The 56,172-nt window shown below is 66.1% G+C and carries 53 protein-coding genes, 2 other RNA genes and 1 pseudogene (2 of these 56 running past the window's edge); 37 read left to right on the top strand and 19 right to left on the bottom strand.

Annotated features, from left to right (window positions below):
* Positions 1–643, top strand: partial view of an alginate export family protein gene (locus tag A7D17_RS11400; protein WP_064509183.1) — the 3' end only. 911 nt of this gene lie to the left of the window's left edge; only the last 643 of its 1,554 coding nucleotides appear in the window; the start codon falls outside the window, past its left edge; its stop codon occupies positions 641–643.
* A gap of 285 nt (positions 644–928) precedes the next feature.
* On the opposite strand, the gene A7D17_RS11395 is transcribed toward A7D17_RS11400, so the two are convergent.
* Positions 929–2,296 carry a hypothetical protein gene (locus A7D17_RS11395; protein WP_064509182.1) on the bottom strand — a complete coding sequence of 456 codons (1,368 nt, stop codon included), beginning with the start codon at positions 2,294–2,296 and terminating at the stop codon, positions 929–931.
* 474 nt (positions 2,297–2,770) lie between these two features.
* On the opposite strand from A7D17_RS11395, the gene A7D17_RS11390 reads away from it, so the two are divergent.
* The 3 genes from A7D17_RS11390 (at position 2,771) to A7D17_RS11380 (ending at position 6,442) form a co-directional block, all read left to right on the top strand.
* Positions 2,771–3,445 (top strand): DUF502 domain-containing protein, encoded by a 675-nt coding sequence (locus tag A7D17_RS11390; RefSeq protein ID WP_064509181.1) that lies wholly within the window; start codon positions 2,771–2,773, stop codon positions 3,443–3,445.
* A 4-nt stretch (positions 3,446–3,449) separates the two neighbouring features.
* Entirely contained in the window at positions 3,450–4,226 is a 777-nt protein-coding gene (locus tag A7D17_RS11385; protein ID WP_064509180.1) for a queuosine precursor transporter, read from the top strand.
* 269 nt (positions 4,227–4,495) lie between these two features.
* Positions 4,496–6,442 carry a DUF885 domain-containing protein gene (locus tag A7D17_RS11380; protein WP_064509179.1) on the top strand — a complete coding sequence of 649 codons (1,947 nt, stop codon included), beginning with the start codon at positions 4,496–4,498 and terminating at the stop codon, positions 6,440–6,442.
* 181 nt (positions 6,443–6,623) lie between these two features.
* Here A7D17_RS11380 and mmuM read toward each other — a convergent pair whose 3' ends face one another.
* Both mmuM and mmuP read right to left on the bottom strand, forming a co-directional pair.
* Complete coding sequence (mmuM, locus tag A7D17_RS11375; RefSeq protein WP_064509178.1) at positions 6,624–7,586, bottom strand: homocysteine S-methyltransferase; 963 nt, start codon at positions 7,584–7,586, stop codon at positions 6,624–6,626.
* The gene (gene mmuP / locus A7D17_RS11370; RefSeq protein WP_064509177.1) at positions 7,583–8,980 is read right to left on the bottom strand and encodes an S-methylmethionine permease; all 1,398 of its coding nucleotides are present in this window, start codon (positions 8,978–8,980) and stop codon (positions 7,583–7,585) included. The genes mmuM and mmuP overlap by 4 nt, the downstream gene beginning before the upstream one ends.
* A 308-nt stretch (positions 8,981–9,288) precedes the next feature.
* Between mmuP and gloA2 the strand changes: the two genes are divergently transcribed.
* From gloA2 to A7D17_RS11280, 18 genes are all read left to right on the top strand, one after another.
* Positions 9,289–9,678 carry an SMU1112c/YaeR family gloxylase I-like metalloprotein gene (gene gloA2 / locus A7D17_RS11365; protein ID WP_064509176.1) on the top strand — a complete coding sequence of 130 codons (390 nt, stop codon included), beginning with the start codon at positions 9,289–9,291 and terminating at the stop codon, positions 9,676–9,678.
* Positions 9,679–9,816: 138 nt separating this feature from the next.
* On the top strand, positions 9,817–10,710 hold the full coding sequence (locus A7D17_RS11360; protein ID WP_064509175.1) for an ABC transporter ATP-binding protein: 894 nt from the start codon (positions 9,817–9,819) through the stop codon (positions 10,708–10,710).
* A gap of 13 nt (positions 10,711–10,723) precedes the next feature.
* On the top strand, positions 10,724–14,320 hold the full coding sequence (locus A7D17_RS11355) for an ABC transporter permease/M1 family aminopeptidase (protein ID WP_064509174.1): 3,597 nt from the start codon (positions 10,724–10,726) through the stop codon (positions 14,318–14,320).
* 442 nt (positions 14,321–14,762) lie between these two features.
* Positions 14,763–15,212 (top strand): DUF2147 domain-containing protein, encoded by a 450-nt coding sequence (locus A7D17_RS11350; RefSeq protein ID WP_064509173.1) that lies wholly within the window; start codon positions 14,763–14,765, stop codon positions 15,210–15,212.
* A gap of 225 nt (positions 15,213–15,437) precedes the next feature.
* Positions 15,438–17,525, top strand: coding sequence for a methionine--tRNA ligase (gene metG / locus A7D17_RS11345; RefSeq protein ID WP_064509172.1), 2,088 nt, complete (start codon positions 15,438–15,440; stop codon positions 17,523–17,525).
* A 313-nt stretch (positions 17,526–17,838) separates the two neighbouring features.
* Positions 17,839–18,429 (top strand): HAD family hydrolase, encoded by a 591-nt coding sequence (locus A7D17_RS11340; RefSeq protein WP_064509171.1) that lies wholly within the window; start codon positions 17,839–17,841, stop codon positions 18,427–18,429.
* A 7-nt stretch (positions 18,430–18,436) separates the two neighbouring features.
* The gene (gene rnfB / locus A7D17_RS11335) at positions 18,437–18,856 is read left to right on the top strand and encodes an Rnf electron transport complex subunit RnfB (protein ID WP_064509170.1); all 420 of its coding nucleotides are present in this window, start codon (positions 18,437–18,439) and stop codon (positions 18,854–18,856) included.
* A gap of 161 nt (positions 18,857–19,017) precedes the next feature.
* Positions 19,018–19,806 carry a hypothetical protein gene (locus tag A7D17_RS11330; RefSeq protein ID WP_064509169.1) on the top strand — a complete coding sequence of 263 codons (789 nt, stop codon included), beginning with the start codon at positions 19,018–19,020 and terminating at the stop codon, positions 19,804–19,806.
* 85 nt (positions 19,807–19,891) lie between these two features.
* Positions 19,892–20,257: a DUF4345 family protein gene (locus A7D17_RS11325; RefSeq protein WP_064509168.1), complete on the top strand. Its 366-nt coding sequence runs from the start codon at positions 19,892–19,894 to the stop codon at positions 20,255–20,257.
* A 58-nt stretch (positions 20,258–20,315) separates the two neighbouring features.
* Positions 20,316–20,879, top strand: coding sequence for a sigma-70 family RNA polymerase sigma factor (locus A7D17_RS11320; protein ID WP_029221681.1), 564 nt, complete (start codon positions 20,316–20,318; stop codon positions 20,877–20,879).
* Positions 20,876–21,700 carry an anti-sigma factor gene (locus A7D17_RS11315; RefSeq protein WP_064509167.1) on the top strand — a complete coding sequence of 275 codons (825 nt, stop codon included), beginning with the start codon at positions 20,876–20,878 and terminating at the stop codon, positions 21,698–21,700. Before A7D17_RS11320 ends, A7D17_RS11315 begins: the two co-directional genes overlap by 4 nt.
* A 253-nt stretch (positions 21,701–21,953) precedes the next feature.
* Complete coding sequence (locus tag A7D17_RS11310) at positions 21,954–22,952, top strand: acyl-CoA desaturase (protein ID WP_064509166.1); 999 nt, start codon at positions 21,954–21,956, stop codon at positions 22,950–22,952.
* Positions 22,949–24,199, top strand: a complete 1,251-nt coding sequence (locus A7D17_RS11305; protein ID WP_064509165.1) for an NAD(P)/FAD-dependent oxidoreductase — start codon at positions 22,949–22,951, stop codon at positions 24,197–24,199. The genes A7D17_RS11310 and A7D17_RS11305 overlap by 4 nt, the downstream gene beginning before the upstream one ends.
* Positions 24,199–25,083, top strand: coding sequence for a DUF1365 domain-containing protein (locus tag A7D17_RS11300; RefSeq protein ID WP_064509164.1), 885 nt, complete (start codon positions 24,199–24,201; stop codon positions 25,081–25,083). Before A7D17_RS11305 ends, A7D17_RS11300 begins: the two co-directional genes overlap by 1 nt.
* Positions 25,080–26,366, top strand: a complete 1,287-nt coding sequence (locus tag A7D17_RS11295) for an SAM-dependent methyltransferase (protein WP_064509163.1) — start codon at positions 25,080–25,082, stop codon at positions 26,364–26,366. The genes A7D17_RS11300 and A7D17_RS11295 overlap by 4 nt, the downstream gene beginning before the upstream one ends.
* 3 nt (positions 26,367–26,369) lie before the next feature.
* The gene (locus tag A7D17_RS11290) at positions 26,370–26,915 is read left to right on the top strand and encodes a DUF2878 domain-containing protein (protein WP_064509162.1); all 546 of its coding nucleotides are present in this window, start codon (positions 26,370–26,372) and stop codon (positions 26,913–26,915) included.
* Positions 26,912–27,694: a DUF1295 domain-containing protein gene (locus A7D17_RS11285; RefSeq protein WP_064509161.1), complete on the top strand. Its 783-nt coding sequence runs from the start codon at positions 26,912–26,914 to the stop codon at positions 27,692–27,694. The genes A7D17_RS11290 and A7D17_RS11285 overlap by 4 nt, the downstream gene beginning before the upstream one ends.
* A gap of 17 nt (positions 27,695–27,711) precedes the next feature.
* Positions 27,712–28,782: an SAM-dependent methyltransferase gene (locus A7D17_RS11280; protein WP_064509160.1), complete on the top strand. Its 1,071-nt coding sequence runs from the start codon at positions 27,712–27,714 to the stop codon at positions 28,780–28,782.
* Between the two features lie 334 nt (positions 28,783–29,116).
* Here the strand turns inward: A7D17_RS11280 and A7D17_RS11275 are convergent, their stop codons facing one another.
* Together A7D17_RS11275 and A7D17_RS11270 are read right to left on the bottom strand one after the other, a co-directional pair.
* Positions 29,117–29,464 (bottom strand): RidA family protein, encoded by a 348-nt coding sequence (locus tag A7D17_RS11275; protein ID WP_064509159.1) that lies wholly within the window; start codon positions 29,462–29,464, stop codon positions 29,117–29,119.
* Between the two features lie 10 nt (positions 29,465–29,474).
* The gene (locus tag A7D17_RS11270; protein ID WP_064509158.1) at positions 29,475–30,182 is read right to left on the bottom strand and encodes a DUF998 domain-containing protein; all 708 of its coding nucleotides are present in this window, start codon (positions 30,180–30,182) and stop codon (positions 29,475–29,477) included.
* Between the two features lie 262 nt (positions 30,183–30,444).
* Between A7D17_RS11270 and mprF the strand changes: the two genes are divergently transcribed.
* Positions 30,445–33,009 carry a bifunctional lysylphosphatidylglycerol flippase/synthetase MprF gene (gene mprF, locus A7D17_RS11265; RefSeq protein ID WP_064509157.1) on the top strand — a complete coding sequence of 855 codons (2,565 nt, stop codon included), beginning with the start codon at positions 30,445–30,447 and terminating at the stop codon, positions 33,007–33,009.
* A 528-nt stretch (positions 33,010–33,537) separates the two neighbouring features.
* Here mprF and A7D17_RS11260 read toward each other — a convergent pair.
* The 6 genes from A7D17_RS11260 to A7D17_RS11230 all read right to left on the bottom strand — a co-directional run bounded on the left by A7D17_RS11260 (position 33,538) and on the right by A7D17_RS11230 (position 39,155).
* Positions 33,538–34,911 carry a virulence factor gene (locus A7D17_RS11260; RefSeq protein WP_064509156.1) on the bottom strand — a complete coding sequence of 458 codons (1,374 nt, stop codon included), beginning with the start codon at positions 34,909–34,911 and terminating at the stop codon, positions 33,538–33,540.
* Between the two features lie 69 nt (positions 34,912–34,980).
* Positions 34,981–35,163: an oxidoreductase-like domain-containing protein gene (locus tag A7D17_RS11255; protein ID WP_064509190.1), complete on the bottom strand. Its 183-nt coding sequence runs from the start codon at positions 35,161–35,163 to the stop codon at positions 34,981–34,983.
* Positions 35,164–35,226: 63 nt separating this feature from the next.
* Positions 35,227–35,832 carry an HD domain-containing protein gene (locus tag A7D17_RS11250; protein WP_064509155.1) on the bottom strand — a complete coding sequence of 202 codons (606 nt, stop codon included), beginning with the start codon at positions 35,830–35,832 and terminating at the stop codon, positions 35,227–35,229.
* A gap of 48 nt (positions 35,833–35,880) precedes the next feature.
* Positions 35,881–36,483: a 2'-5' RNA ligase family protein gene (locus A7D17_RS11245; RefSeq protein WP_064509154.1), complete on the bottom strand. Its 603-nt coding sequence runs from the start codon at positions 36,481–36,483 to the stop codon at positions 35,881–35,883.
* 265 nt (positions 36,484–36,748) lie between these two features.
* Positions 36,749–37,204: a PA2169 family four-helix-bundle protein gene (locus A7D17_RS11240; RefSeq protein WP_064509153.1), complete on the bottom strand. Its 456-nt coding sequence runs from the start codon at positions 37,202–37,204 to the stop codon at positions 36,749–36,751.
* Between the two features lie 742 nt (positions 37,205–37,946).
* Positions 37,947–39,155, bottom strand: coding sequence for an MFS transporter (locus A7D17_RS11230; protein ID WP_064509151.1), 1,209 nt, complete (start codon positions 39,153–39,155; stop codon positions 37,947–37,949).
* Between the two features lie 245 nt (positions 39,156–39,400).
* Here A7D17_RS11230 and A7D17_RS11225 point away from each other — a divergent pair, with 245 nt between their 5' ends.
* From A7D17_RS11225 to A7D17_RS24855, 4 genes are all read left to right on the top strand, one after another.
* Entirely contained in the window at positions 39,401–40,495 is a 1,095-nt protein-coding gene (locus A7D17_RS11225; RefSeq protein ID WP_064509150.1) for an alkene reductase, read from the top strand.
* A gap of 233 nt (positions 40,496–40,728) precedes the next feature.
* Positions 40,729–41,784: a L,D-transpeptidase gene (locus A7D17_RS11220; RefSeq protein WP_064509189.1), complete on the top strand. Its 1,056-nt coding sequence runs from the start codon at positions 40,729–40,731 to the stop codon at positions 41,782–41,784.
* Positions 41,785–42,054: 270 nt separating this feature from the next.
* Positions 42,055–42,130: non-coding RNA, sX9 sRNA (locus tag A7D17_RS11215), on the top strand.
* The gene (locus tag A7D17_RS24855; protein ID WP_095522601.1) at positions 42,119–42,901 is read left to right on the top strand and encodes a DUF6491 family protein; all 783 of its coding nucleotides are present in this window, start codon (positions 42,119–42,121) and stop codon (positions 42,899–42,901) included. Before A7D17_RS11215 ends, A7D17_RS24855 begins: the two co-directional genes overlap by 12 nt.
* A gap of 4 nt (positions 42,902–42,905) precedes the next feature.
* Here the strand turns inward: A7D17_RS24855 and A7D17_RS11205 are convergent.
* Positions 42,906–42,981, bottom strand: a non-coding RNA gene (locus A7D17_RS11205) — sX9 sRNA.
* A gap of 280 nt (positions 42,982–43,261) precedes the next feature.
* Entirely contained in the window at positions 43,262–43,597 is a 336-nt protein-coding gene (locus A7D17_RS11200; protein WP_064509149.1) for a zinc ribbon domain-containing protein YjdM, read from the bottom strand.
* 111 nt (positions 43,598–43,708) lie between these two features.
* Between A7D17_RS11200 and A7D17_RS11195 the strand changes: the two genes are divergently transcribed.
* The 4 genes from A7D17_RS11195 (at position 43,709) to A7D17_RS11180 (ending at position 47,510) form a co-directional block, all read left to right on the top strand.
* Complete coding sequence (locus A7D17_RS11195; protein ID WP_064509148.1) at positions 43,709–44,779, top strand: cation diffusion facilitator family transporter; 1,071 nt, start codon at positions 43,709–43,711, stop codon at positions 44,777–44,779.
* Between the two features lie 369 nt (positions 44,780–45,148).
* A complete protein-coding gene (locus tag A7D17_RS11190) occupies positions 45,149–45,622 on the top strand; it encodes an FKBP-type peptidyl-prolyl cis-trans isomerase (protein ID WP_064509147.1) in 474 nt (157 codons plus the stop codon).
* Between the two features lie 136 nt (positions 45,623–45,758).
* Positions 45,759–47,135, top strand: coding sequence for an Hsp70 family protein (locus tag A7D17_RS11185; protein WP_064509146.1), 1,377 nt, complete (start codon positions 45,759–45,761; stop codon positions 47,133–47,135).
* A 189-nt stretch (positions 47,136–47,324) separates the two neighbouring features.
* On the top strand, positions 47,325–47,510 hold the full coding sequence (locus A7D17_RS11180; RefSeq protein WP_029221706.1) for a hypothetical protein: 186 nt from the start codon (positions 47,325–47,327) through the stop codon (positions 47,508–47,510).
* Between the two features lie 135 nt (positions 47,511–47,645).
* Here the strand turns inward: A7D17_RS11180 and A7D17_RS11175 are convergent, their stop codons facing one another.
* From A7D17_RS11175 to A7D17_RS11165, 3 genes are read right to left on the bottom strand one after another with little or no spacing between them, the layout of a single operon-like run.
* On the bottom strand, positions 47,646–48,530 hold the full coding sequence (locus A7D17_RS11175) for a DUF4097 family beta strand repeat-containing protein (protein WP_064509145.1): 885 nt from the start codon (positions 48,528–48,530) through the stop codon (positions 47,646–47,648).
* A gap of 11 nt (positions 48,531–48,541) precedes the next feature.
* Positions 48,542–49,063, bottom strand: a complete 522-nt coding sequence (locus A7D17_RS11170; RefSeq protein ID WP_064509144.1) for a hypothetical protein — start codon at positions 49,061–49,063, stop codon at positions 48,542–48,544.
* The gene (locus A7D17_RS11165) at positions 49,060–49,650 is read right to left on the bottom strand and encodes an RNA polymerase sigma factor (protein WP_064509143.1); all 591 of its coding nucleotides are present in this window, start codon (positions 49,648–49,650) and stop codon (positions 49,060–49,062) included. Before A7D17_RS11165 ends, A7D17_RS11170 begins: the two co-directional genes overlap by 4 nt.
* Positions 49,651–49,763: 113 nt before the next feature.
* On the opposite strand from A7D17_RS11165, the gene A7D17_RS24850 reads away from it, so the two are divergent.
* A complete protein-coding gene (locus tag A7D17_RS24850) occupies positions 49,764–50,168 on the top strand; it encodes a hypothetical protein (protein WP_239692167.1) in 405 nt (134 codons plus the stop codon).
* A 356-nt stretch (positions 50,169–50,524) separates the two neighbouring features.
* On the top strand, positions 50,525–51,118 hold the full coding sequence (locus A7D17_RS11155; RefSeq protein WP_064509142.1) for a mechanosensitive ion channel domain-containing protein: 594 nt from the start codon (positions 50,525–50,527) through the stop codon (positions 51,116–51,118).
* 149 nt (positions 51,119–51,267) lie between these two features.
* On the opposite strand, the gene A7D17_RS11150 is transcribed toward A7D17_RS11155, so the two are convergent.
* The gene (locus tag A7D17_RS11150; RefSeq protein WP_064509141.1) at positions 51,268–51,534 is read right to left on the bottom strand and encodes a DksA/TraR family C4-type zinc finger protein; all 267 of its coding nucleotides are present in this window, start codon (positions 51,532–51,534) and stop codon (positions 51,268–51,270) included.
* Between the two features lie 131 nt (positions 51,535–51,665).
* Between A7D17_RS11150 and A7D17_RS11145 the strand changes: the two genes are divergently transcribed.
* Positions 51,666–51,920 carry a DUF2789 domain-containing protein gene (locus tag A7D17_RS11145; protein ID WP_064509140.1) on the top strand — a complete coding sequence of 85 codons (255 nt, stop codon included), beginning with the start codon at positions 51,666–51,668 and terminating at the stop codon, positions 51,918–51,920.
* A gap of 161 nt (positions 51,921–52,081) precedes the next feature.
* Here A7D17_RS11145 and A7D17_RS11140 read toward each other — a convergent pair whose 3' ends face one another.
* Positions 52,082–52,255, bottom strand: a complete 174-nt coding sequence (locus A7D17_RS11140) for a DUF1328 domain-containing protein (RefSeq protein ID WP_003489471.1) — start codon at positions 52,253–52,255, stop codon at positions 52,082–52,084.
* Positions 52,256–52,682: 427 nt separating this feature from the next.
* Here A7D17_RS11140 and A7D17_RS11135 point away from each other — a divergent pair, with 427 nt between their 5' ends.
* The 3 genes and pseudogenes from A7D17_RS11135 to A7D17_RS11130 all read left to right on the top strand — a co-directional run bounded on the left by A7D17_RS11135 (position 52,683) and on the right by A7D17_RS11130 (position 54,811).
* Entirely contained in the window at positions 52,683–53,210 is a 528-nt protein-coding gene (locus A7D17_RS11135) for a M48 metallopeptidase family protein (protein WP_064509139.1), read from the top strand.
* Between the two features lie 206 nt (positions 53,211–53,416).
* Positions 53,417–53,554: pseudogene (locus tag A7D17_RS25230) on the top strand (2OG-Fe(II) oxygenase); the annotation flags it as partial.
* Between the two features lie 156 nt (positions 53,555–53,710).
* Positions 53,711–54,811, top strand: a complete 1,101-nt coding sequence (locus A7D17_RS11130; protein ID WP_064509138.1) for a Glu/Leu/Phe/Val dehydrogenase dimerization domain-containing protein — start codon at positions 53,711–53,713, stop codon at positions 54,809–54,811.
* A 97-nt stretch (positions 54,812–54,908) separates the two neighbouring features.
* Here A7D17_RS11130 and A7D17_RS11125 read toward each other — a convergent pair whose 3' ends face one another.
* Positions 54,909–56,172, bottom strand: the 3' portion of a protein-coding gene (locus A7D17_RS11125; RefSeq protein WP_064509137.1) for an autotransporter serine protease. Its footprint extends 1,574 nt past the window's final position; only the last 1,264 of its 2,838 coding nucleotides appear in the window; its start codon lies off the right edge, out of view; its stop codon occupies positions 54,909–54,911.

The raw sequence follows: 56,172 nt of genomic DNA, 5'->3' as shown, positions 1-56,172 counted from the left end.
CGACAACCAGCTGTGGGGCCGCCAGACCGCCGAAGAACACCGCAATTACTACGGCCTGCGGCTGTGGGGCAACGTGGGCAAGCTGCGCACCGATTCGTTCGTGACCGTGCAGCGCGGCAGCTTCGGTGGACGCGATCTGCGTGCCTACATGGCCAGCACCTCCAATGCGTGGACGCTGAGCGACAACGGCTGGAAGCCGCGCCTGGGCTTCCATAGCGAAATCGCCTCCGGCGGTGGCGGCACCTCCGGCACCGGCACGCTGCGCAACAACAACTTCCTGTACGGCAACACGATCTACTTCAGCTGGGCCACGTTCTTCGGCCCGGTGAACCTGGTCACTGCCGCGCCGACCTTCACCTTCTCGCCCACCTCCAAGCTCACCGTGAACCTGGAATGGGAAACGCTGTGGCGCCAGACCACCAGCGATGCGATCTACAACAACCAGGCGCGCGCCTATGCACGCACACAGGGCACCGGCGAGCGTCGCATCGGCACCATGCCGCGCATCAACGCCACCTGGAACATCGACCCGAACTGGTCGGTGACCTTCCGCGCCGAGCACCTGATGGCCGGGCCGGCACTGGAGAAGGCCGGCTACGGCGATTCGACCTTCGTGATGGGCTGGTTGAACTTCCGCTTCTAGGCATGCAATGGTGCGCCTGCGCGCACCGATGCGGTGTGCGTTATTGCTGCGCGCCTGCACAACGACACATCTACATGCCGCGTCCTGTCAGGGACGCGGCATGTTGCTTTTTAGCGTAGTTGACTGCAGTGGGTGCCATGACTGCGGCGCGCACGCCTCGCAATCCCGTGGTGATCGCACCGGCTCGGCCATGAAGTTCCAGGGGCGCTGCTGACGGACAAGGTCGTGGCCTCAGGCTCCACTCGCGACCTGATGGATGCACCACGCCACTGACGCGTCGCGACGCTACTGGATCGTAGTAGTCGCGCGCTCGGCAAGCCGGCTGGCCGGCACTGGCCAGCGATCGTCTCCGGCACCTTCTTCGCGTCGAGCGTATCGAGCGATGGTCAGATGTTTGCCGTCGCCGTCGGCCTGCAGCGGGCGCATCTGTCCACGCAGCGCAGGCGGCAGCTCGGCAAGTCGCTGCGCAAGCGGCCGTGTATCGGCCAGGCGATCGCGCAACCACAGCAGGGCTGTCACCGCACGCACTGCCGCGGCAGTGTCCTGCAGCTTGTGCTGGTAATTGGCATAGTCCGGACGCGCCGCGCTGACCAACAGGCAACCGGTGGCATTGGCCACGCACGCCACCGTGGCCGTGTCGGGCGTTGCCACCATGCCGGGCGGCAGCGCCTGATCCTGCGCCAGCAATGCCCGCACCGGCGCGCTGCAGGCCCAGGTAAAGGTCGGTGCCAGCAGCGCCTGGGTGCGCTCGCGGTCCAGTAGCCGTGGCGAGATGCGATCCAGCCAGTCGCGATCGCCATCCTGGACGGACGCGTCCTGCAGCATCGAAAACACCAAGCGCGATTCGCCGTGCAGCGCGTTGCACAGCGAGATCTCTTCCATCGCCGCCGGTGCGAATGCCACGGCGCACTGCGCCGGCAGCGGCGGCTGCGCAGGCAGCTCGGCCAGCATGTCCGCAAACAGCTGCGCGTTACCGCGCAGCATCGCCGCGCCGATCATCGTGACCGCCAGGTTGTCGCTGCTACGCAGCAGCACCCGGGCAACCTGCGCGCTGGTGCAGACATCGCTCAAGGCCTGGGTGGTACGCCCCTGCACGAAATCCAGTGCGCTGGCCGTCATCGACAGCGGCATCCGCGGCAGCTCGGGCAACGTCATATCGGCGCGTGGCCGGAACGGGCTGCGGTAGTCGGTGTAGTTCGCCAATGCCCGCATCCTGCTCAGCATCGGCGCCTGTGCGGCCAGCGCATCGGCATAGGCCTGCGGTTGTTCGCGCACGCGCTGTAAACATCCACCTGCGCTGGCACTGCACAGGGCTGGCGCGGTGGCTGGCCAGCTTGGCAGGCGCGGATAGTCCGCGACGGCACTGCGAAACGGCACCCCCGGCGGCAGCCGATTCAGGCGCTCCACGTCCTGGGCCAGCACGGTCTCGCGCTGCGCTTCCGGAACCGCGTAGGACAGCGACCAGAGCGCCGCGAACATATTGGCCCCGCGTAACGGCGGCAGCGGTTGACGCAGCTGCGCCAGCGCCTGCCGCTGTGCATCGGGAATGGGCCACCGTTGGGAGACGGCATACAGCGCCGCCACTCCCGCAAGCAGGATGCAAACGCCGAGCAAGGCGGTCTTGAGGAACTTGGCAAGCATGTGCACATCCATCCCTGGGAAGCTGCGCATCTTAGTGCCATCGGCGCAGCCCCGCGACGGGTGAACGGAGACGCGTCCACGTATCGACATCGCGTTCTTTCCGCAGGCAAAGCAGCGGCAACCGATTGAGTGAAACGCCCGCGCAATGTCCGGGCAAGGACAGCGGACGCAGGCAGCGGAGTTGGGAAGGCCGGGTTGCGGACAGCAGTGACAGTCGTACCCTCATCCGGCGCTACGCGCCACCTTCTCCCGGCGGGAGAAGGGAGCGGTCTTCGCTTTTGCCTTCGCTTTTGCCTTCGCTTTTGCCCTTGCCCTGCCGGCACCACTGACACTGCAACTGCCTCTACCCCAACAGTTGCAGTTGCCGCAGCAACTACCGATCGCGGCAGTCCGACGGTGAGTGAGTGCATTTACAAATTCCCAATGCCCACGCCCCAATCCCAGCCCCACCTCCACCGAGCGCGGCCGAATGCCTACACTATGCCGATGTCCGAATCCCCCACTCCGCACGCCCGCCCTTCCCTGCAACGCGTCTTCCTGACCGGGTTGCTCACCTTGCTGCCGGTCTGGCTGACCTGGGTGGTGGTGAAGTTCGTCTTCGCGCTGCTCTCCGGTATCAGCAGCCCCTGGGTGGTGCCGCTGTCCGAACGCATCGCCGCCTCGTTTCCAGTTTACCTGGGCTGGATCAAGGCGCTCTGGGTGCAGAACACCATCGCTCTGGTCGCCACGGTGGCGGTGATTCTGTTCGTCGGCATTCTGAGCCGGCGAGTGATCGGCCAGCGCCTGTTGCGCTGGTTCGAGGCGATCATGCGGCGCATTCCGCTGGCCAGCGTGGTCTACGACAGCGCGCGCAAGCTGCTGGACATCCTGCAGACCCAACCGGGCAGCACCCAGCGCGTGGTGCTGATCGACTTCCCGCATCGCGACATGAAGTCGGTGGGCCTGGTCACGCGCGTGATCAAGGAACAGGGCACCGGGCGCGAGCTGGCCGCGGTGTATGTCCCCACGACGCCCAACCCCACCTCTGGCTACCTGGAGATCGTGCCGGTGGAACTGCTCACGCCCACCGACTGGAGCGTGGACCAGGCGATGAGTTTCATCATTTCCGGCGGCGCAGTGGCGCCTGAATCGGTGCCCTTCACCCGTACTGCGGATCGCTGAGACCATGACACACACGCGTACCCTCGACGATCGTGCGGTGCGCCTGTTCATTGCGCTGGCCGCGTTCTTCTGCGTCAACGCCGCGCTTGCCGAGTTCATCGGGGTCAAGATCTTCGCGCTGGAAGACACCCTGGGCATCGCGCCGCTGAACTGGAATCTGTTCGGCCAGACCGGCTCGCTCAGCTTCACCGCCGGCACCTTGTTGTGGCCGGTGGTGTTCATCATGACCGACACCATCAACGAGTTCTTCGGCAGCCGCGGGGTGCGTTTCATCTCGTGGGTGGCGGTGGCGCTGATCGGCTATGGGTTCGTGTTTGCGTTTGCCGCCATCGCCTTGGCCCCCGCCGGCTGGTGGGTCACCGCCGCGCAGAGCCAGGGCGTGCCGGACTACCAGGCCGCGTTCGCGGCGGTGTTCGGACAGGGGCTGTGGACCATCGGTGGCTCGCTGGTGGCGTTCCTGTTCGGCCAATTGATCGATGTATCGGTGTTCCACCGCATCCGCCGCGTCACTGGCGAAAAGCACGTATGGCTGCGCGCCACCGGGTCCACCGCGGTCTCGCAGCTGGTGGACAGCTTCGTGGTGATCTACATCGCCTTCGTGCTCGGACCCCAGCACTGGTCGATGGATCAGTTCCTGGCGGTGAGCACGCTCAACTACGTCTACAAGATGGGCTTTGCCGTGGCCCTGATCCCGTTGTTGTATCTGGCGCGCCGCGGCATCAGCGCCTACCTGGGCGCCGAGCGGGCCGAACAGCTGCGCGAAGAAGCCGCTGCGGAGTGAACCGGTCCGCGTCCGGCGGACTCATCGTGCGGGTGCATCGCTACAGCAACCCCTTGCCGGCAGTGGTACGCACCTTCGCGTAACAGCCATGCGCGCCGCACGCTGTGGTCGCCTGCAAATCCTGAGCATGCCGCAGCGCACCACGCCACGCCGGCGCAGGTCCGCGCCCATGCGCCGCATGAATTGCCGATAGGCGGTATGACCGCGGTGGGTGGCCGTCGCCGTGCAGATCGGGCAAGCTCCCCGCTCGCTTGTTTCCGGAGCCGGTAATGCCCCTCAGCTTTTCCCGCCTGCTGTCGCTGGCCCTCGCCGCCGTGTTGAGCCTGTCAGTGGCAGCGCCCGCCGACGCGGCCAAGAAGAAGACCGCCAAGGCACAGACCACGCAAACGCGCGCGAAGGCGAGCAAAGCCAAGAAGACCACCAAGCCGGCCAGAAGCACCAAGGCCGCCAAGGGCAGCAAGACCGCCAAGGCCAGGCCGCGCGCCGTGGCCGCGCCGGTGGTGCTGACCAAGGCACAGCAACTCAACCTGCTCTACGACCAATACTGGGATGCCTCGCTCAAGCTCAATCCGCTGCAGGCCACCTTCCAGGGCGAGAGCCGCTACAACGACCAGCTGCCCAACTTCCTGTCGCCGGCTTTCCGCCAGCAGTCGCACGATTTCACCGTGCTGTGGCTGGGCAAGGCCGAAGCGCTGGGCCCGGACGGCCTGAGCGGCCAGGACCTGCTCAGCTACCAGATCTTCGTGCGCGATGCGCGCAGCGCGCTGGCGGCCGAGCAGTTCCCCAGCTGGATGCTGCCGATCAACCAGTTCTACAACATCGCCAGCATCGCGGTGGTGCTGGGCTCGGGCACCGGCGCGCAGCCGTTCAAGACGGTCAAGGACTACGACAATTGGTCGCGGCGTGCGCTCGGCATCCCCGACCTGTTCGATCAGGCCATCACCAATATGCGCGCCGGCATGCAGGCCGGCGTGGTGCAGCCGAAGGTGCTGATGCAGAAGGTACTGCCGCAGCTGGATGCGATCATTGCGCGCACCGCTGAAGACAGCCTGTTCTGGGGGCCGATCCGCAATTTGCCGGCCGATATGCCCGAGGCGGAGAAGCAGCGCCTCACCGCCGAGTACAAGCGGCTGATCGAGGTGCGTATCCTGCCGGCGTATCGCGCGCTTCGCGGCTTCATCGCCACCGAGTACCTGCCGGCCTGCCGCGACAGCGATGGCCTGGCCGCGCTGCCCGGTGGCACGGCCTGGTACGCCTACGACGTGCGCCAGAGCACGACGTCGGACCTGAGCCCGGAGCAGATCCACCAGACCGGGCTGGACGAAGTGGCGCGTCTGCAAGGCGAGATCCAGGCGCTGACCAAACAGGTCAAGTTCCGCGGCAACCTGCCCAAGTTCTACAAGTTCATGCAGACCGACAAGCGCTTCAGCTTCCGCAGCGAGACCGAGCTGCTGGGCTATTACCGCGGGCTGCAGGGTCGCGTGCAGGGTGCGGTGCCGCGCCTGTTCGCGCTGCAGGGCATCCCGGAGCTGGAAGTGCGTGCGGTGGAACCGCAGCGCGCGCAGTCCGCAGCCAACGGCTCGTACATGCGTCCAAGCGCGAATGGCAGCAATGGCAGCACACCGGGCATCTTTTACGTCAACACCTCCGACCTGCCCTCGCGCAAGACCTGGGAAGCAGAGAGCCTGTACCTGCACGAAGCCATTCCAGGGCACCACTACCAGCTCGGGCTGCAGCAACAGCTGACCGACCTGCCCAAGTTCCGCCGCCTGGGTGGCGAGACCGCCTACATCGAAGGCTGGGGCCTGTACGCCGAATCGCTGGGGCGCGAGCTGGGGCTGTATCAGGACCCGTACAACACCTACGGCTACCTGCAGAACGCGCTGTGGCGCTCGATCCGGCTGGTGGCCGATACCGGCTTGCATAGCAAGGGCTGGACCCGCACCCAGGCCATCGACTACATGCTCGACAACTCGGCGATGAGCCGCACCGATGCCGAGGCCGAAGTCGACCGCTACATGGCCATCCCCGGCCAGGCGCTGGCCTACAAGGTGGGCGAGATGAAGATCGCGCAGCTGCGCGAACAGGCCCAGCGCGAGCTGGGACCACGCTTCGACGTGCGCGGCTTCCATACCGAAGTGCTCAAGGACGGCTCGGTGCCGCTGGACATCCTGCAGGAAAAGATCCAGCGCTGGATTGCAACGCAAAAAGGCTGAGGCCAACGATCGCGGCCGCTGTGCGTCGTGATCGGCCGTCCAGGCCAGGACGTCGTCCGGGCGGGTGTCGATGTGGGACTGGCGTGCTGCACGCGAAGGCGGCATAACCTTGCCAACGGCCGGCGTTGCACCGGCAACGGCCACTCCCGCTGACAGACTCAGTGCGCGCGCGTGAGGGTCATCAGCCCATTGCCCGCGCGGCCGCCAGTGCCGCGATGTCGCGTGGCGTGGTGCGGCAGCAGCCACCGATCAGGCGCGCACCGGCAGCCAGCCACTGCGCGTGCTGCTCGGCCAGGCTGCAGGCAGGCGCATCGCCGGCATGCCAGCGTTTGTCGGCCGCGTCGTAGTGCTCGCCCGAGTTCGGATACACCACCAATGGCAAGGTGGTCAGCGCCGACAGGCACTGCAATGCCGGCGTGACGCGATCCAGTGCGATGCAGTTGATGCCAACGGCGATCACCTGCGGGCAGGCATCCAGCGTCGGAATCACGTGTGCCAGCGGCGTGCCATCGCTCAGATGCGCCGCATCGTGCAGGGTGAACGAAAACCACGCATGCAGCTGCGGAAATTCGTCCAGCAGCAATCGCAAGGCGGTGATCTCACCGGCCGATGGCAGCGTCTCGCAGGCCAGTACATCCACCCCGGCCGCCGCCAGCGCGGCGATGCGCGGACGGTGGAAGTCCATCATCTGCGCAAGCGGCACCACGTAATCGCCGCGATATTCAGAGCCGTCGGCCAGATACGCGCCATACGGACCCACCGAGCCGGCCACCCACAGCGGCGCAGCATCCGGCTGCAGCTGCAGGTGATCGGCGCGTGCCTGCGCGGCCAGTTGCACGCTGCGCGCGATCAGCGCCTGCGACTGCGCCAGATCCAGCCCACGCGCGGCAAACCCCAACGGCGTGGCCTGGTAACTGGCGGTGATCGCGCATTGCGCACCGGCGGCGAAGTAGTCGCGATGCACCTGGTGGATCAGCTCCGGCTGCTCCATCAGCACCCGCGCCGACCACAGCGCATCGTTGAGATCGCAGCCGCGGTGTTCCAGCTCGGTGGCCAGGGCGCCATCCAGCAGCACGTAGCCATCGTGCTGCAAGATCTGGCTGAAAGGCGCATGGGCGCGCGGTCGGCGGGGAGCAATCGTCATGGGTGCAGTCTCCGGGCCGCAAGCCATTGGGTCAGTGCGTAGGCGCCATAACACAGCGCCACGAAGGGAATTCCGCAGTACAGCGCAATGCGCTGCTGCGGATCGAATGCCAGCCCGATGCAGGCCAGCAGACACAGCGCAAACCCCAGAATCGGCGTCCACGGATACCACGGCGCACGATAGGCCAGCGTTTCCACGGCGATACCGTCGCGCAGCAGCTGGCGGCGAAACCGGTAATGCGCCGCGCAAATGCTCAACCACACCACCACCACCGCAAACCCGGACACCGCGGAAATCGCCACGAAGACGGTATCGGCGGCGTACACGCCGGTCAGCAGGGCCAGCAGACCGCCCAGCATACTGAGCATCAATGCCGGCAACGGAATGCCGCGGCGGGTCAACCGCGCGAGCCGGGCCGGCAGCGTGCCCTCGTTGGCCAGCGACCACAGCATGCGCGCGGCGGCGTACAGGCCGGAATTGGCTGCCGACAGGATCGCGGTCAGGATCACCGCATTCAAGATGTCCGCTGCGTACGGAACGCCCAGCAACTCGAACGCGCGCACGAACGGGCTGGTGTCCACCGCCGCCTGGCTGGCCGGCAGCAGCGCGGCCAGCACCAGTACGGTACCGACGAACAGCACCACCAGCCGCACCAGGGTCGTGCGGATCGCCAGCGGAATCGCACGCGCCGGCTGCGCGGTCTCGCCGGCGGCCACACCGATCAACTCGGTCCCGGAAAAGGCGAAATTCACCGCCACCATCGTCATCAGGATCGGCAGGGTGCCCTGCGCGAACCAGCCATCGGCCCGTAGGTGGCGCAGGCCCGGTGGCGGCGAGCCGTCGGCCAGCGGCAGCAAGCCCACCACCGCCGCACCACCCAGCACGATGAAGACGCCCATGGTGATCACCTTGATCAGCGAGAACCAGAATTCGCCTTCGGCAAACCAGCGCGCCGACACTGTGTTCAAGCCGAAGATCAGCGCGCAAAACAGCAGGCACCACGGCCACGCCGGGCTGTGCGGAAACCAGTACTGCATGCAGAATGCCGCGGCCGTCAGGCTGGAGCCCAGCGCCACTGTCCAGGTCAGCCAGTACAACCACGCCACCACGTAACCGGTGGCCGGCCCCAGATAGCGCGCGGCATACACATGGAACGCGCCGGTCTGCGGCATCGCCACCGCCAGTTCGCCCAGGCATTGCATCACCAGATACACCACCAGCGCACCGATCAGGTACGCGATCACCGTGCCCAGCGCGCCCGTGCTGGCGATGATGTAACCGGTGTTGAAGAACAGGCCGGTGCCGATCACCCCACCCAGCGACAGCATCACCAGGTGACGCACCTGCATGCTGCGCTGGAACTGGGCAGTGGTGTTGGACGACGGCTCGGGCATGGGCGGCACTGGGGGGCGACACGTCATCCTGCCATGCGCGCGCAGGCGAGCACAGCCGTGCAGGGCGGAGCTGTGACGTTCGACAAGCGCCTCAGCCAGCGGCAGGTATGCTTGCGTGCCGCATTTCAGGACCGCGCCATGCCGCATCTTCCCCACGGGCACCTGTTCGCAAGATCGCCGCTACATCCACGCTGCCTGCGTGGGCAACATGCGCTGCGCCTGCGCGCTGCCGAACCCCGCGTCTGCGCCATCGTCGCCTCACGCATGCACACGTCGCCGCCTGCAGTGGCGAGGCACTGGAGCGCGGCATGATGCTGGCCGGCATCCACCACGTAGCGATCATCGCCGGCGACTACGCGCGCTCCAAACAGTTCTATTGCCAGATCCTGGGCCTGCGCGTCATCGATGAGCATTACCGCCAGGCGCGCGACTCCTGGAAGCTGGACCTGGCGCTGCCCGATGGCGGCCAGATCGAGCTGTTCTCATTCCCCAACGCACCCGCACGCCCCAGCCGCCCGGAAGCGCAAGGACTGCGCCATCTGGCCTTCCGCGTGCGAGACCTCGACCGCGCGGTGGCGCATCTCAACGCGCATGGCGTGGCGACCGAAGACATTCGCATCGACGAATACACCGGCCGCCGCTTCACGTTTTTCGCCGATCCGGACGATCTGCCGCTGGAGCTGTACGAGGTCGATTGAATCCAACGCCCCTCCTGTCCGGGATCAACGCCGGTCACATCGGCAGGTGCTGCACGTCCTGACTGCATGACTTCCGGCGGATGCGGTGCGCTGGCGGCACGCCGAAGATTCCACGACCCCAGGACACAGGACCCGTCCATGCTGCAGATCCGTGCGTTGTCCAAGACCTACGCCAATGGCGTGCATGCGCTGCAAGGCGTCACGCTCGACATTCCCCGCGGCATGTTCGGATTGCTTGGGCCAAATGGTGCCGGCAAATCCTCGCTGATGCGCACCCTGGCAACGCTGCAGGAACCCGATTCGGGCAGCGTCACGCTGAGCAGCGCCGATGGCAGCAGTCTCGACGTGCTCAAGGACAAGGACGGCCTGCGCCGCCAGCTGGGCTATCTGCCGCAGGATTTCGGCGTCTATCCGAAGGTCAGCGCCCTGGACATGCTCGACCACTTTGCCGTGCTCAAGGGGCTGACCCACCGCGGCCAGCGCAAGGAAGTGGTCGAACGGCTGTTGCAGCAGGTCAATCTCTGGGATGCGCGCAAGCGCAAGCTGGGCACCTACTCCGGCGGCATGCGCCAGCGCTTTGGCATCGCGCAGGCGCTGCTGGGCAATCCGCAACTGGTCATCGTCGACGAGCCCACCGCCGGCCTGGACCCGGAAGAACGCAACCGCTTTTTGAATCTGCTGGCCGAAATCGGCGAAAACGTGGTGGTGATCCTGTCCACCCACATCGTCGAGGATGTCACCGACCTGTGTCCGTCGATGGCCATCATGAACAAGGGCCAGGTGCTGCTGAGCGGCCGGCCTGCCGATGCGATCGCCATGCTCGACCAGCAGGTCTGGCGCAAGCAGGTCAGCAAGCCCAGCCTGCCCGACTACGAAGCGCGCTTCACCGTGCTGTCCACCCGGCTGATCGCTGGCCACCCGGTGATTCATGTGTTCAGCGCCGACTGCCCGGAGCCGGGCTTCGAACAGGTCGCTCCCGATCTTGAGGATGTTTATTTCCAGCGCCTGCGCAAGCAAGCGCTGGCTGCCTGACAGGAGCGCGGCGATGATCCAGGCGTTTCTGCGCTTCGAGCTGCGCGAACAACTGCGCTCGCCCTTCCTGTGGCTGCTGGCCGTGCTGTATGCGTTGCTCGCCTTCGCTGCGCTGGCCAGCGATGCGGTGCAGATCGGTGGCGGCATCGGCAATGTGCTGCGCAATGCGCCCACCGTGATCGCCACGCTGCTGGGCATGTTCACCTTGCTCGGCCTGCTGGTGACTACCCTGTTCGTCAGCAATGCGATGCTGCGCGATTTCGACCTTGGCACCGCCGAGCTGGTGTTTTCCACCCCGGTGCGGCGCCGCGACTATGTGATCGGCCGCCTGGGAGCGGCGTTGATCGCCGGCATGATCATGTATGTGGTGATTGCGCTGGGCATGTTCGTTGCGCAATTCATGCCATGGATCGATCGGGCCCGGCTAGGACCGGTGGCGGTAGTGCCCTATCTGTGGTCGTTGCTGGTGCTGGTGCTGCCCAATCTGCTGTTCACCACCGCACTGCTGGCGGTGCTTGCTGTGACCACGCGCAGCATCCTGTGGGTCTACATCGGTGTGATCGTGTTTTTCGTGCTCTATGGCGTGAGCCGGGCGCTGCTGTCGGATCTGGACAATGCGTGGATCGCCACCCTGGCCGATCCGCTGGGCATCCGCGCACTGTCGCAGACACTGCGCTACTGGTCGGTGGAACAACGCAATCAGGGACTGCCGCCGTTAAGCGGCTATCTGCTTGCCAACCGGGCCGTGTGGCTGTGCATGAGCGCGCTACTGTTCGCTGCGGTATTTGCCCTGTTTCGCACCGAGCGCAGCGGCACGCGCCGGCGCCGGGGCGCAGCGCTCGAGGCGCCCATTGCCGCGCCGGCCGCCGCCCGCGTTGCCACTATCAACCGCCTCACGGTGACTCCGCGCTTCGATGCGCGCACGGCGTGGACGCAGCTACTGCGGCAGATCCGCTTCGATACGCTGGGCGTGGTGCGCAGTGCGCCGTTCCTGGTACTGCTGGTCCTGGGCCTGGCCAATTTCATTCCCACGGCATTGTTCAGCCAGCGCACCTACGGCACGGCGATATTGCCGGTGACCTCGGTCATGCTGGAAGCCTTGCAGAACAGTTACAGCTTCCTGCTGATCATCGTGGTGCTGTTCTATGCCGGCGAGCTGGTGTGGAAGGAGCGCAGTAATCGCATCGACGGCATCACCGACGCCATGCCGGTGCCAAACTGGGTACCGCTGCTGGGCAAGTTCGTTGCCTTGCTGGCGGTGATCGCCAGTTTCCAGCTCGCCGGTGCGCTGACCGCCATCGCGCTGCAACTCGGCCGCGGCTACACCAGCATCGAGCCGCTGCTCTATCTCAAGACCCTGGCGCTGGGGTCGGTGCTCTACGTGTTGATGGGCGGCATGGCACTGGTGCTGCAGGTCTTGAGCAACAACAAGTTCGTCGGCTACGCGCTGCTGGTGCTGGTGCTGATCGGGCAATCGGTCCTGTCGATGCTGGACTACAGCCAGAACCTCTACACCTTCGGCGGCTGGCCCAACGCGCCGTATTCGGACATGAACGGCTTCGGACATTTCCTGCCTGGGCAGCTGTGGTTCCAGGGCTATTGGGGCGTGTTCCTGCTGGCGTTGCTGTTGCTGTCCTCGGCGTTCTGGCCACGCGGCGTAAGCCATGGGCTACGCCAGCGCACCCGGCTCGCGCTACAACGCCTGCGCGGCCCCACCGGTGTGGCGCTGGCGGCCACCGTGCTGGGCTTTGCAGCGATCGGTGGCTGGTTGTACTGGAGCACCAACATCTACAACACGTTCCTGTCGCCGGAACAGCAGCTGGACCTGCAGGCGCGCTACGAGCGTGATTACAGCAAGTACAGGGACCTGCCGCAGCCGCGCATCATCGCGGTGGACAACCATGTCGACCTGCATCCGGAGACGCAGTCGGTGGTCATCGATGCCACCTGGATCGTGCGCAATTCCGATGCCATGCCCATCGGGCAGATCCACATCGGCATGCAGGGTCGCGATGGCGACCGCAGCCTGGTACGGATGGATCTGGGCGGGGAGACCCTGCTCGCCCACGACGTCCCGGCCGGTTACCGCATCTACCGCTTGCAACGTCCGCTGCAGCCCGGCGAACAACGCGTGTTTCGCTTCCGCATCGACCTGCATCCGCACGGTTTGACCGCCGCGCAGGCGCAGACCGAACTGGTCGCCAACGGCAGCTTCTTCAATAGCCAGGTACTGCCCTGGTTCGGCTACAACCCCCAAACCGAGCTCACCGACCGCAACGACCGCCGCAAACGCGGGCTGGGCGAACCCACGCGCATGCCCAAGCTGGAAGACCAGGCCGCACGCGCCAATACCTACGTCAGCAACGATGCCGACTGGCTCAGCTTCGCCAGCACCATCTGCACCGCTCCGGACCAGATCGCACTGGCTCCCGGCTATCTGCAGACCGAATTCCAGCAGGCCGGCAGGCGCTGCTTCCGCTACGTGATGGATCGCCCGATGCTCAACTTCTATGCCTACCTGTCGGCACGCTGGCAGGTGCGCAAGGCCTACTACAAAAAGATTCCAATCGAGATCTACTACGACCCCAAGCACCCCTACAACGTGCAACGCATGATCGAAGGCGTGCAGAAGTCGCTGGCCTACTACGAGGCCAATTTCACCCCATACCAGCACCATCAGGTACGCATCATCGAATTTCCTGGCTATGCGCGGTTCGCACAGTCGTTTGCCAATACCATCCCCTACTCCGAAGCGATCGGCTTCATCGCCGACCTGCGCGACAAGGCCGATGTCGACTACGTGTTCTACGTCACCGCGCATGAAGTGGCGCACCAGTGGTGGGCGCATCAGGTCATCGGTGCAAATGTACAAGGTGCCACGATGCTGTCCGAGTCGCTGGCGCAGTACTCGGCACTGATGGTGATGGAACGCGAATACGGGCGCGCGCACATGCGCCGCTTCCTCAAGTACGAACTGGATCGCTATCTGGAAGGACGCGGCGGCGAAACCATCGACGAACTGCCGCTGTACCGGGTGGAGAACCAGCAATACATCCACTACCGCAAAGGGTCGCTGGCGTTCTATCGCCTGCGCGAAGAACTCGGCGAGCAAACCCTCAACCGCGCACTGCAGCGATTCCTGCAGGCCAAGGCCTTCCAGCAGCCGCCGTACACCACCTCGGCCGAACTGCTGCAGGCCATCCGTGCCGAGGCACGTCCCGACCAGCAGACCCTCATCACCGACCTGTTCGAGAAGATCATCTTCTACGACAACCGCGTGGTTGATGCCCAGGCGCGCAGGCGCCCGGACGGCCGATTTGCAGTCACCGTGCGGGCGCATGCGGCCAAGCGACAGGCTGACGGCAAGGGCAAGGAACAACCGGTCCCGATGGACGACTGGATCGACGTGGCGGTGTATGGCCTGCCCGCCGGCAAAAACGTCGATCCGACGATACTGGCGCTGCAACGCCAGCATGTCACCAGCGAGTCGCCGAGCTTTAGCTTCGTGGTCGACAGCCTGCCGATTGAAGCCGGCTTCGACCCGGACAACACATTGATCGACCGCGTGCCCGAGGACAATCGCAAACGGGTGAGCCTGCTGGCCAAATAAGCCGCATCGGCCACTGCGAGCTCGCACGGCGGCCACTGCGACGCTGTGCCAAGGCGGCGCGGATACCCACGCATCGATGGGCGATGGCCAATGGGCCGGACCGGACTGGGCTATCGAGGCGCTCCCCGCGCGGCGCGGACTCGCAATACCAGCGTGATGGCTGGCATCACCAGCCCGATTCGCGCAGCGTCTTGGCGTCCCCCCGCACAGGACTGCAGCTCGAGCGGGCGGCAAGACCGGGTTCGGCCCAGCGGCGCCGGCTTACCGCGCACTGCCGCGGCGACAGCTCGCCTGCTGCCGCCGAGACACGGCGGCGTGCCGACTTGCGCGCCAGTACCGCATGAACGCATCCCGCGGCGCATCTTTCCGCCACCATACCCCGCGGTATACATTCGCGGTCAGGCCGCCGACGGCGGCCCTAGCAATCCCTGGGAGGGGAACCATGCGCAAGACCTTCAAGACCCTGATGCTGGCCCTGCCGCTGGCCGCCGCGTCGCTGCTGGCCCAGGCCGCCGATTCGCCGGTGGGCCGCTGGAAGACCATCGACGACGAAACCGGCAAGCCCAAGTCGGTGGTGCAGATCGAACAGCTCGGCAACGGCACGCTCAGCGGCAAGGTGGTCGACATCCTGCAGTCCAACCATGGGCCCAACCCGACCTGCGACAAATGCGATGGCGCGCTCAAAGGCAAGCCGATCAAGGGCATGACCATCCTGTGGGGCCTCAAGCCCGACGGCACCGCGGTGTGGAGCGGCGGCTCGGTGCTCGACCCGGCCAAGGGCAAGACCTACAAGGCCAAGATCACCCTGACCGAAGGCGGCAAGAAGCTGCAGATGCGCGGCTACGTCGGCATCGAAGCCCTCGGCCGCACGCAGACCTGGGTACGCGAGTAATCGGGAATCGGGAATCGGGAATCGGGATTGGGGAATCGGTAAGAGCAGGCGCCCGTGAGGGCGCCTTTTTTGCGTGTGTCCATCCTGACGTTACATGCGCAGCCAACACCTGCGCGCCTCGACAACACGGCCGCATGCCCCTGCTTTGCCCGATTCCCCATTCCCAGCCCCGATCCCGGCTCCCGACTAGTGCGATAATCGGGTGTCCCCCGCATTACGCCTGCCATGACCCGCACCGCACTCGTTACCACCGCCCTGCCCTACGCCAATGGCCCGCTGCATCTGGGGCACCTGGTCGGCTATATCCAGGCCGACATCTGGGTGCGCGCGCGCCGCCTGCGCGGCGACAAGACCTGGTTCGTCTGCGCCGACGACACCCACGGCACGCCGATCATGCTGGCCGCCGAGAAGGCCGGGGTGACCCCGGAAGCCTTCATCGCCAGCATCCAGGCCAGCCATGAGCGCGATTTTGCGGCGTTCGGGGTGACCTTCGATCATTACGATTCGACCAATTCGCCGGTCAATCGCGAGCTCACCGAGGCCTTCTACAGCAAGCTGGAAGCAGCCGGGCATATCAGCCGGCGTTCGGTGGCGCAGTTCTACGACCCGGCCAAGGGCATGTTCCTGCCGGACCGCTACATCAAGGGCATCTGTCCCAACTGCGGCAGCGCCGATCAATACGGCGACAACTGCGAGGTCTGCGGCGCCACCTATGCGCCCACCGAGTTGAAAGAGCCCAAGTCGGTGATCTCCGGCGCCACGCCGGAGCTGCGCGATTCGGAGCATTTCTTCTTCGAAGTGGGTCATTTCGACGGATTTTTGCGCGAGTGGCTGGCCGGCGATGTGGCACTGCCCGGCGTCAAGGCCAAGCTCAAGGAGTGGCTGGACGCCGAAGGCGGACTGCGCGCGTGGGATATCTCGCGCGATGCGCCGTATTTCGGGTTCCAGATTCCCGGCCAGCCGGGCAAGTATTTCTACGTGTGGCTGGATGCGCCGATCGGCTACCTGTGTAGCTTCAAGACGCTGTGCGCGCAGATGGGCGAGGATTTCGACGCGCATCTGGTCGCCGGCACCCAGACCGAGCTGCATCACTTCATCGGCAAGGACATCGTCAATTTCCACGGCCTGTTCTGGCCGGCGGTACTGCACGGCACCGGCCACCGCGCGCCGACACGCCTGCACGTCAACGGTTATCTGACCGTGGACGGCGCCAAGATGTCCAAGTCGCGCGGCACCTTCGTGATGGCGCGGACCTTCCTGGACGTGGGCCTGGAACCGGAGGCGCTGCGCTACTACTTTGCGGCCAAGTCCTCCGGCGGCGTGGACGATCTGGACCTCAATCTGGGCGATTTCATTGCACGGGTGAATGCGGATCTGGTCGGCAAGTTCGTCAACCTGGCCAGCCGCTGCGCCGGCTTCATCGGCAAGCGCTTCGACGGCAAGCTGGCCGACGCGCTGCCCGACCCGGCGCAGTACGACCGCTTCGTCGCCGCACTGGCACCGATCCGCGAGGCCTACGAGCGCAACGATGCGGCCAGCGCGATCCGCCAGACCATGGCGCTGGCGGACGAGGCCAACAAGTACATCGACGACACCAAGCCTTGGGTGATCGCCAAGCAGGACGGCGCCGATGCGCAGCTGCAGTTGGTGTGCACCCAGGGCCTGAACCTGTTCCGGATCCTGGTGGCCGCGCTCAAGCCGATCCTGCCGCGCACCTGTGCCGAGGCCGAAGCCTTCCTGTCGGCACCGATGACCAGCTGGGAAGACGTCGCCCGCCCGCTGACCGCGCACGCGATCCAGCCCTACACCGCCCTGTTCACCCGTATCGACCCCAAACTGATCGACGCCATGACCGACGCTTCAAAAGACACCATGGCCGCACCTGCGGCACCCGCTGTCACTACCGCCAAGCCTGCCCCGTCCAAGGCCGAGACGACGCCGGCGGCCGCTGCCAATCCCCAATCCCCAACCGCCACTCCCAGCCTCATCGGCATCGACGATTTCGCCAAGCTCGACCTGCGCATCGGCAAGGTGCTGGTGTGCGAATTCGTGGAGGGCTCGGACAAGCTGCTGCGCTTCGAACTGGATGCCGGCGAATTGGGCAAGCGCCAGATCTTCTCGGGCATCCGTGGCAGCTACGGCGAACCGGAGACATTGGTAGGCCGCAGCGTGGTGTTCATTGCCAACCTGGCCCCGCGCAAGATGCGCTTCGGCATGAGCGAAGGCATGATCCTGTCGGCCGGCTTCGACGGCGGCGCACTGGCGCTGCTGGATGCCGACAGCGGCGCGCAGCCGGGCATGCCGGTGCGGTGAAGCGGGATTGGGAGTCGGGATTGGAGGTTCGGGATTCGGGATTCGTAGAAGCCAAAACCGATTGTTGAGGGAGACCTGACCCGCGTGCTTGGCGCGTCCCCTCATCCGCCCCTGCGGGGCACCTTCTCCCGCAAGCGGGAGAAGGGAAGATTCCAGAGCGCTTCTCCCGATAGGAGAAGGGGAAGATTCCAGAGCCCTTCTCCCGATGGTGAAGGGGAAGATTCCAGAGCCCCTCTCCCGCCTTCAGGAGAAGCGAACAACCAGTCACCACGCTTTTACAATCCCCACTCCCGACTCCCCAATCCCCGCCCGCATGCACCTGGCCCTGTTCGACTTCGATCACACCATCACCACCTGCGACACCTGTGCGCGCTTCCTGCGCAAGGTGGCCACGCCGGCGCAGCTGGCCGCAGCAAAGTGGCAGGTCGGCCCGTGGGTGCTGGGCTATCGGCTGGGCGTGGTGTCCGCGGCCGCGCTGCGCGCGCGGGTCACGCGCATCGTGTTCAGTGGTCGCTCGCTGGAGGAAATGGCCATGCATGGCGCCGATTACGCGCGCACTGCACTGCCGGGCGTATTGCGTGCGCAGATGATGCAACGCATCGACTGGCATCAGGCGCGGGGGCATGAAGTGGTGCTTGTCTCCGGCTCGCTGGACCTGTACCTGCAGCCGTGGTGCGCGCAGCATGGGTTGTCGCTGATCTGCAACCGGCTCGAACACACCGGTGGCGTGCTGAGCGGGCGCTATGCCGATGGTGATTGCGGGCCGCACAAGGCCATGCAGATCCGCGCAGGCTACGACCTGGCGCAGTACGCCTGCGTGCACGCCTACGGCGACAGCCGCGAAGACCGGCCGATGCTGGCACTGGCGCATCAGCGCTGGTATCGCGGCCATCCGCTGCACTGACATCGCAATGCCCGTCCCCACGCCCGATCTGGTCGAACGCCTCGACCGCCTGCTGCCACAGACGCAATGCGGCCAGTGCGGCTACGACGGCTGCCGCCCCTATGCGCAGGCAATGGCGGACGGTCAGGCGGGAGTCGACCACTGCCCTCCCGGCGGCGATGCCGGTGCGCGTGCGCTGGCGCAACTGCTGGGCGTGCCCGCACGTCCCTACGATCGCAGTCGCGGAGCGCACAAACCGGCGCAGGTGGCGTGGATCGTGGAGGCCGACTGCATCGGCTGTACCAAATGCATCCAGGCGTGTCCGGTGGATGCCATCGTCGGTGGCGCCAAGCACATGCATACGGTCATTGCGCCGCTGTGCACCGGTTGCGAGCTTTGCCTCCCGGCGTGCCCGGTGGATTGCATCGCGCTGCATCCACTCGGCTGAACGCCACGCCAGGCCTGGCGGATTGACGATCGTCATGCGGTCCGCCATGCAGGCATCCCCCCGCTCCACCCACAGACAGTCAGGAACGCCCTGACGCGCACTGGCGCATCCATGCTGCGGCCGTGCCCGTATGGGTAAGCACTCCCATCGAGGATGTGCCGATGCGCCCACTTGCCACTGCCATTGCCGCGATTGCCGCCTGCTGCCGGTCGATTCCGCCGCTGTTGCTGCTGGTGCTTGGCAGCCTGCCCATGGGTGCGGGGGCGGTGACACGCGTGGATGGCGAGGTCTTCGATGCCGACAGCGGCGCATTGCGCTATCGCGAATCGCACTGGCTGCTCGATAACGGCGGGCGACTGGTGCTGTACCGCTGCCCCAATGGGCAGGCGTTCGCGCGCAAGCAGGTCGACGGTGGCGGCACGGCGCCCGATTTCAGCCTGACCGACGGACGCGACGGGTATCGCGAAGGCGTGCGCCGACGCGATGGCGTGCGCGAGATGTTCCAGCAACCGCCCGGCAAGCCTGAGCGCCGTGCCGCACTACCGGCCGGCGAAGACGAGCGCGTGATCGATGCCGGCTTCGATGCCTACCTGCGCGCCCACTGGGATGCCCTGGCCAGCGCGTCGCAACGGGTGGATTTCGTGCTGCCCAGCCTGCAACGGCAGTTGGCGTTTCGCGTCGAACGCGTCGACGATGTTGCCGGCCAGCGCCGCTTCCGCATTTCACTTGATGCCTGGTACGGCGCGGCGGTGCCCTCGCTGGAGGTGCGCTATTCCATTGCCAGCAAACGCCTGCTGGAGTTCCGCGGCGTGGGCAACCTGCGCGATGCACACGGGCGTTATCCGCGCGTGCGCATCGTGTTTCCGGACACCGCGCCAGGTGCCAGTAGCGACGACGCGTTGCGTCAGGCGCGCGAGCAGCCGCTGACCGGCAGTTGCGGCGCCCCGTGATGCCGGCCCGCACCATCTTCACGCCCGACCACGCGCCGTTGCGTACAACGGCCCGGGCACCCATTCCGCGCACAGGAGCACCCGCATGGCAAAGGCCTATCTCTGGATCAACGCAGTGCTGTACGTCGCCCTGGCGATCTGGTGCACGCTCTCGCCGCTCAAGACCGCAAACGCGGTGGGCTATACCCAGCTCTCGCCTGCCGGGCAATCCGAATATCTGGTCATCTATGGCGGCCTGCAGCTGGGCATGGCGTTCCTGTTCGGCTACTTCGCCTGGATCGATCAACCGCGCACCGGCCTGCTGGTCGCACTCGCCTTCTACGTGCCCATCGTGCTGTTCCGCAGCGCGTCGCTGGCCAAGCTATGGCCGGTGTCCGCGCCCACGGTGGCGCTGGCCGTGGTGGAAATCGTCTTGCTGCTCGCCGCTGCGCTGCTGTGGTGGCGCAAGTGAAGGACAGCGTCGGCCCAGTCCGGTAGCATCGCGCTTACCTCTCCCAACGCCCGACCGCATGAGTGCCATTCCTGGCCACGACGACGATGAGACCGGACGCCTGCTGACCGCAACCGCGGGTGGCGACCGGCATGCCTTCGAAGCGCTGTATCGGCAGACCTCGCCCAAGCTGTTCGGCGTGTGCCTGCGGTTGATCCCGCAGCGCGCCGAAGCCGAGGAAGTGCTGCAGGACGTGTTTACGCTGATCTGGCACAAGGCCGGTCAATTCGACCCCAGCCGTGCCCGCGGGCTGACCTGGCTGGCGATGATCGCGCGCAACAAGGCCATCGACCATCTGCGCGCCAACGCACCGCAGCGCCGCAATGTCGCGCTGGACGATGCCGGCGAGCTGCGCGACCACGATGCGCTGCCGCTTGAGCGAACCGAACGCGCCAGCACGCGCCGCCGTATCGATCACTGCCTGGCCGAGCTGGAGCCGCCGCGTAGCGAGCTGATTCGTACTGCGTTCTTCGAAGGCATCACCTACGAAGAACTTGCCGCGCGCACCGACACACCCATCGGCACGGTCAAGAGCTGGATCCGCCGTAGCCTGGCCAAACTCAAGGCATGTCTGGAACGATGAGCACGCCCTTTCCCATCGACCAGGAGCCACCGCGCGACGTGCTGGCCGGCGAGTACGTGCTGGGCCTGCTCAGCGCAGACGAACGTCTGGCGGCCGAGCAGCGCATTGCCACCGATGCCCCGTTCGCCCAGGCGGTGCTGCAGTGGCAGGACCATCTGGCCCCGCTACTGGAAGAGATCGCCGCGGTGACACCGCCGGATCAGGTCTGGGCACGCGTGCGCCAGACGCTGGGCTTCGACACGCCGCTACGCGCCGTGCCAGTGGCAGCGCCTGCAAGCACCGGCACGCCGCCCGCCCCGCTCTGGAACAACGTGCGCTTCTGGCGCTGGGCCAGCGCCGCTGGCGTGGCCACTGCGGCGGTCTGCGTGCTGGCGCTGTTGAACCTGCGTACCGCGCCCGTGCAACCGCCGCGCGACACCCCCGTCGTGCAGACGCCGGTTACCCCGCCTGCGGCCACACCGCCGGCGACCGGCATTGCGATGACCTCGACCCTGGCGACCGAAGACGGGCGTCCGGGCTATGTGGCGCTGATGGATGCCGATAAGCACACCATCACGGTGACGCCGCTGGACCGCACCGCCACCGCCGACAAGGTGCCCGAGCTGTGGCTGATCACACCGGACGGCAAGGCGCATTCGATGGGCACCTTCGACGATCAACGTGCGCGTCGTGCGCAGATTCCCGATCAGCTGATGCCCATGCTCAGCAACGAGGCAATCCTGGCAGTGACGCTGGAACCGCCGGGCGGTGCGCCAGGCGGCGTGGCAACCGGCACGGTGGTCGCCAAGGGCGGCATCAGCACGCTGGCAATGGCGCCCTGAGCCAGCAACGCCACGGCTGCCTGCGATCCATGCGCAGGCAGCCGTATTCACAAGCAGCCTCATACGTGTCACCGATACTGCGCGCACATATCGCCATGCGCGATGGTGCGATCGTGCGTGCAAGCGCGCAGTTCCGCGATTCCCATGCGAGGCTGAGCGCCACGGCCCGAGCGGGCGTGTGATCGACCGGGCGGGTGCATCTGTTTGCCGGCCGCTTCCGTACAGGGTCACGACTACACACGGAGATTGATGCGTGCCGAGTACCGGAATCGACCCTCACGCCGCCTCGCCCCGGCCCAGCCCCTCGCGTCGGCGTGGCGGACTTGCCGGCCGTCTGGGCAGCCTGCGCCGCTGGGTGGATTCGCAAGCCGACGGTCCGTTGGACGAGGCGCGCGCCGACCGCATCGACTGGCTGCGCGCCCTGCCCTTCATCGCGCTGCACCTGGCCTGCCTGGCGGTGTTCTGGGTTGGTGCATCATGGTTTGCGGTCGGCACGGCGCTGGCGCTGTATGCACTGCGCATGTTCGCGCTGACCGGTTTCTACCACCGCTACTTTTCGCATCGCGCCTTCAAGACCTCGCGCGTGCTGCAGTTCGTGTTTGCCGCCATCGGCGCCACCTGCGTGCAACGCGGGCCGCTATGGTGGGCCGCACATCACCGCAACCATCACCGGCATACCGATACCGGCCGCGATCCGCATTCGCCGGCGCAGCACGGCTTTTGGTGGAGCCACACCGGCTGGTTCCTGACCCCGCGCAATTTCCGCACCGACTGGGAGGTCATCCCGGACCTGCGTCGTTTTGCCGAGCTGCGCTTCCTCGACCGCTTCGACATCGTGATGCCGGTGCTGCTCGCCGTTGGCCTGTACCTGCTCGGCAGCTGGCTGGACAGTGCCGCACCGGGCCTGCACACCAATGGTCCACAGCTGCTGGTGTGGGGGTTCGTGATCTCCACCGTGGCACTGTTCCATGCCACCTTCACCATCAATTCGCTGGCGCACCGCTTCGGTAGCCGGCGCTTCGAGACTCGCGATGACAGCCGCAACAACTGGCTGCTGGCGTTGCTCACCTTCGGCGAAGGCTGGCACAACAACCACCACTTCTATCCCGGCTCCGCACGCCAGGGCCTGCGCTGGTGGGAGTACGACATGACCTGGTACGGACTCACCGCGATGTCGTGGGTGGGCCTGGTTTGGGATCTCAGGCCGATGCCGGCGTCGCTGGTCAGCCGTGGCCAACGGGTGAGCCAATGAGCGAGCGCAGGATTGCCGTGGTCGGCAGCGGCATTGCCGGCCTGGGCGCAGCGTGGCTGCTGTCGCGCCGCTACGAGGTCACGGTGTTCGAAGCTGCCGATTACCTGGGCGGGCACACCCACACCCACGAGATCCAATTGGACGGGCAGCGCTACGCGGTGGACAGCGGCTTCATCGTGTTCAACCCGCAGCACTACCCACTGCTCACGCGTATGTTCGCCGAGCTCGACGTGGCCGCGCAGCCAACCACGATGAGCTTTTCGGTGCACGATGCGCGCAGCGGACTCGAATACAACGCCGGCACCTTGAACGGGCTGTTCTGCCAGCGCCGCAACCTGCTCAGCCCGCGCTTCTGGGGCATGCTGGCCGACCTGCGCCGCTTCTATCGGCAGGCGCCGGCGGTGCTGCATGGCGACGAACGCTTCAGCACGCTGGGCCCCTATCTGCAGCGGCACGGCTATGGCGCGGCGTTCCGCGATCAGCATCTGGTGCCGATGGCGTCGGCGCTATGGTCCTCGCCATCGCAGACCATTCTTGAGTTTCCGATGGGCCAGTTGATCGGCTTCATGGCCAACCACCACATGCTGCAGATCAGCGGGCGGCCGCAGTGGCAGGTGGTACGTGGCGGCTCCAACAGCTACGTGCGTGCGCTGCGGCGGCGCTGGCAGGTGCTCGAGCGCCTGTCCACGCCGGTGCACGGCATCCGCCGTACGCCCGATGGCGTGGTGGTGAGCTCGCTGCGTGGGCAGGAACATTTCGACGAGGTGGTGCTGGCCTGCCACGCCGACGATGCACTGGCATTGCTCAGCGATGCGTCCGAGGCCGAACAGCAGATCCTGGGCGGCATCACCTACCAGGACAACGACACCGTGCTCCACACCGATGCACGCATCCTGCCGCGCGACCGGCGCGCCTGGGCAGCCTGGAACGCGCATGTGCCGGCCGACCCGCAAGCGCCCTGCACGGTGAGCTACTGGATGAACGCGCTGCAATCGATCGACGCACCCCAGCCGTTCATCGTCTCCCTCAACCGCGACCACGACATCGACCCGGCCAAGGTGCTGCGGCGCATGCGCTACCGGCATCCGGTGCAGAACGCCGCCGCACTGGCGGCGCAGGGCCGCAAATCCGAGATTCAGGGCAGGCAGCACACCTGGTTTGCCGGTGCAGCCTGGGGCTTCGGCTTCCACGAAGATGGCCTGCGCAGCGGCGTGGATGTGGCGCATGGCCTGGGAGTGACTTGGTGATGCAACTGCTGCGCGAAGCCAGCACCGATGCGGTGCCGCTGCCTCCCGGTGAGGACAGCGGTGCCGGCAGCGTGGCGGGCGGCTTGCGCAGCGCGGTCTACACCGGATGGGTGCGGCATCGCCGCTTCGCGCCCAGACCGCTGGATTTCCGCTACCGGCTGTTCCTGCTGTATCTGGATCTGTCCGAGCTCGATCAGGTCTTCGCGGGCCGCTGGCTGTGGTCGGTGGGACGCGCCAACCTGGCGCAGTTCCGCCGCAGCGATTACCTGGGCGACCCGGCCATTCCGCTGGATCAGGCCGTGCGCGAGTGCGTACAGGCGCACACCGGCGAGCGGCCGGACGGTGCGATCCGGCTGCTGACGCATCTGCGCTACTTCGGCCACGTGTTCAACCCGGTGAGCTTTTACTACTGCTTCGACCGGCATGACGGCCTGCGCTGGATCGTGGCGGAAATCACCAACACGCCCTGGCAGCAACGCCACGCCTATGTGCTGCCGGTGGCGCAGGCGCGCACGCATCGCGATGTGCATGCCTGGCGGTTCGACAAGCGCTTCCACGTCTCGCCGTTCATGGGCATGCAGCATCAGTACGACTGGCGCTTCAGCGTGCCGGCCGCGCACCTGCGCGTGCATATGGACGTGCTGGATGCCGCCGATGCCACCGCCGACCGCGCGATCGACAACAGCGGCACGCGCCGCTTCGATGCCACGCTGGTCCTGCAACGTCAGCCACTGACCGCGCGTACGCTGGCGCGCACCTTGCTCGCCTACCCCTTGATGACCGTGCAGGTGGTGCTCGCCATCCACTGGCAGGCCTTGCGCCTGTGGCTGCGCGGCAACCCTGTGCATGACCACCCCCACCCGCCTGTGCGAGATCGCCGATGAACGCCACGTCCCTGCCCGATACTGCTGCGCCACGCGCGGCTTCCTGGACGGACCGCCTGCTGCGCAAGCGCCTGTTGGCCACGCTGGGCGAGCTGCGTGACGGGCAATTGCAGCTGCACGACGCCGACGGCATCACCACGCTGGGCACTGCCAGCGACGCGAGCGCCTTGCAGGTGCAGCTGCGCGTAACCGATCCCGGCTTCTACCGCCAGGCCGCGCTCAACGGCAGCGTGGGTGCCGGCGAGTCGTACATGGACGGGCAATGGCAATGCGACGATCTGGTCGGGCTGATGCGCGTGCTGCTGCGCAATCGCGACCGCCTGGATGCGATGGAAACCGGTACCGCGCGCCTCGGCGGCTGGGCCATGCGCAGCCTGCATGCGCTGGCCCGCAATACCCGCAGCGGCAGCCGGCGCAACATCGCCGCGCATTACGACCTGGGCAACCCGCTATTCAAATTGTTTCTGGACGAGAACCTGATGTACTCGTCGGCGATCTTCGTCGACGGCGAAGAAGCCCAGGGCGAAGCGGCACTGGAGCGTGCGGCCACGCGCAAGCTCGAACGCATCTGCCAGAAACTGCGCCTGGGTCCGCAGCACCACGTGGTCGAGATCGGCACCGGCTGGGGCGGTTTTGCACTGCATGCGGCGCGCGAACACGGCTGCCGCGTCACCACCACCACCATTTCGCGCGAGCAGTTCGATCTGGCGAACCAGCGCATCGCCGATGCCGGCCTGAGCGACCGGGTCAGCGTGTTGTTGAGCGACTACCGCGACCTGCAGGGCCGCTACGATCGCGTGGTGTCGATCGAGATGATCGAGGCGATCGGCCACCAGTATCTGGATACCTACTTCGCCAAGGTCGGCAGCCTGCTCGCAGACAATGGCGAGGCGCTGATCCAGGCCATCACCATCGAGGACCACCGCTACAAGCAGGCCCTGCATTCGGTGGATTTTATCAAGCGGCATATCTTCCCCGGCAGCTTCATTCCGTCGGTTGCGGCGATGACCGGCGCGGTGGCGCGCGCCAGCGATCTGCGCCTGTTCCATCTGGAAGACATCGGCCCAAGTTATGCATTGACCTTGCGTGCGTGGCGGCAGCGCTTCATGGCGCAGCTGCCGCAGGTGCGCGCACTGGGCTACGACGAGCGCTTCATCCGCATGTGGGAGTTCTACCTGGCCTATTGCGAAGCCGGCTTTCTGGAACGGTCGATCGGCGACGTGCACCTGTGGCTGAGCAAGCCCGGCGCGCGCCCACCGCAGTTCGTGCCCGGTGTTGCGTGAGGCATGAAGCAGCTCGGCAACTATCTCGGCTTGCAGGTGCTCTGGGTGGTGGCGGTGGCCGCCGCTGCGCACGGGCGCGTGTGGCCAACGCTACTGGTACTGGCGCTGTTTGCGCTGTATCAACTGTGGCCCTCGCGACGCGCGGCCGGCGATGTGCCATTGCTGATCGCTGCATTGGCACTGGGTTTGCTGCTGGACACCACGCTGGCGGCGGGGGGCTGGGTGCGTTACGCCGTGCCGTGGCCCGGTAGCGTGCTGGCGCCGGCATGGATTCTGGCGTTGTGGCTGGGCTTTGCGCTCACGCTCAACCATTCGCTGCGCAGCGTGATGCAACGCCCGTGGCTGGCGGTGTTGCTGGGTGCCATCTTCGGCCCGTTTTCGTACTGGCTGGCGCAGCGCAGTTGGCACGCAGTGGAACTGTTGCCGCCGTTGCTGCATGCGGTCCTCGCCGTGGGCATCGGCTGGGGTGTGGCGTGCGGTGTGTTGTCGCTGTATGCACGCCGTCTGACGCGACCATGGCCGCACGACATGACCGGAGAACTGCAATGACTGTATGGCCGCTGCTGCATGTGGGCGTATTCGCAAGTGGGGTGATGCTGCTGGGCTGGCTATGGCAGCGCCGCAGCGGCAATGCCGGCCCGGTCGACGTGTTGTGGGCCGCCTGCCTGGCGGTTGCTGCGCCGTATTGCGCGTGGATGTCCGACGGTGCGCTGCTGCCGCGCGTGTTGGTGGCGGTACTTGGCGGTGTGTGGGGCGCGCGTCTGGCCTGGCATCTGGGCGTACGCGTGTTCGGCGACCCGCACGAAGACGGCCGTTATCGCGCCCTGCGCGAACATTGGAACGGTGACCAGCGCAAGTTTCTCGGCTTCTTCCTGGCTCAGGCGGTGGTGGTGGTGCTGTTTGCGGTGCCGTTCCTGGCTGCAGCCAGTAACCCGAACCCGGCATGGAGCGTGTGGAGCACGTTGGCGGTCGTGGTGTGGCTGGTTGCCGTCGGCGGCGAAGCACTGGCCGACCGCCAGCTGTCGGCGCACAAGGCCGACCCGGCCAATCGCGGCAAGACCTGTCGCAAGGGGCTGTGGCGGTATTCGCGCCACCCCAATTATTTCTTCGAGTTCGTGCACTGGTTCGCCTACCTGGCCTTGGCGGTCGGCGCCGGGCCATGGCCGGTGGCGCTGTGCGCGCTCGGGCCGGTGGTGATGTTCGTATTTCTGTATCGCTTCACCGGTATTCCCTACACCGAGCAGCAGGCACTGCGCTCGCGTGGCGAGGACTACGCGCAGTACCAACGCACCACCAGCGCGTTCTTCCCGCTTCCCCCTTCGTCCTGAGTTGCCTGGAGAGTTGCATGTCCACTGTCACCGCCCCGCCCTCCTCGCTCCCGGACGAAGCGTTCGCCACGCGCCTGGCCGAATCCGGCGTGCTGCCCGACGCTGCGCTGCGCTACGGCATCCGGCGCCTATGCGCGCAGCGCCTGCGCGATGAGCGCGGCGGCGACGCCGATGCCAACGGCGAGCGCCAACGCGCCTTCATCGACAGCCTGCGTGCCAGCACGATCGCGATCGAAACCGATGCCGCCAACCGCCAGCACTACGAATTGCCGCCACAGTTCTTCACCCTGTGCCTGGGCAAGCGGCTGAAGTACAGCAGTTGCTACTGGGACGCGAGCACGCCGAACCTGGACGCGGCCGAAGAACGCATGCTGGCGCTGTATGGGCAACGCGCCGAGTTGGCCGATGGTCAACGCATCCTGGAGCTGGGCTGCGGCTGGGGCTCGCTGACCCTGTGGATGGCCGAGCGTTATCCCAACGCCACCATCACCGCGGTATCCAATTCGCGCCCGCAGCGCGCGCATATCCTGGAGCAATGCCGTCTCCGCGGGCTGGGCAACGTGCAGGTCATCACCGCCGACGTCAATGCGCTGGCGCTGCCGCCAGGCAATTTCGACCGTGTGGTGTCGGTGGAGATGTTCGAACACATGCGCAACTACCGCGACCTGCTCGCGCGCGTGGGCAGCTGGCTGGCGCCGGGTGGCAAGTTGTTCGTGCACATCTTCTGCCACCGCGATCTGGCCTATCCGTTCGAAGTGGCCGGCGAAGACAACTGGATGGGCCGGCATTTCTTCACCGGCGGGCTGATGCCGGCAGCGGACACCTTGCTGCATTTCCAGCAGGACGTGGTGATCGAACAGCGCTGGGTCCTGTCGGGCCAGCATTACGAAAAGACCGCCAATGCCTGGCTGGAAAACCAGGACCGCCACCGCGCGCAGATCATGCCGCTGTTGCAGCAGACCTATGGCGACGATGCACAGCGCTGGTGGCAACGCTGGCGCATGTTCTGGCTGGCGTGCGCGGAGCTGTTCGGTTACGACCAGGGCCGCGAATGGGGCGTGGCGCACTACCGCTTCGTCAAGCGCTGATCGCCTGGCGCAGGCAGACCCATCCCGGAGTGGTGGCTCCAGGTCGCGTGGCAGGTCTACGCCTCACACGGTGCACTGACTGATACCGCCATGCGCCGGCGAACAGCTGGCCGGCGGGGGTTGGTCCAGTACATGTGCATTGAAGGCAGAGCGCGGAAAAACGTGGCCATAAAGGCAAACGCCACCCAGCGGCTTACGGAGCGTTGTGGCAATGATCAAGCAATCCACAGCACCCGCAAGCCGCAGAGACAGGTGACACCCGCGATTTCAACCGCCGGGCACCGCCTGCGTGAGCGCAACGCTTGCGCTGATCCCGCCGTACTGAACGCCGGGATCAGCCCGCCGCCGCAGTAATCACGATCTCCACTTTCCATTCCGGTCGCGCCAACTTTGCCTCGACCGTGGCACGCGCCGGGGTGAAGCCATGCGGCACCCATTCGTCCCAGGCGGCATTCATGCCGTCGAAATCGGCGATGTCCGCCAGGTAGATTTCGGCGCGCAGGATCTTGGTCTTGTCACTGGCCGCGAGCGCAAGCAATTTGTCGATCTCGCCCAGCACCTGGCGGGTCTGGCCGGTGATGTCTTCGCTGGTGTCCTCGGCAATCTGGCCGGCCAGATAACACACACCGCCATGGACGGTCATCTCGGACATACGCGGGCCCGCATCGAATCGCTGCAGCATTTCAGACTTCCTACGGTTGATGGACCCGGCCATTGTCACGCGAATGCGCAGCGCGTGCAGCCCCGCCACCGACCAGGCGCGCCAACCACAGCCCGACACGCACCATCCAGAGCACGATCAGCACGATGGCGGTCTTCTGGCTGATGCCCAGTGGCGCGGCACTTACGCTGACATGGAACAGCAATGCGGCAAACGCCGCACAGCCCACCCCGAATGCCGATGCGAAGTGCTGTCGCCATGCGCGATCGCGCCGGAAGTACCAGGATTGCAGCAATACCGCCGCGATCACGCACAGGAAGGTGGCATCGGCCGCCAACACATGCACCATCTTCGCCGCGTCAGGCGCCAGCTCCGGCATCCAGCTGTCGCCGATCGACACCGCGCACAATCCCAGCGCTGCCACCCAGAACAGGCCCAGCACGGTGCGGCTGCGTGCCGCCGGCGCCAGCGCCACATACAGGCCCGCCGCCAGCCACGCCATCGCTGCGGCCAACAGGCAGTATGCTGTGCGCAGCAGCAGGCCGTAGGCGCCGTGCAGGTAGGCACTCAACTGCGCATCGATCCAGTCCAGATCGCCCCGCAGCCATTGCAGTGCCAGTACCAGGCCGATGAAGGCGGCGCCGGCCACAGCGGCAAGCGCGCCCGCCCGGCCGCTCCAGGCCGGCAGATCGACCGCAGCGGGGTGCGTTGCAGGCGCGCCTTGCTGTGACGTACTCATCCGCCGCCTGTCTGCAGTCCAACCGTGGCCTCGTGCATCCTGCTCCCCCCGCGTCACGCGCATGCGCCGATGCCCTATGATGCGCGCGGCCGTCCCGGGCCGACAGGGGGCGGCGCCATCGACCTGCGTTCACTCCTTCTCGGCAACTTACGCGATCACGCTGCATGCACCTTCACTCCGCTGGCCCATGCAGCCCCAACGCGCACGCGGCACGCCTCGTGCATGCGTCCTACTTCCCTCTTGAACAGAACCCGTTGCCCCCATGACGGATACCCCCGTGTCTTCCGAAGCGCCGGCCAGCGGTTGGCGCCGCGCCCTGCCGGTCCTGATCAGCCTGGCGATCCTGGCGATGGCGCTGCACGCGCTGTCGGGACAGTTCACCGACCATGGCTATCGCCAGATCCGTCAGGCGTTCCGTGCGCTGGGTGCGGGCCAGATCGCACTGACGTTGTTGCTGGGCTTGAGCAGCTACGCCTGCCTGGTGGGCTTCGACTGGGTGGGGCTCAAGCGCACCGGCAAACGGTTGCATCCGGCGCGGGTGGGCATCACCGCGTTCATGGCGCACGCGGTTGGCCAGACACTGGGGTTTGCCGCGCTCACCGGCGGCGCCGTGCGCCTGCGTGGGTATGGCAGCGTGGGCCTCACCCTGGCCGAGATCGGCCAGGTGGTGCTGATGAGCACGCTTGGCTTCATCTTCGGCGCCTGGGTGCTGCTCGGGCTTGCGCTGATGCTGGAACCGGAAGCGGCCGCGCGCGCCCTGCCGATCACTGCCGAAGGCATCCGTATTGCCGGCATCGCCCTGCTGGCCAGCTACGTGGCCATGTTGGGGCTGGTCGGCAAGCAAGGCCGCGAGTTCGGCCTGCGCAGCCATCGCTTCTGGCTACCGGATCGCAGCACCGTGCTCGGGGTCACCGCGCTCAGCCTGGTCGAACTCGGCCTGGCCGCGGCCGCGTTCTACGTGCTGCTGCCGCCGGATCCGGGCACCGGCTATTTCGGTTTCATCGGCATCTGGCTGGTGGCCGTGGTGGCCGGCCTGATCTCCACCGTGCCGGCCGGCTTGGGCGTGTTCGAGTGGAGCCTGCTCAAGCTGCTGCCGCATGTCACCCCTGCGGCCGTGCTGGCCGCAGCGCTGGCCTACCGCGTCACCTATTACATCGTGCCGTTGCTGATCTCGGTCGCCATGGCGGCGGCCTCGGGGCTGGGCGCGCCGGTCCGCGCCAGCGCCAGCACCGCCCGCACGGTGTGGAAGGCGCTGCGTCCGTGGTTGCCGCAGATCCTGGCGCTGGCGGTGTTTGCAGTAGGTGCGGCGCTGATGATCGACGGCACCCTGCCGACCCCGCGCGCGCGCCAGGACGTGGCGCCGCTGCCGCTGATCGAAACCTCGCATCTGCTGGTCAGCCTGGGCGGCATGCTATTGCTGCTGATCGGCCAGGGGCTGCAACGCCGCAGCCATGCCGCCTGGATGCTGGCGCTGGGCGTGTGCATCCTGTTGCCGCCGCTGTCACTGCTGCGCGGCAGCCATATTTCGGTATCGCTGTCGGCGGCACTGGCAGCGGTGGCGCTGTGGGCAGCGCGGCGCGAGTTTTACCGCCAGGGCGCGCTACTGGATGAAGCCTGGTCGTGGCGCTGGCTGAGCAATCTGGGCCTGGTGCTGGTCGCCACCTTCTGGCTGTTGTTCTTCGTCTACAGCCATGTCGAATACAGCAACGACCTGTGGTGGCAATTCGCCACCTCGGCCAATGCGCCGCGTGCCCTGCGTGCCGCGCTGATCCTGTGCGTGGGCGTGATCATGTTCGGCATGGCGCGCTTGCTGCGCGGCGGGCGGCGGCCGATGCCGGCGGCCGATACGCAGACGCTGTCCACGCTGGCGCCGATCCTGGAAAGCAGCACCGACACCCAAGCCTGCCTGGCGTTGACCGGCGACAAGGCGTTCCTGCTCGACGAACAGAGCCGCGGCTTCGTGATGATGCAGCGCTACGGTGGCTCGCTGATTTCGATGGGCGACCCGGTCGGGCCGCCGGAGGTGGCCCGCGCGCTGATCTGGCGTTTCCGCGAGGAGGCCGACCACATGGGCCTGCGCCCGGTGTTCTACCAGGTCGGCGAAAAATACTGGCAGACCTATCTGGACATGGGATTGACCCTGGTCAAGCTGGGCGAAGAGGCGATCGTGCCGCTGGAGAACTTCACCCTGGAAGGCCGCGACCGTGCCGACCTGCGCCAGGCCTGGAACCGCGGCAAGCGCAGCGGCCTGACCTTCCGCATGCTGCAGCCCGAGCAGGTGGATGCGGTGTTGCCGCGCCTGTCCGAGGTGTCGGAGCAGTGGCTGGAAGAAAAATCCGGCGAAGAAAAAGGCTTCTCGCTCGGCAGCTTCGATGCGGACTACCTGCGTCGTTTCCCGGTCGCAGTGGCCGAGGCGGAAGGCCGGATCGTGGCCTTCGCCAACGTGTGGTGGGCGCCGGCCGGCGGCGAGTTGTCGGTGGACCTGATGCGGCATAGCGCCGAGGCACCGAAGGGCACGATGGACTTTTTGTTCATCGAGCTGTTCCTGTGGGGCCAGGCCAACGGCTACACGCGTTTCTCGCTGGGCATGGCGCCATTGTCCGGGCTGGCCGAGCACCGCCTGGCCGGCCGCTGGAACCGTTTCGCCAGCTTGGTCGCACGCCACGGCGAGCGCTTCTACGGCTTCAGCGGGCTGCGCCGCTTCAAGTCGAAGTTCGCCCCGAGCTGGCGCCCGCGCTACCTGGTTGCACCGGGTGGCATGCATCTGCCGGCCGCACTGCTGGATGTCACTCGCCTGATCTCGGTGGACCCTGGGCGGCAGGACTAAGGCCGCTCGATACCTGCGGTTTTACGCAAATGCCTCGCTCTGCTTCGGGCGCCTGCACGTGTGCCTGAAGGCATTGCTTGCCGATCAGCGATCGCAATCTTGGAGGCGCGGTGCTGCGCCCGGGGTGCGGGACCGGGTGGCGGCATGGATGCTGCCATCGAGCCTCCATGGATGGATTTACGGCGTGTCCCGCCACCGGATGCGGCGCCGCGCCGCCGATCGACCCCGCACACCGATCACTTTGTGCACGACATCTGGAATTCCGCGCGAATACTTCGGTCTGCTGCGGGCGCTTGCACGCATACCGGCGTGGGACACGCCGTGAGTACGTCCGTGTAGGCTCTGGCACGGTATCCATGCCGCTCAAGGTCCCACACCGGCACGCCCGCAAGCACCACCCTCGGTTGTGGAAAGAAATGCCGAGGGCCTGCCAGGCTGGACGAAGACCTAACCGAACGGCGACGACCCGGTTGTTGACCTGCATCGGCCCGGCGTCGGGCCGAACCAGCGCACACATGCCCGGCTCTTTTACGGCGTCGACAGGGCGTGCAACTGCTCCATGATCACCTTGGCCAGCGTCGCGTAATCGCCCTTGAAATGGTGATCCCCCGGCAGCGCAACGCGCTTGGCAGCGGCTGCAGGCAGGCTGGGGCACAGTGCATCGTCGTCGTCCTGGCCGTAGATGCAGACCGTGGTGCCCGCCGGCAGGCGCTGTACCTCCGGCGCGATCGGCAGGCCTTCATCGTCCGAGCCCAGCCAGTTGCTGACATGGAATTCGTAGTCGGCCAGCTTGCCCACCGACAGCAGCGCGGTCATGCGGATGCTCTGCTTGGTCGGTGCGGGCAGCTTGTTGATCGCCGCCGGCAATACGTCGGCACCCTGCGAAAAACCGATCAACACCACGCGCTTGCGCTGCCAGCGTTGCGCATAGACGCGTGCAATGCGGTCCAGATCGGTGGCAAAGCCCTGCGGAGTGCGCTCGGTCCAGAAATAGCGCAACGAATCCAGACCCACCACCGGAATGCCCTGCGCGGCGAGCGCATCGGCCACTTCCTCATCCAGGCCCGCCCAGCCGCCGTCGCCAGACACGAAGATCACGAAGGTGTCGTCGTCGCTGTCGCCATCCGGCTTGGCCGGCAATTCCACCACCGGCAGATCGGCCAGCCCACCCGGCGGCGGCGGCAAGGCCACGCCCTTCTGGTCGCCTAACGAACGGGCGGCCGCGCGCAGGCCGGGCAGGATGTCGCTCCGCGCAGAGCGCTTGAAGGTGCGCGCCTGCGGAATCTGCTTGAGAAAGGCCTCTTCGGCCGGCGCAGGGCACCGCTTGTCCTGGCTGCCGGCAAGCACCCACGGAATCTGCAGCGGCACCGGAATCAGACGATTGCTGCCTGGCTGCACGCCGGGCTGGCAGATCGCCTGATCGGACACCGCCGCCGGGCACGCCCCGTCGGTGAGCACGCCGGCCAGCACATGCGGCTTGGCCTGTGCGCCGATTGCGTACGCCAGCGCAGCGCCTTCTCCATCACCGACCAGCAGCGGCAGGCGGTAGGTGGGGATGTGATAGAAGGCCTGCAGATAGCGGGAAAAGTTCTCCACATCGCCGACCGAGAACGCGCAGGTGCCGCCGGCCTTGCGCAGCACCGCATACAGATGGGCGGTGTCCACCACGGCGACCATGGCGCCGTCGTCGCGCAGGGCCTGTGCCTGCGCCTGGCGCTGGCCGGCATTGCCGCTGCCGGCCAGCCAGATCACCACGCGCTCGGGCTCGCCCTTGGGCATCAGCACCGGCACCTGTTCGAAGCGCCCGTGGCTGACCGGATCCGGGGCCTGCGCGGCAGCCATGCCCGATAGCGTCAACACCGCCGCGCCGCAGAGCGCGCTCCATCGTTCAAGTCGTCGCATGTCGCACCATCGGTGAAAGTGGTCCAAAGATAATCGTTCCGGCACGTACCGCGAAGCGCCGTGCTTCGCTCACCGCGCCTGCGCCTGCTGGCGGGCTTCCCAGGCAGCCAGGGCCTGGCGGTAGCGGCTCAGCTCCTCGGCATACAGATCGTGCACACACAGCGGGCAGCCGCTCTCGCAGCATTCGTTGGGCGCTGGCGCCTGCGGCGGTTGCGGACGTGGATCGGCGGCGGAAGCGGCGAGCTCGTGCATGCGGCCATTGTAGCGTGCGTGACCCAACCTCCCCGAGGCGGCGCAACGCAGCGCCCTGGCCCATCAACGGCCCAGCCGACGACGCAGGTTGGCGCGCGCCGCGGCATCGGCGGTGGCATGGAAATACGTGCTGAGAAAGATGCGCGGCCGCTTGAGCAGGCTCGCGAGGAAACGCCGCCGGTTCAGACGGAACAGCAGCGCCGGCACATGTCCTCGGTACTCGTCGGCGATTGCGCGGTCGTAGGCATCAAAGATCTCTGCCGGCGCCGCCAGGATCGCCATGTCGCAGTCCAGAAACAGCGCCGCCTCTTCGTCGACATCGGTCGGTTGCAGCTGGCCATGCCGCGCGGTGAGCAGGATCAGCGCCTGCACGCGCGCAAGGTCCACCTCGGCCTGTGGCCACCAACGCGGGATGCAGTCCAGTGCCCACGCCGCCGATTGCGCTTCGTTGTCGCTACGCCCGGGCTGATACACCGCATCGTGGAACAGCACCGCCAGCCACACCTCCACCGGCTGCTGCCAGCCCGGTCCGGCAGCGACCTCGGCATAGTAATGCAGCAGAGCGCGCACGTGGCCGAAGTGATGATAGGCGCGCGCAGGCGTGGCATAGGCCTGCTCCAGTGCGGCCAGATGGTCGGCATGCAACGGTAGCGGTGTGGGGATGTCCATGCGCGCAGGCTAGCGCGTACGCGTCGCCCTGCCCATGGGTGCGGCAGTTCAGTCCAGCGACCAGCGCCCTTCGATCTGATAGCGCGACTGCCCCAGGAAACTGCGCACCAACGCAAATTCACGCACCGTCCAGGCCAGCGCCTCGCAACGCCGCTGCGGCAGCATCTGATTGCAGTACAGCAGGGTCATATGCGGCGTGTATTGCGCATCGCCGGCAATGCCCACATGCGCCAGCTGCCGCCCCAATGCCCCCTGCAACTCATACAGCCCGCGCACCCGCTCTTCGCCGCGCAACACGCAAGGCAATTGCGAGCGTCGCCCACCGAAGGTGCCAACGCGGTCGAACTCCACAGCGAAGGCCGGCAGGGCAATGCGTTCGGCGGCCTGACTGGCCCGGCTGACCAGCGACGGCGGCAATCCGCCCGCGTAGTCGCCCAGGTGATGCAAGGTCACGTGCAGCCGCTCGCGCCCCAGCAGCCTTCCCTCCACCTGCCCCGCCTGCAGCAGACCGTTGGCGATGTCGCTCGCGCGTGCGGCGGTCCGTGCATCTGCCATCACCGCAAAGAACAGCCGCTCGGTGGGCTTCTCTTCGCCCAAGCCCAGCGACAACTGCGCCTCGGCCGATGACAGGTAGAGAAACTGCTGTTTCATGAGGGTGTCCACGTCCGCCTGCGCGGGCCTGGCTGAAGAAGGGCGGCGGATACTAGCAGACCGCATGCCTGCCGAACACGCCGCAGCCGCACGTCCCCCTCTCGAACGCGCCGCGCTCGTGGAACGGCACATGGTGATGAGAGCCACCCGGCCGACATTGCACACCGCACAAAAAGAAACGGGCAGCTTGCGCTACCCGTTTCCCGCCTGTATCGATTTACTCCGGAGCTGCATCGAGCTGATGCACTACGGTGTCGCAGCCACGTTACGCCGCGTTCTTCATCGCGTGCTTGCGGTTGCGCATCACATCATGGCACGCACGCACTTCCGGCAACAGACGCAGTGCTGCGTCGCGTGCGGCGGCCGGCGTGTCCTGATCGGCGATGGTTTCGTCGAAAGCCTTCAGCAGACGGTCTTCCGACTCTTCCAGCTCGGCCACGTAGCCGTACTTGGTGTCGCCCAGCGTTGCACGGACCTTGCCGTAGAACTGCTGCATGCTGCCGACCATGGTGCCGTGCTTTTCCGGCGTTCCGCCCACCGACGCCACCACGCTGCTCAGATTGCTGACGATGTCGCTCTTGACGCCGGCAATGCGGCGGAACAGCGTCGCAAGCTCGGCATCGCCCACCTTGGCAGCGGCTTCCTCATAGAAGTCCTTGCCGTCGCGCGAGATGGCAATAAGGTCGTTGAGGCTGTGCTCGGTTTTGCTCTGAATGCTCATGTGTTGCTCCTGGTTGCATGGGCCGCGCGGCGCGGTGATGCGTTGCGCTGGCTTTCGGGGGAATAGCGCAATCGGTGCGTTGATTGCGATGCCTTGGCGTTGTGTACGGCTCCATGCTGGCCGCGTGCGCATAATCGGCATGTGAGCGATGCGGGTCATGTCCTCACGCCATCCTGCGGCCGATGAACTGCGATTCATCGATGCCAATACCGCATCAAGATCACGCCTATTTGGGTTGCCGGCTGGCCCACATGTTGTCGATCAGATTCGGATACGGGCGTCCTGCCTCTTCTGCCCGCCTTCGGGCGGCGGTCTTCTGCGCCTCGGTCAACGGCGTAGAGGCCTGACGTTTGGGGCTGGGGCGCTTCCATGGCGGTGGCGTGAAGTCGGTCATGACGGTTCGGTCCGCTTACTGGCAAGCACGCAGTCTCGACGGCAGGTCGTGAGGTGGCCGTGGATGAGACAGGCCGCGCAAGACAGCAGCATCGGTCTTCCTCGATCGTTGGACAACCGGCACCGGCACGACCTGCACCAGTGCAGCCGGCATGGCGCTGTGCGCGAGCGGCAACTCAGCGGCCGCGTGGCCGCCCTGGCCGGTGACTGGCACCGCTGCCGCAACAACGCAGGCAACAGCAGATCACCGCGTGAGGCAGGCATCACCTGCACGCATGCGCGATGTCCGAGCACATCGATATCAGAGGCGTCGTGTTGCCGCCGGGGGCTGACCCGACACTGGATCATCTCAATAGCTGGCCAGCGCGCTGCGCTGACGCTGTTCCTGCCAGACCGCTGCGGCATAGATCAGCAGGCCACCCAGCGCGGTGGCAGCGCCGACGTAGCCGGTGGATGTCCAGCCCCAGCCCGCGGTGATGGCCATGCCGCCCAGCCACGGCCCCAGCGCATTGGCGGTATTGAACGCCGCATGGTTGGACGCCGCCGCCAGGGTCTGCGCTTCGGCCGCCACATCCATCAGGCGGGTCTGCAATGCAGGCGCCAGGGCGCCCATGGTGCCCACCGCGATGATGGAAACAAACACCCACAGGCCCGAGTGCGCTGCCAACGGAAACGTCAGCATCACCACGATCGACCACCCCAGCAGCACCGGCACTGCACGGAACTGCAGGCGATCAAACAGCCAGCCTCCCAGGATGCTGCCAAGCACGCCGCCCACGCCAAAGGCGGCCATGGCCAGCGGGATGCGCGCCGGCTCCACGCCGGTCACCGCCGTCAGCGTCGGCGCCAGATAACTGAAGACGCAGAACATGCCGGAAAACCCCACGGCGCCGATCGCCAGCGCCAACCACACCTGTGGCCGGTTGAACGCGCGCAGCTCGCGCAACGGCTGCTGCCGCGGCTCGTCGGGCGCGGGCGGCAACAAGGCCGCCACCGCCGCGACCGTGCCCAAGGCGATCACCGACACCGACGCATACGCCCAGCGCCAGCTGACGATCTGCCCCAGCCAGGTCGCCAGTGGATTGCCCACCAGCAACGCCACGCTCAAGCCCAGCAGCACGCGTCCCACCGCAGTAGCGCGCTGGTTGGGCGGGCTGATCGAGGCGGCCACCAACGAGGCCACGCCGAAATACGCGCCATGCGGCAGGCCTGCGATGAAGCGGCACAGCAGCATGGTGTGATAGCTCGGCGCCAACGCGCTGGCCAGATTGCCCACCGCGTAAAACACCATCAGCAGCAGCAACAGGGTGCGGCGCGGCCAGCGCGCGCCCAGAATGGCCAGCAATGGCGCGCCGACCACCACACCCAGCGCGTAGGCACTAATGACATGGCCCACCTGCGGCTCGCTGATCTGCAGGCCCTGCGCAATCTGCGTCATCAGGCCCATTGTGGAAAATTCGCTGATACCGATCGCAAAGCCGCCCATCGCCAGCGCCAGCAGGATTAGCACGTAATCGCGCCGGGGCACGCGCGGGGCGGAAGGATCGATATCGGACATGCCCGACTCCAGATTGACGGGGCGGCTTATTATTGTGCAATGCAGCAATACAGGAAAGGCCGATGTTTTGGCCGATTCAGCCCGCACACCTCGCCCGTCACGGTTTCACCTACTTCAGTGGACCGGGAGACGCTGTGTCCTATCCGCGTCGCTCGAATCCGCTTGGGTCCGCCACCATCGCTGTGGGGCACCGCGATCGGCGCGGCGCCGCGCCTTGCGTGTGATCCAACAACGACTGGTTGCTGATGTCCAAATCCACTGAATCCCCACTGTTCTCCCCGGTGCGCCTGGGCGCGCTGGACCTTGCCAACCGCGTGATCATGGCGCCGCTGACGCGTAACCGTGCCGGCGCCGGGCAGGTTCCGTCGCCGCTGGCCGCCGAATACTACGGCCAGCGCGCCACTGCCGGCCTGATCGTCGCCGAAGGCACACAGATCAGTCCGCTCGGCCAGGGCTACCTGGATACGCCAGGCATCCATAGCGCCGAACAGGTCGCCGGCTGGCGCGCGGTCACCGATGAAGTGCATCGACGTGGCGGCAAGATCGTGTTGCAGCTCTGGCATGTCGGCCGCGTCTCGCACACCAGCGTACTGCCGCCGGGCGAAGTGCCGGTCGCGCCCAGCGCGATTCGTGCAGAAGGCAAGACCTACACCAAGAACGGCTTCGAGGACGTTTCCGAACCGCGTGCATTGGCGCTGGACGAAATCCCCGCACTGATCGAGGACTACCGCATCGCCGCGCGCAATGCGATCGAGGCCGGTTTCGATGGCGTGGAAGTGCATGCGGCCAACGGCTACCTGCTCGACCAGTTCCTGCGCGATGGTTCCAACAAGCGCACCGATGCCTACGGCGGCGATATCGAAAACCGCACCCGCCTGCTCGCCGAAGTGGTACAGGCCATCGCAGATGAGATCGGTGCCGAGCGCACCGGCGTACGCCTGTCGCCGGTCACCCCGGTCTACGGCGCACACGACTCCAACCCGCAGCCGCTGTTCGAACGTGCAGTGGAGCGGCTGAACCTGATCGGCGGCCTGGCGTTCGTGCACGTGATCGAGGGTGCCACCGGCGGCGCGCGCGACAACATCGCCTTCGACTACGCTGCACTGCGCGCCAAGTTCGATGGTGCCTGGATTGCCAACAACGGCTATGACCGCGCGATGTCCGAGCATGCCATCAGCAGCGGCTATGCCGATGCCATCGCCTATGGTCGCCCGTTCATTGCCAACCCGGATCTGGTGCGTCGCCTGCGCGAACACGCCCCGCTGGCCGAGGTGGATCAGTCCACCCTCTACGGCGGCGGCGCCAAGGGCTATACCGATTATCCGGCGTTGCCGGAGTAAGCATGACGCCAGTCTGCCCGATCGTCGTTGCCATGCGGCGGCGATCGGGCTGCGAGCGTCATCGCCCACGCGACGCACGCGCACTGCCGGACTCCTGCAGCCGCACACCAGGTCGCACGCGTCGCATTGACTACTGGGCGACGCCACCTTCGCATGCCGCGCCTAGCGCACGGCATCGCCCGATGACGCGTGCGCGCCAGCCCGCTAGCATCGGTGCAACCCTCCTGATGGGAATGCCGATGCGGCTCCTGCTCTCGTTTGCGCTGCTGTGCATGTTGCTGGTGAGTGGTCACGCGGCCGCCGCGCCGTTCTGGGGCGCCCGCCAGTCCAGCCCTGCAGACACCCTGCCTGCCGACCTGAAGCCGGGCGAATGGATCTGGGGTGGCGTGAGCAAGGGCTGGGGACCGATGGCGGTGATCGTCAGCCTCACCGAACAGCGCGCATATGCGTATCGCAACGGCATCCTGATCGGCGTGTCCACCATCAGCTCCGGCAAGCCCGGGCATGAGACTCCTACCGGGGTGTTCACCATCCTGCAGAAGGACCGGGATCACCGTTCCAATATCTACAACGCTGCGCCGATGCCGTATCAGCAGCGGCTCACCTGGGATGGCGTGGCGCTGCATGCCGGCGGCCTGCCCGGCTACCCGGAATCGCATGGCTGCGTGCACCTGCCATCGGAATTCGCCCGGCTGCTGTTCGACAATTCCAACATGGGCATGGTGGTGGTAGTGGCGCAGGCCGGCGTCAGTGCCGACGATGTAGTGCATCCGCGCGCGCTCAGCCCGATCGACCCGACCACCGGCGCCGAGCGCCCGTTGCTGCCGCTGCCCAATGGCCAGGCATTTGCATGGCAACCGGCGTTGGCGTCCACCGGCCCGGTCTCGATGCTGATCAGTAGCACCGACCAACAATTGCTGGTCTACCGCAATGGCGTGGAAATCGGGCGCGCCCAGGTCGCCGTGCATGCGCCGCCGGGTGCGGCGCCGCTGGGCACGCAGGCCTTCATCGTCGGCCAGGGCTTTTTGCCCGGCGACATCGCCGGCCTGCCCGGTCGCCGCATGCCCAACTGGATGCGCATCGGCATTCCCGGCAGCACGGCCGCGGCAGGCCAGGCGCTGGACGCCGACACCATCGCGCGGCTGCAGGTACCGCCGGCGTTCCTGGCCGAACTGCTGCCCTTGCTGACGCCCGGCGTCGTCCTGGTCGCCACCGACCAGCGCATCCTGCCGGAGACCACCGGCAGCAAGCTGCAGGTGCTGGATTCGGATCCGCCCGAGCCGCACTGACGCAGATCACGCTGGTAGTGCGATCCAGCGGCCGACCTGGCGCTATCCAACTCCCTGCTTACATCGGGCGCGCACTGAGGCAGCGGCCTGCAGATCCAGCGTCGGTGCCGCTACGCTCGCGTTTGCAAGCCCAACGGGGCCGGCACATGATGCAGCCATCTCATTGCCAAGGATGTGCGTGATGCGTGTGCTCCCGGCGGTTCCGCAAAGAGCAACTACCAAAACTACTGCGCGGCCGCCAGGCGGGCGCGGCCGGTGCTCGAACTTCTCATGTATCACTCGTACGCTCCGGTTCCTCCGCGCCGTCCGCACCTACCTGATGACCGCTCGCTACGTGTTGGTCGCTGCTGTTGGCACCACCTTGTTTGCCAGTTCCGCGCTCACTGCATCCGCAGAATCCACGCGCCCCGCCGCGCCGGATGCCAGCTGCCTGGATGCGCGCCAGGTCTCGGAGTTTCACCAGGCCGACGCGCGCACGCTGGCGGTGGCCGAACGCGATGGCCGCCTGTTCCGCCTGCAGCTGGCGCAGGACTGCCCGCAGCTCGGCGCGCAGACCGACGCCACCCTGCTGGCACCACACGGTTGGGTCTGCAACGGGACGCCGGCATATGCCAGCGCCGGACAGCAGCGCTGCGCCGTTGCGCAGGTTGCCTCGATCGATGCACGCGACTTCGCCGACCTGGCGCGTCGCCGCAATCACGGCGAGGTACCGACCCTGGAAGGGGTAAGCGTGCGCGAGGCGCGGCGGCGCAACTTCGCAGGCTCATCCAGCTACTGTTTTCATCCCAGCATGTTGCGTGCATGGTCGGAAGACGCACAGGGGCTGGTGGTGGAAGTCTCCCCGCGTCATCCCGGCACGCATCGCCATTACCGGGTGGAACTGATGGACAGCTGCAACGAACTGAGCGGCGCCCCGCCGATTCGCTTCGTGTCCGGCATGGGATTGAACGCGATCTGCGGCAATCCCGGCGACAAGGTCGACGTGCTGGACGAGATCGGCATTGCCGGCGCAAACGCCGGTGCCGGCCACGAAGGAGATCTGGGCACGACGCGTGGCGGCCGGCTCTCACGCATGCGCCAGAGCTGCCTGGTGGCAGCGGTGTATCCGCGCGACTAAGCGCGGCTATCAAACCGTAGCGAGCGGTCGTCAGGTCGATGCGGACGGCGCAAGGGAGGCGAAGTGTACGCGTGGCACATGCCTTACCGAGCACCGGCCGCGTCCGCCTGACGGTGAGCGCAGTAGTGTCGTAGCTGCTCCAGATATCGGCGTATGGGCTCGGCTGGGCGGGCGTAGCGCGTTGCGGATGGAACCCAATCTTGCGGAATGTGCTGGTTGCGCCGCGCCATTGCAGCTCACCGCGGCGCAGCTCACTGCATTCCGCCATCAACCGGGTGCACAGAGGACGCAACGCGCATGCCAGTAGCGATCAGGCACCTCACCTGCGCAACTGGCGGCCATCACGCCGCCAGCAAGCGGTCATGCCTTGCGCAGGAAGCAGGTCTTCAGCACCAGGCCCTTGATCTTTTCCGAGTTGCCTTCGATATGCTCGGCATCGTCTTCGACCAGGCGGATATTGCGGATCACCGTGCCCTGCTTGAGCGGAATCGACGAGCCCTTGACCTTGAGATCCTTGATCACCGTCACCGTATCGCCGGCCTGCAGCACATTGCCGTTGCTGTCGCGGACTACGGTGGCGTTTGCAGCAGGCTCTCCCGCGCTCCACTCGAAACCGCAGTCTGCGCAGACCGACAGCGCGCCGTCGGCATAGGTGTTGTCCTGGCCGCATTGCGGGCAGGCGGGAACGGTAGACATGCGAGTCCTTGATCGAAACGGGCGTGGATTGTAGCTGCCGGCGCTGCGATCACGTAGCGGGCACGGCTGCAACGCGATAGTGCAGCGCTTGCCGAACACTGCAGGCCGCCCGTGTCCAATCGCTCAGACCCTTCCACACCGGCTGCCGCATCGCCGCGCACCGATGCGCCCGCTGCCGGGCAGAACGGCGACGCCGCCAAGGCCGCAGATACGAACGCCGGGCCGGACCACACCAAAGGCTCGCATCTGGTGGTCTACGTCGCCCTGGCCGGTAACCTTGCCATTGCGGTGGCCAAATTCATCGCGGCCGGCATCTCCGGCAGCTCGGCCATGCTCAGCGAGGGCGTGCATTCGCTGGTGGACACCGTCAACGAAGTGCTGTTGCTGTATGGCTTGCGTCGCGCGGCACGCGCGCCCACGCCCACCCATCCGTTCGGTTACGGGCGCGAGCTGTATTTCTGGAGCTTCATCGTGGCGCTGCTGGTGTTTGCGATGGGCGCCGGCGTATCGCTGTACGAAGGCATCGTGCATCTGCGCCATCCCGAGCCTGCCAAGAGCCACCTGATCGCCTACTGCGTGCTCGGCGTATCCATCGTGTTCGAAGGCATTTCCTGGGTGGTGGCGTTGCGCGAGTTCCGCGCCAAGAAGGGCCGCATGGGTTACTTCGAGGCGTTTCGCAAAAGCAAGGATCCCAGCACCTTCACCGTGCTGCTGGAAGACAGCGCCGCGTTGATTGGCTTGTTCATGGCCCTGCTCGGCCTGGCCGGGGCGCAGCTACTGGACATGCCGGAGCTCGACGGCATTGCCTCGATCGGCATTGCCGGCGTGCTCGCCTTTACCGCTTTCCTGCTGGCGCGTGAAACCAAGGGCCTGCTGATCGGCGAACCCGCGCATGCGCATGTCAGCGCGTCGCTGTTGCGCATTGCCGCCAGTGACCCGGACGTACGCGCCGCCAATGGCGTGCTGACCATGCAGATGGGCCCCAACCAGGTGGTCGCCGCGCTGAGTGCCGAATTCGAAGACACCCGCAGCACGCCGGACATCGAAGCCTGCGTCGCGCGTATCGAAGCGGCGGCCAAGCGCCAGCATCCGGAGATCACCGCCTTGTTCGTCAAGCCGCAGACCCCGGAAACCTGGCAGGCGCGACGCACCCAGATCGAACGTGGTGCGCAGGCCGACTGAGCGGCATCGACACCCGTGCACTGCGACGCTGACCGGCGCGCTTGGCGCGTTTCTGCAGGATCTACTCTACCTGCGGTGGGCGTGGCATCGCCTCACATCAGCGCGCCTGATCGCAGCCGGCACGCTACGCCATGCCTGATGACCGCTCACACCGCTACATCCTGCATGTCTTGCGCGCAGCGTACGTGTGCAGCGTCATTGGGCAGTGCGGCCGACATGCGCGTTTCCACCAAGCTGATCCTCGGCCCAATAGCCGCTCCGGCAGCGGTTGCATGATGCAGCCCGATTGCCTACGGTGTGGCTGCAGCATCTCTTCGCATCGTGAATCAGCCGGTGCACTCCCCTTGATCCCCCTCATGGAGGTTTCCAATGGAAATCAGCCAGGGTCGCGTTGCGACCATTCATTACACCCTTTCCGACGACAGCGGCCAGGTACTGGACCGTTCCACGCCGGACACGCCGCTGAGCTACCTGCATGGTGCCGGCAATATCGTTTCCGGCCTGGAGCAGGCGCTGGACGGCAGGCAAGCCGGCGACACGCTCACTGCCGATGTCGCCCCGGAACAAGGCTATGGCCCACGCCATGAGCAGCTGATCCAGCATGTGCCGCGCGACGCCTTCCCGACCGATGTTGACGTGGTGCCGGGTGTCCAGTTCGAGGCACGGACGCAGCAGGGTCCAGTGCTGGTCACCGTGACCGAGGTCGGCCCCGAGCAGGTCACCGTGGACGGTAACCACCCGCTCGCCGGGCAGACCCTGCATTTCGCAGTGGAAGTGGTGCAGGTGCGCGAAGCCACCCCCGACGAGTTGAACCAGGGCCACGTCGACGACGTCGCCGCCTGAGGCCAACAGCCATGTGCCGTCGGCATATGGCAGGGTTGACCCTACTTCGTCTGGGAACGCCGTTCAGGCACGCCAGCCTGGACGGCCGATGTGGCCGCCGTAGTAAAGTGCGCGGCCCGTTCCCAGGCAGCTGCGCATGAAACTCGGCATCGACTTTGGTACCAGCAACTCCGCCGCTGCGGCAATCGTCGACGGCCAGGTGGAGCCGGTGCGCTTCGGCGAGGCCTTGCAGTTCCGCACCACGGTCTACTTTCCCGAGACCATGCGCGACCCGGAGGATTTCAGCCTGACACCGGCGCTGGAATACGAGATGGAGCGCCTGATCGATTCCGCGCGTCGCGACGCCACCGCTGCCGGGCGCGCTTCCAATCCCGACAGCCTGCGGCGCGATGCGCTGCGTGTCGTGCGCCGCCAATGGATGGAGCAGCAGGTGCGCGAGCCGCGGAGTTCGGCGGCACTGCTGCAGAATGCGGTCTACGGGGACGAGGCGCTGGACGCCTACTTTCTCGAAGGCGAAGGCAATCTGGTGCAGAGCCCCAAGTCGATGCTGGGCTACAACCTGCATCCGCGTGCGCGCCAGACCATTACCGGCATCGCCACGCACGTGCTGGAACATATCCGTCTCACTGCCTCGCGTCAGTTCGACATCAATATCCGCGCCGCCGTGCTCGGTCGTCCGGTGCAGTTCCGCAGTTCGATCGGTGATGCAGGCAATGCACAGGCGCTGGATATCCTGCAGACCGCCGCCATCGCCGCCGGCTTCGACAGCGTGGAGTTTCTCGAAGAACCCGCTGCCGCGGCGATGCATTACCACGTCAGCCACGACAGCCGGCACGAGACCGTAGTGGTCGATATCGGTGGCGGTACCACCGATATTGCGCATGCCAGCGTCGGTGGCAGCACCGCGCCGCAGGTGCACCGCGCCTGGGGCATCGCGCGCGGTGGGACCGATATCGATCTGGCGCTCAGCCTTGCCAGCTACATGCCGCTGTTCGGCCGCGGCACCACCCGCGTGCCGGCCCACCATTACGTGGAAGCGGCGATGGTGCAGGACATGACGCGCCAGCGCGAGTTCCGCCTGCACAACTATCAGGACGCCCCGGCCCCGTTCGATACGCGCCTGAAGGCGCTGCAGGACACCGGCAATACCGCGCGCCTGTATCGCCACGTGGAAGCCTGCAAGATTGCGCTCAGCGAAGCCGACCAGCACCACACGGCACTGGATTTCATCGAACGCGGGCTACAGGTGGACGTGCAGGCCGATGCGCTGGTTGCGTCCGCCTCCAGCTATCTGCGCGAGCTGGAAGCGCTGCTGGCGCAGGTGCGCGCCGACATGGCCGCGCCGCCGGCCACCCTGTTCCTGACTGGCGGCATGTCGCGCGCCGGCTATCTGCGCGACGCGGTGGCGGCCGCTTTCCCGGAATCGCGCATGGTGCAGGGAGATCCGTCGTTCGGGGTCGTGCAAGGCCTGGCCTGGGCGGCGGCAGGCGGCGCCCGTCCATCGGACGGTTAACAAAAGTCGCCAATCAGCTCGTATAATGCACGGTTGCTGCCTGACGCTCCGCCGTCATGCCTGCAAGGCACGCACGCCGTGCCGCCGCGATTGCGCACCGAACGCGATCGCACTTCTCGACACCGCTTCACGCGCGCGCCACCCTTGCCGCACGCGGTGTCATTGCACTTCCCCGCTACAGGAGGCCACATGGCACGTCCCGCGACCAAGCAGAAATCCCAGCCCAGCATCGCTCGCAGCGAAGGCAAGTCGCAGCCGCTCAGTCGTGAGCGCATCGCTGCCGACATTGCCGCGTTCCGCAAGACCGGCGGCCGGATCGAAGTGCTCACCACCAACTTCGGCCCCGCGCGCAACGATGGCGACAAGATCGGCTAAGCGGCACGCTGCTGTCGTCTGCCCCCGCCGTGCGGCGAGCAGACCGGCAGTTGCCTGCAAGGGTTGCCTTGAAGTGTTTCACCGACGTGCCACCGCAAGGTGGCACGTTTGTTTTGCAGGCCTGGTTGCCGCAGCTCAGTTGTTGTAGTCGATGCGCACCGAGCCCGAGTGCGACTCCAGCTTGATGTCGCCATTGCCGCCCCCCAGCGTGGTGCGCAGGTGCTTGCCGGGGCCATACTCGGGGCGCTCGACCTTGCCGGCCACCGAGCGGATGTCGCCGCTGAACACGTCCACGTCCAGCGCTGCCGACACGTTGCGCGGCACCCCCAGCGTGATCGTGCCGCTCACGCTTTCTGCAGAAATGCTGCCGCCCGGCGCCAGCCCGGCCACTGTCACTGCGGTCGCGCCCGACACGCTTTCCGAGCGCAACTGCGACACCTGGCCGGCGCCGATCCGGATCTGACCGGACACCGATTCGACCGACACCATGCCGCTGGCACCCGCCTGCGCGTCGATCTCCCCGCTGACCGTCCCCAAGGTCACCCGCGCACTGTTCACCGTGCTGCGCAGCTGCCCGCTGACCGTTTCCAGGTGCGTCTCCTTGGCGCGCCCGCTGGCGACCACATCGCCACTGACGGACTTGAGCTGCAGCGTCGCCAGGTCGACCTGATCCACATCGACCGAGGCACTGACCGCATCCACCTGCAACAAGGCGCCGCGCGGCACGCGCAACTCCAGCTGCGCGCCCCGGCCGTTGCGGCTATTACGCGGGTAGATCACCTCGAACTGCAGCCGGTTCGAGCTAGCGTCCACATCCAGCCGCTGGCCCTCGCCCAGGGTCCCGGTCAGCGTCACTTCGTCGCGGTCCCAGCCGCGTACGCGGATCTTGCCGGCAATGTTTTCCAGTTCCACGCGCCCTCCGCGCGCCAGCGGATGACTCTGATTCACGGCGGTCTGCGCTGCCGCAGGCGCAGCGCAGAACGCGGCCAACAGCAGCAGGGAAATGGTGGCGTAGCGCATGGGCATGCTCCTCAACTCGGGAAGGACGCCTCGCCTTGCAAGGCGAGACGGGTCAACTGCAGCCGCTTGGCGTAGGTACGCTGCAGCTGCGACAACAAAAAGGCCGAACGCGGGCTCTGCACGATGGCGGCATGAATGCTCCGGGCACTGTGATCCAGCTCGTCCAGCGCAGGCCGCAGCTCTGCCGGTACCTGCTGCCGCGGAAATTCCGCCATGGCCTGCTGGTATTGCCCAGCCATCGCCTGCGCCTGCAGCACCAGCGCCGGCTGTGCGGGCGGTGGCGCCGACCGGTGGATGCCGGGCACGACTGCAATCAAGGCCACCGCCGCGGCCAGTGCCACGCCGAGTGCCGGTATTGACCAGCTCCGCCTGCGCTGCGCCCGCAGCGCAGCGGCGCCGGGCTGCGGCCCCAACGCGGGAGCGATGCGTTCCCACACCTGCGCAGGTGGCAGGCGCTGCTGCGGCAAGGCCCGCAGGCGCGCGCGCAATGCAGCGTCCGCAACCTCGTTGTGGTCATGCGACTCATGGGTCATGCGGGTTCTCCCAGCCGCGCGCGTAGCAGGCCGCGCGCACGATGCAGTTGTGCCTTGGAACTGCCGACCGCCATCTGTAGCTGGTCGGCAATCTCCTGGTGTTTCCAGCCTTCGATATCGTGCAGCACCAGCACTGCACGGGCGCGTGGTGGCAGGGTTTCCAGCGCCCGCTCCAGGTCCATCCGGGTCGACTGGCACCGCGCAGCGTCGGGCACCGCCGCCAGGATCTCGCCATCGGCATCGTCCACGACAGGGTGGCCGGAGGCCGCATGCGCACGCAATTCCATCAGCGCGGTATTGACGGCCAGACGGTGCAGCCAGGTACCCAGCGCGCACTGGAAACGGAACTGCGGCAGGGCCTTCCACGCCGCGATGAAGGTCTCCTGCAACACGTCGTCCGCGCGCGCGGCGTTGCCGCCACACAGGCGCCAGACCAGCGCATATAACCGCGGTGAATGCCGGCGATAGATCACCTCGTAAGCCGCGCGCTCCCCTGCCGCCGCCGCGCGCGCCAACGTCGCGTCGTCGCGGTCGGTGGAGGTGGCGCCGGGCGATGGTCGGTCGATGGGCACGGAGATGTCGAGCATGCCAGTTGGATGCGCCTGACGGCGCAAAGGTTTAACTCTCGGCAGATTTTTTTGCACTCGCGCCTCAAGTGCAGCGTGCCACTGCAGGGTTGGACTGGCGTTGCATCGATCCCATGCCCGCCCTGCCGCGCCCGCTGGAGCGCAGTGCAGATTGCGCTCTAAACCTTTTCGGCGGTTGGCGCATCCAAGCCTGCAACGGCGCTGCTGCGCCGCACGCTGCCTGCTCCTTTCGTGCTGGCAGTGCCTGGTCCACGCTGGAGATCGTCATGTCGCACCTGCTCGGCCTGATTCTGGCCTTGTGCTCCCCCAGCCACTGCACATCCGCCCTGCCGCTGGACGCGGTACAGCTCACACTGACATCCACCCGTATCGAACTGTGCCTGCGTCGCACAACGTGGCCGAAGCCCTCCTGCATTGGCGCGGAGGGCCCGGCTGCATGGATACCGGTCCGTTCCGTCGAGCAGACCTGGCAGCGCCTGGTCAGGCTGGCTGCCCCTGGCCTGCGCCACCGGCATTGAACCGCAAGACCTGCCTTCACCACCCGTTGCAGCCGCATGCATTGCAGCGTGATCGCCGACCTGGCCGCAGTGCAGCCACGGCGCGCATCAGCACTGCGCACGGCGACCGCGCCGTGATTGACGCACGAGGCGCCCGGATTGCCCGCGAATGCCTTTCGCATGGGCCTGGATCGATACGCTCGCAGCGCTGGGTTGCAAGGTCAGCTGGAAAGCGTCGACCACGCATCGCAACGCCTTACGTAGGCCGATAGCGGCGGGCATCTTGCCGGCCTGGATGAGCGCGCATTTAGTTCCTGCTCCTGGTGGGCGGAAGTCGCACGTTACACTAGGCCCCTGTCCCGCTTTCCCATGCAGTGATGTCCGCGTCCGAAGCCTTGCCCGCCATGATCCGTAGCCTGTTGCCGCACTGGAATCCGGAATGGCTGGCGGTGGCGGTGCCAACGATCAAGATCGTCATGATCCTCGCGGTCGCAGCGTTGACCCGGTTACTGCTGCGCCAACTCTTACGGCGCATCTGTGCGCATTACAGCGTCCCGGCCGAGATTACGATTGGTATTCGCCGCGTCGGAAGCTTCGTGATTTCGCTCAGCGCGGTCCTGATTGCGCTGCATGTACTCGGGGTCTCGACCGCCGTGCTGTGGACAGCCTTCACCAGCTTTGCAGCGGTTGGCGCGGTCGCATTCTTCGCTGCGTGGAGTGTGCTGTCCAACATCTTCTGCACATTCCTGATCATCACCACCCGCCCATTCCGGCTGCACGACCATATCGAATTGCTCGAAGGGGGCGACAAACCGGGGCTGAAAGGGCGCGTGATTGATATCAACGTGATCTACACGACGCTGGAAGAAACCGGCGACCACGCCGGCAGCGTGCTGCAGGTACCCAACAGCCTGTTCTTCCAGCGTACGACGCGTCGTTGGCGCGAGAGCAGCGGCTTCAACGCAAGCTAACGGCGCAGCAGCTCACGCGGCGGGCGTGCCACGCCAGCTGTGGCGCCATGTAGATCGGCGCTTTGTCGCATGCGCGTACCAAGGTATAGCCTGCTTCGTTCGCACAACACGGCGTCGCCCGCACGCTGACGGACAGGCCACCAGCCCGGTCAGCGCAGCTGACTGTCCTTGCTGCCACGGCGGTTGAAGCCGCTCTGCGCGCCGTGCTCCTGATCATGCATTTCCTGGCAGGTCACGCATAGGTGCACGCCCGGCACGGCCTTACGACGCGCTTCTGGGATCGGTGCGTCGCAGTCCTCGCAGTGCGTCAGGCTCGGCCCCTGGTGCAACTGGCTCCGCGCGCGCTTGATTGCATCCTCGACGGTGGCATCGATCTGGTCCTGCACCGCTCCATCACCCGCCCATCCGGTTGCCATGGTGGTCTCACCCTTCGCTGGTCAGGCTGCCAATATGGTCATCGGCGCAGGCAAATCCAAGCCGGGCGTGCACAGTGCCCTCAAACTGCGTGCTCTAACATCCGATCGTCTGCACCTACAAAGGAGTTGCAATGGAACACCCCGTTCACCCGTTCTCGGAATTGTTCGCCCAGCTTGGCCTTCCGTCAGACGAGGCGAGTATTCGCACTTTCATCGCCGAACATTCGCCGCTGCCGGGCGAGATGCGACTGGAGGAGGCACCGTTCTGGACGCCGGCACAGGCGCAGTTGCTGCGTGAAGAACGCCTCGACGATGCCGACTGGATCGTGACCATCGATCAGCTCAACATCGCGCTGCATACCGCGGCCGACAACACCGGCGTCTGACGGCAGGTCAGAACGGCAATCTGCGGCCACCAACTACGGTTGCGGCCGCCTGCGGCACCGCAGCCGGGGAATCACGTACAAAAAAAGAGCGGCCAATGGCCGCTCTTTCTGGCTGCATGGCACTCGTTGAGAGATGCCTTCGCGAGGATCTGCAAGCCGCCTCAGGTCACCTTCTTGGCGATCGTCATGCCCAGCACGAACAGCACGATGGCAATGATGATGCCGGCCCAGAACAGGAACTTGGCAATGCCCATCGCGGCGCCTGCCATCCCACCAAATCCAAGCGCACCGGCAATCAGTCCGATGATGGCGAAGATAATGGCCCACTTGATCATGTTGTTGTCTCCTAGTTCGACACAATGCAATCGTTCAATCGTGTGTTCGCGGCACGTCGCCGCAAAACATGCGCTGCACGCTACCCATCCGGATGTGCCGCATTCGTGAATACGCATGACACACGCTGGCACACGTCCATCACCCCGGACTGACGCAGCAGTGCCAGCCCGCAGGCACATAGCCACGCCACTGAAGCCGTGCTGTCGCCCTACACTGGTTGGATCGTTGGATAGCGCCCGCTGTTGAACGCTGCACTCAGCTGACAGAAAACGCTCCGCGCAACGAGCCGCGCGCCTGCCACCTCACGACGGCTTTTGCGACCGTCATGGCCGCCTCAACAACATCCACATTCCCGCCATCGGCTGAGGTTCACTGCTGGCGAGCATCCCATCGGAACAGTCGCCAGTCCTGCCCGCATCGGCGATCATGCGGTTCTCGCCGCATCCGATCGCCATGGACACCCTTCGCTACCTCACCGGTTACCCACCCGCTGTCCTGGATCAGGTGCGCGAATTGATTGCGCAGGACAAGCTTGCCGCGGTACTGGCACAGCGCTATCCAGAGCGGCACTCCATCCGCACCGATCGCCACCTGTATGACTACGTCAAGGCCATGAAGGAGCGTTACATGCGCTCCTCTCCGACCTTGCACAAGGCCGTCTACGACAACCACCTGCAGGTGGTGAAGCACGCACTGGGCACGCATACCGCCATCTCGCGCGTCCACGGCGGCCGACTCAAGGCCAGCCGCGAAATCCGCATTGCCTCGGTGTTTCGCGACGCGCCCGAACCCTTCCTGCACATGATCGTGGCCCACGAGCTGGCGCACCTGAAAGAGGCCGACCACAACAAGGCCTTCTACCAACTGTGTCACCACATGCGCCCGGATTACCACCAGCTGGAATTCGATCTGCGGTTGTACCTGACCCATCTGGCCATGGAATCCGACGGCTGACTTCCACCACGTGGCGATGCGCTTGGGAACTGCGCATGTCTGTCGCCGAGGTGCTTGCGGTGCCGTGCACCAGGCGCCAACGTCGTGTACAACTTCCAGGATCTTTGTCTGACCGCCGCACGCTGCCTGCAGCGGCGGTTTACGGGCAAGACACCAGGCCAGACGGAGCCCCACCTGGCCGCCTGGAAGTGCAATTGCCTGCCATTCCCTTGGTGTGCTTCGACCATCTCCACCCCGACGGCCGCCCCGATCCGGATTCGCTCCACGCCGGGCTGCCGGTCACGGCCGGAACCAAGTGGCTGGGGACGCTGTGGTTTCGGCAGCAGCGCTATCGGGATTGGTGAACAGATTCATACACAACCCCCTGTCGACGTGGTTTAAAATGTTGCAGCGCGACGTGACCGGACTGGATCTGCAAACGTCGCGTTTTTTGTTTCCCATTGCACGGGTGCAGACCCGGCCTCAGGGAAGGCACATCACGCAGCCCCGCGGAGCCTTCGATGCTTTTCGAAACCCTCGACACCACCGGCCACGAGCAGGTGATCTTCTGTCACAACCGCGATGCCGGTCTCAAGGCCATCATTGCCTTGCACAGTACCCGGCTCGGGCCCGCCCTGGGCGGCGTGCGCATGCGTCCCTACCCCAATAGCGAGGCGGCGCTGGATGATGCGCTGCGCCTCAGCCGCACCATGACCTACAAGAACGCACTGGCCGGCCTGAACGTCGGTGGCGGCAAGGCGGTGATCATCGGCGACCCCAAGACCGACAAGAGCGAGGCGCTGTTTCGCGCATTCGGCCGGTTCGTGGACACCTTGGGCGGGCGCTACATCACCTCCGAAGATGTCGGCACCGACGTCAACGACATGGAGCAGATCTACCTGGAAAGCGAGTACGTCACCGGCGTACACCAGGTGCACCGCGGCTCCGGCGACCCTGCTCCCTTCACTGCCTATGGCGCGCTGCAGGCGCTGATGGCCTCGCTCAATCGCAAGCTCGGCCATGAGGAAGTGGGCAAGGCCAGCATCGCGATCCAGGGCCTGGGCCACATCGGCATGGAATTGGTGAAGCTGCTCAAGGAACGCGGCGCGAAACTGTATGTGGCCGACCTGAATCAGGCACTGGTGGACCGCGCGGTGGCCGAGTACGGCGCCGAGGCCGTGCGCCCGGACGAGATCCATCAGGTCGCGGCCGACGTCTTCGCTCCCTGCGCGCTGGAGGGGGCCATCAACGAACAGACCCTGCCGCAACTCAAGGCCAGGATCATCTGCGGCACCGCCAATAATCAGCTTGCCAGCGCCGCCATCGGCGAGGAACTGCACCGGCGCGGCATCCTGTATGCGCCCGATTACGTGGTCAATGCCGGCGGGGTGATGAATGTCTCGCTGGAAATCGATGGCTACAACCGCGAACGCGCCATGCGTCTGATCCGCAGCATTTACCACAACCTGGAAAAGGTCTTCGACCTGTCGGCGCAGCAGGACGTTTCACCGCAGGTGGCGGCCGATCAGATCGCCGAAACCCGCATCGAGGCGATCAGTAAACTCAAGCTGCCGCTGGGCCGTACTGCGCCGCGCTTCCTGCACAAACTACGCGGCGAGTAACTGGAAACAGATAGATCGGGCGTAACGACCAGCGCAGTAAGTGATTGCCGCTGAAAGCGCCACGCCCGGGCATTGCGCCCGGGCGTCACCACGCCGATCAGAAATCGGCGCTGTACTTCAGGCTCAGCGCGCGATCGTCGCCACGCTCGCCCACCCGCTGGTCGTAACCAAAACGCAGCTGGCTCTGCTGCCCCAGTGGCGTCGACGCGGCGATTCCGAACAGCCCGCCCGAACGTGCCGGCTGCATGCCGCGCAGCGGTGCCCAGGCATCCACACCGATGAAGCTGGCATCCAGCAGCAGGCCCTGGCTGCTCAGCGCCTGCTGCCATTCGGCGTACCCGCCCAACTGCAGGCCACGCCAACGGTATGCCGACCGCACGCCTGCCAGCACCTGGGTGCGCGATGACATATTCGCATCGGCACGCAGACCGAACCCGTCGCCACCGCTTTCGCGGAAGCCTTCGCTACGCAAGCGCACATAGTCCAGCCCCATGTATGGGGTCAGCGAGGCGGCCGCATGTCCCCAGCGGTAGCCGGCTTCCAGGTTGCTGCTGAGATAACTGCCGCTGTAATCGCTGAAGGCGCTGCTGCGGTCTTCGCCCAACTGCAGGTTCCGTTCGATCTGCCGGTTGACGTTGCCAAACCCCAGCTGCCCCAGCGTATAGGCCGACCCCAGCGTGGTGCCCCAGTACAGCTGTGCCTGCACCTGACGATCGCGGCCACGTGCACCATCCAGGTCGCCCAGGCTGCTGGAGCGCGTTTCACCAAATGCAAAGCCGGCGACTGCGCCGGACGCCAGGCGCAGGTCGTTGCCCATCATCCAGCCGGAGGTGGCGAATCCGGAGGTGGTCACCCCGCCCTCCCCCGGACCACCCAGCGCGCGTTGCCAGGTACCAAGCAACCGCGGCTGCTGCGACAGGCCATCGAAATGCGACGCCAGCGCACGCCGCCCCAGATCGATGGTGTCGAAGGTCATTGCCGCCGACGCCGCATGCGCACGCCCGGACAGGCTGCGTAGCGAGTCCGCTGCCGCCTTGGCATCGGGCGCCTGCTGCAACGCTGCCGCGGCACGCATGAAGCTGCCGCTGATCGCGCCACTGCCTTGCAGCTGTTGCGCGTCTACCTTCTGGAACGCCTGCTCCACCCGAACGGCAGACTCCATCGACGCCGTCCCCACCGCACCAAGGGAGGTGGCGACCGCGGTGACATCCATGCGCTGCAGCGACACGAACGCGGTGTTGGCGTCGTAGGTCACCGTGGCGTCGAGGAAGGTCACTGCCGGCCCGCCGCTGGTCGTTGCAAACGTGCCCTGCAAGCCGTTGGTTGCCTGCAGTACCGGATAGGTGGTGGTGTTGGCGACG

Origin of the sequence: Xanthomonas floridensis (assembly GCF_001642575.1) — a bacterium.
Classification (GTDB): domain Bacteria; phylum Pseudomonadota; class Gammaproteobacteria; order Xanthomonadales; family Xanthomonadaceae; genus Xanthomonas; species Xanthomonas floridensis.
Note: the sequence above shows the minus strand (reverse complement) of the source record. Positions and strands in the feature narration are given on the sequence as shown.

Excerpts from the sequence above, each read along its gene's own strand:
- A7D17_RS11190 (WP_064509147.1), top strand. The coding sequence starts at position 45,149 with ATGGAAATCAGCCAGGGTCGCGTTGCGACCATTCATTACACCCTTTCC.
- A7D17_RS11145 (WP_064509140.1), top strand. The coding sequence starts at position 51,666 with ATGGAACACCCCGTTCACCCGTTCTCGGAATTGTTCGCCCAGCTTGGC.
- A7D17_RS11130 (WP_064509138.1), top strand. The coding sequence starts at position 53,711 with ATGCTTTTCGAAACCCTCGACACCACCGGCCACGAGCAGGTGATCTTC.
- A7D17_RS11135 (WP_064509139.1), top strand. The coding sequence starts at position 52,683 with ATGCGGTTCTCGCCGCATCCGATCGCCATGGACACCCTTCGCTACCTC.
- mmuP (WP_064509177.1), bottom strand. The coding sequence starts at position 8,980 with ATGCCCGAGCCGTCGTCCAACACCACTGCCCAGTTCCAGCGCAGCATG.
- A7D17_RS11255 (WP_064509190.1), bottom strand. The coding sequence starts at position 35,163 with ATGCACGAGCTCGCCGCTTCCGCCGCCGATCCACGTCCGCAACCGCCG.
- A7D17_RS11330 (WP_064509169.1), top strand. The coding sequence starts at position 19,018 with ATGCGCCCACTTGCCACTGCCATTGCCGCGATTGCCGCCTGCTGCCGG.
- A7D17_RS11385 (WP_064509180.1), top strand. The coding sequence starts at position 3,450 with ATGACACACACGCGTACCCTCGACGATCGTGCGGTGCGCCTGTTCATT.
- A7D17_RS11320 (WP_029221681.1), top strand. The coding sequence starts at position 20,316 with ATGAGTGCCATTCCTGGCCACGACGACGATGAGACCGGACGCCTGCTG.
- A7D17_RS11150 (WP_064509141.1), bottom strand. The coding sequence starts at position 51,534 with ATGGCAACCGGATGGGCGGGTGATGGAGCGGTGCAGGACCAGATCGAT.
- mprF (WP_064509157.1), top strand. The coding sequence starts at position 30,445 with ATGACGGATACCCCCGTGTCTTCCGAAGCGCCGGCCAGCGGTTGGCGC.
- A7D17_RS11230 (WP_064509151.1), bottom strand. The coding sequence starts at position 39,155 with ATGTCCGATATCGATCCTTCCGCCCCGCGCGTGCCCCGGCGCGATTAC.
- A7D17_RS11315 (WP_064509167.1), top strand. The coding sequence starts at position 20,876 with ATGAGCACGCCCTTTCCCATCGACCAGGAGCCACCGCGCGACGTGCTG.
- mmuM (WP_064509178.1), bottom strand. The coding sequence starts at position 7,586 with ATGACGATTGCTCCCCGCCGACCGCGCGCCCATGCGCCTTTCAGCCAG.
- A7D17_RS11155 (WP_064509142.1), top strand. The coding sequence starts at position 50,525 with ATGTCCGCGTCCGAAGCCTTGCCCGCCATGATCCGTAGCCTGTTGCCG.
- A7D17_RS24850 (WP_239692167.1), top strand. The coding sequence starts at position 49,764 with ATGCCCGCCCTGCCGCGCCCGCTGGAGCGCAGTGCAGATTGCGCTCTA.
- A7D17_RS11280 (WP_064509160.1), top strand. The coding sequence starts at position 27,712 with ATGTCCACTGTCACCGCCCCGCCCTCCTCGCTCCCGGACGAAGCGTTC.
- A7D17_RS11300 (WP_064509164.1), top strand. The coding sequence starts at position 24,199 with ATGCAACTGCTGCGCGAAGCCAGCACCGATGCGGTGCCGCTGCCTCCC.
- A7D17_RS11170 (WP_064509144.1), bottom strand. The coding sequence starts at position 49,063 with ATGACCCATGAGTCGCATGACCACAACGAGGTTGCGGACGCTGCATTG.
- A7D17_RS11350 (WP_064509173.1), top strand. The coding sequence starts at position 14,763 with ATGCGCAAGACCTTCAAGACCCTGATGCTGGCCCTGCCGCTGGCCGCC.
- A7D17_RS11180 (WP_029221706.1), top strand. The coding sequence starts at position 47,325 with ATGGCACGTCCCGCGACCAAGCAGAAATCCCAGCCCAGCATCGCTCGC.
- A7D17_RS11295 (WP_064509163.1), top strand. The coding sequence starts at position 25,080 with ATGAACGCCACGTCCCTGCCCGATACTGCTGCGCCACGCGCGGCTTCC.
- A7D17_RS11285 (WP_064509161.1), top strand. The coding sequence starts at position 26,912 with ATGACTGTATGGCCGCTGCTGCATGTGGGCGTATTCGCAAGTGGGGTG.
- A7D17_RS11360 (WP_064509175.1), top strand. The coding sequence starts at position 9,817 with ATGCTGCAGATCCGTGCGTTGTCCAAGACCTACGCCAATGGCGTGCAT.
- A7D17_RS11140 (WP_003489471.1), bottom strand. The coding sequence starts at position 52,255 with ATGATCAAGTGGGCCATTATCTTCGCCATCATCGGACTGATTGCCGGT.
- A7D17_RS11200 (WP_064509149.1), bottom strand. The coding sequence starts at position 43,597 with ATGTCTACCGTTCCCGCCTGCCCGCAATGCGGCCAGGACAACACCTAT.
- A7D17_RS11250 (WP_064509155.1), bottom strand. The coding sequence starts at position 35,832 with ATGGACATCCCCACACCGCTACCGTTGCATGCCGACCATCTGGCCGCA.
- metG (WP_064509172.1), top strand. The coding sequence starts at position 15,438 with ATGACCCGCACCGCACTCGTTACCACCGCCCTGCCCTACGCCAATGGC.
- A7D17_RS11390 (WP_064509181.1), top strand. The coding sequence starts at position 2,771 with ATGTCCGAATCCCCCACTCCGCACGCCCGCCCTTCCCTGCAACGCGTC.
- A7D17_RS11380 (WP_064509179.1), top strand. The coding sequence starts at position 4,496 with ATGCCCCTCAGCTTTTCCCGCCTGCTGTCGCTGGCCCTCGCCGCCGTG.
- A7D17_RS11325 (WP_064509168.1), top strand. The coding sequence starts at position 19,892 with ATGGCAAAGGCCTATCTCTGGATCAACGCAGTGCTGTACGTCGCCCTG.
- A7D17_RS11175 (WP_064509145.1), bottom strand. The coding sequence starts at position 48,530 with ATGCGCTACGCCACCATTTCCCTGCTGCTGTTGGCCGCGTTCTGCGCT.
- A7D17_RS11275 (WP_064509159.1), bottom strand. The coding sequence starts at position 29,464 with ATGCTGCAGCGATTCGATGCGGGCCCGCGTATGTCCGAGATGACCGTC.
- gloA2 (WP_064509176.1), top strand. The coding sequence starts at position 9,289 with ATGATGCTGGCCGGCATCCACCACGTAGCGATCATCGCCGGCGACTAC.
- A7D17_RS11245 (WP_064509154.1), bottom strand. The coding sequence starts at position 36,483 with ATGAAACAGCAGTTTCTCTACCTGTCATCGGCCGAGGCGCAGTTGTCG.
- A7D17_RS11340 (WP_064509171.1), top strand. The coding sequence starts at position 17,839 with ATGCACCTGGCCCTGTTCGACTTCGATCACACCATCACCACCTGCGAC.
- A7D17_RS11240 (WP_064509153.1), bottom strand. The coding sequence starts at position 37,204 with ATGAGCATTCAGAGCAAAACCGAGCACAGCCTCAACGACCTTATTGCC.
- A7D17_RS11395 (WP_064509182.1), bottom strand. The coding sequence starts at position 2,296 with ATGGATGTGCACATGCTTGCCAAGTTCCTCAAGACCGCCTTGCTCGGC.
- A7D17_RS11260 (WP_064509156.1), bottom strand. The coding sequence starts at position 34,911 with ATGCGACGACTTGAACGATGGAGCGCGCTCTGCGGCGCGGCGGTGTTG.
- A7D17_RS11165 (WP_064509143.1), bottom strand. The coding sequence starts at position 49,650 with ATGCTCGACATCTCCGTGCCCATCGACCGACCATCGCCCGGCGCCACC.
- A7D17_RS11185 (WP_064509146.1), top strand. The coding sequence starts at position 45,759 with ATGAAACTCGGCATCGACTTTGGTACCAGCAACTCCGCCGCTGCGGCA.
- A7D17_RS11290 (WP_064509162.1), top strand. The coding sequence starts at position 26,370 with ATGAAGCAGCTCGGCAACTATCTCGGCTTGCAGGTGCTCTGGGTGGTG.
- A7D17_RS11270 (WP_064509158.1), bottom strand. The coding sequence starts at position 30,182 with ATGAGTACGTCACAGCAAGGCGCGCCTGCAACGCACCCCGCTGCGGTC.
- A7D17_RS11355 (WP_064509174.1), top strand. The coding sequence starts at position 10,724 with ATGATCCAGGCGTTTCTGCGCTTCGAGCTGCGCGAACAACTGCGCTCG.
- rnfB (WP_064509170.1), top strand. The coding sequence starts at position 18,437 with ATGCCCGTCCCCACGCCCGATCTGGTCGAACGCCTCGACCGCCTGCTG.
- A7D17_RS11220 (WP_064509189.1), top strand. The coding sequence starts at position 40,729 with ATGCCGATGCGGCTCCTGCTCTCGTTTGCGCTGCTGTGCATGTTGCTG.
- A7D17_RS11225 (WP_064509150.1), top strand. The coding sequence starts at position 39,401 with ATGTCCAAATCCACTGAATCCCCACTGTTCTCCCCGGTGCGCCTGGGC.
- A7D17_RS11305 (WP_064509165.1), top strand. The coding sequence starts at position 22,949 with ATGAGCGAGCGCAGGATTGCCGTGGTCGGCAGCGGCATTGCCGGCCTG.